Here is a 57671-nt window from a genome sequence, read left to right on the forward strand (position 1 = left end):
TGTATATAGTTAGGGTTCCTGTAGCCATTGTCTTTTATCAAAATTGTACATATTAAAACAGTCAAAAGTGTACATATCATCGTTGACATTTATACCTACTGAATGTTAGTTGAACCGATCGGGCATTTAGGTGCCGTTTTCTCACACTTAGACCTTTTGTGTCAACTCAGGTCTTGAAGTAGGAGTCTTACGGCACCTTACATGCTGGGAAATTGTCCCAGTGTATCATACGCAAGCTTTTAGCGTAGTCAAAATAAGGAGACTCCTGCGGGAATAGCTCGAGCTGAAGATCCCGCAGGAAAGCGACCTTTGTTTTCCGAGGAAGCTGAAGAGACCTGCGGAAAGCGAAATAGGTTGACGTAGCAATAATAGGGATTTTTTTAACACATTTAAGGCCGGGACAAAACCCTGTAAAAATGAAATAAATTGCATGAATCAAGTTTAAAAACCTTGATTTCACGCGGCTTTATATTCAAGATTTTACGAACCTTGTATCCCGGCCCCTTTGCTATTTCGTATTTGGTTTTGTCCTAGACTCCTCCTTATTTGAACAGATCAATCCAAATTGATCCAAACGCTTTTGACCTCTGTGTAATTTTGTAACGCATAGGAGCCCATTTCCCGTCCAAATCCGGATTCTTTATACCCGCCAAATGGCGAGGCGGGATCCGTTACATTGTAACAATTAACCCATACGGACCCTGCTTTTAGCCGATTGGCAACATAATGCGCATTCTTTAGGTTTTCCGTCCATAACCCCGCGGCCAAACCGAAATTGGAATTGTTGGCACGTTCAATGATTTCATCTAGACTTTCATACGGCATTGCAACGACCACCGGTCCAAAAATCTCTTCTCTCGCAATGGACATTTCTTCATCAACATTCGTGAAAATAGTGGGCTCTACAAAATACCCCTTTTCAGTATGCCCGCCGCCGCAAAGCATTTTTGCTCCTTCTTCATTGCCTTTATTGATATAATCAACAACACGGTTTTGCTGCTTTTTCGAAACGAGCGGCCCCATATCAGTATCGGTCGATAATCCACTGCCTTGTTTCACGTTTTCAGCATAATTGATTAAATCGGATAATACATGATCATACACTTTCTTCTGAATATAAACCCTAGACCCGGCACTACACACTTCACCTTGGTTCGCCATGATACCCGAGAAAACGCCGGGAGCCGCTTTTGACAAATCGGCATCTGGCAAAATAATATTGGGAGACTTTCCACCGAGTTCAAGTGTTACCCGCTTCATTGTATTTGCCGCTTCTCTCATGATGGCCTTTCCGACGCTGGTGGAGCCTGTAAAGGCAATTTTGTCTACATCAGGATGTTTGACCAATGCATCTCCCGCTACCTCACCGAAACCAGGAACCATATTGATGACCCCTTCCGGAAAACCGGCTTCAGCGGCCAATTGGGCTAGATAAAGAGCGGAAAGTGGCGTTTGTTCGGCTGGCTTTAAAACAACCGTACAACCCGTAGCCAATGCCGGGGCTATTTTCCAAGCAGCCATCATGAGCGGGAAATTCCATGGGATAATCTGACCGACGACACCAACAGGTTCATGTCGGGTGTAGTTGAAATAATTTCCAGAAACCGGAATTGTTTGTCCGACTATTTTTGTCGCCCATCCAGCAAAATATTGAAATTGGCCAACTGCATTGGGAATATCATTGCCTAATACTTCATTGATGGGCTTTCCGTTATCGAGCGTATCGATTTCCGCTAATTCTTGTTTATTTTTTTCTATTAATTCAGCAAGTTTATACATGAGCCTGCCACGATCCGCTGCGCTCATTCTGGACCAAGGCCCTTCTTCAAACGCTCTTTTAGCGGCAGTGACTGCTTTATCGACATCTTCAGCTTGTGCTTCACTGACATATGCCAGGACTTCGCCATTTGCCGGATTATACGTTTCAAAAGTTTTACCGGAGCTTGATTCTACAAACTCCCCATTTATAAACAATTTTTTCGTGCCCTTTAAAAACGCCGCCACTTTATTTGAAATTTGTATTGTTTGTGTCACTTTAAAACCTCCTTTTTTAGATAAGAATTAAATTGCCGATTCTAAAATGTTATATATATCCTGACGAGTCGCTTTGCGTGGATTAGGTATCATATAAAGCTCATCTTTACAGGCAATATCCGTTAACACATCTATATTCTGTTTATCTACCCCAATTGCGCTTAACTTGTCAGGAATCCCCACTTCCCGTGTCAATTCTTTTACCTTTTCCACAGCTGCTTTCGCGGCATCTTCAACCGTCATTCCCCATGTATTAACACGTAAAGCCTCACCAATTTGCGCAAATTTATAAGGATCGGCAATCCAGTTAAACTCTAAAACATATGGAAGAAGAATGGCATTTACAATTCCATGTGGAGCGTCATACTGCGCACCAATGGCATGTGAGATCCCATGAACCAAACCGAGACCGCCATTTGCCATGCCTATTCCTGTTGAACAACTAGCTTGAACCATTTTATTCATTGCCTCTACATTTTCCGTATTGCCAACCGCTTCGAGAATGGACGCTCCAATCACCCGTACCGCATGAAGATTAAGCGCATCTGTAATGACTGATCCATTTCTTGACACATAACCTTCTATTGCGTGTGTTAAAGCATCCATCCCTGTTGATGCCACAAGTGAACCAGGCATACCTTGTAATAGCTCGCCATCTAAAAACGCCACCTTGGGAAACAACGTTTCCCCAAAAACAAGCTTTTTTGTTTTTAGCTCTACATGATCTTCCGTTATAACGGCTGCATGCCCCCCTTCACTTCCAGTCCCTACTGTAGTGGGAATAGCAAATAGAGGGATGGGGTCATTGCCATATATATCAAAGCCAAAATAATCGGCAATGGAACCGCCATTTGCAAATAATACGGCAAGCGCCTTTGCGCTATCTATCACACTTCCGCCGCCCACAGCTAAAATACTTTTAATCCCTTTATCTTTAAATAATATATATGCCTCATTAGTAGCTGTTACTGTGGGGTTTGGTTTAACCTCATCATAGATCAGCGTTTCTATAGAGGTAGATTGTAATATAGTTTCAATTTTTTCAAGAATTCCAGAGTTTCTTATTCCTTTGTCGGTGACAATTAACATCGTATTGTATTCTCTGTTGTTCACTTCATCTTTGAGTTGTTTTACACAACCCGAGCCAGTTATCAATTTTGTTTTAGCCATGAACTCTGTCAATTTGTTGGCACTCATGTGAATTCCTCCCTATCATGTGGTGGTCTTGTTAAAAGAGATTGCGTAATTGTATGTAAAATGGATGATCGAACGGTCTCAGTAACCACCTCCTTTCATTTAAAACCTTTTAGCTATTTCCGCATAGTATTGGATAGCCCTTATATATTTTTTTACCTCGACATATTCATCAGATTGATGTGCCAGCTTCTCATCACCCGGTCCATAGATAATCGTCGGGATTTTTAAAGCGGGAAAAAAGACTGATGCATCCGTATAATAATTTGCGCCTTTTTCTTCTGCTTCTATTTTGTTCAATTCTTTATTAAGTTCCAAAGCTAATGAAACAAAATCGCTATCCCTTTCGTTTTCCAGCGCCGGCAAATCATTTATGATCTTTAACTCAGCTTTGAAGTGGGCAATTTTCATTTCAAGATCTTTCAGGATTTCCTTGATGTCTTTTATGATGTTGCCATGCTTTATTTCAGGGATTGTTCGTATATCAATCGTCACTTTACATTGATCTGGCACTAAGTTTGTCTTTATTCCCCCATTGACAGTACTGATAGTGAGTGTCGGCTTTCCTAATAACTTATGTTCTTTTTCGTATGAAAAAGAAAAATGTTTCAGTCTTTCTATCAGTTCACTCATATGAACAATAGCATTTATACCTTCATGGGGCATGGAACCGTGGGCTGTTTTACCAAATAATTTAATTTCAATCCATAAAGCCCCTTTATGAGCCGTGAAAACCTTTCCATTACTAGGCTCTGCTATAACCATGGCCCCAGCATTTTTAAGTGCTTCATCATTAACCATCATTGAAGCACCTATACAATCGACCTCCTCACCCGCAGTCCCGACAAAAACCACATCATGATCCAGACTTGTCCTTGTTTCCTTCAAAGTAATCATTGCTTCTATTAACGCGGCAACACCACTTTTCATATCACAAGAGCCTCGCCCAAAGATTTTTCCATTTATGAGACTGCCGGAAAACGGTGAATGCTTCCATTCAGTTTCTCCTACAGGCACAGTGTCAAGATGTCCACTAAATAGTAAAGAACGATGTTTTGAACCATTCCCCTTTAAACGAACAATCACATTTGCCCGACTTGAAGAAAGCGCTTTAATTTCAGTTTGCAAATCTGCTTTTGCGGCATGCTCAACGATTGCCTTGGCAACCCCAAGCTCGTTTCCAGGAGGGTTGACACTTTTTATTTTGATTAGCTTTTGCAAAAATTTGATAGCCCTTTCTTGATTTACCATCAGATCAACCGCCTATCATTATTTTGTGAAATACATCTCCTGTATTTAAAAAACTTTTTCATTTTAAACGTTTCTATTGTTTCTAACTGTTATACAATATTAGCATAGTAACATTTGGAAATAAGCACAAAGAATAGTGAACTACTTTGTATATACGAACAAATAAAGGGAATTGAGTCAAAGGCCTATTCTAAATATTTCAAAATTAACCCGATATTAGTAATCTATAAAACTAAGGCCGAAATGGTATTTGAATTTGACATATTCGGAGAGGAGTGGTGAGTGATGAATATTAATGATGTTAACCAATTAGATGTACTAAAAGATTCAGAAATTCTTGCCGGAAAAAAGGGGTTAAACAATAGAGTACTTCATGCTACCATCATTGATGCACCCGATGGTTATAAGTGGTGTTCGAAAGGGGATTTCATCATCACAACAGGATATCCTTTTACAAGTAATATGCATTGGGAAGCGGGAATCATGAAGTTACTACATGCGCTTATTGAGAAAGAATGCTCGGGTTTAGGAATAAAGCTGGGGCGTTACATCCCGTCCTTTCCAAAAGAGGCCCTTTCTTATTCCAACGACAATAACTTTCCGGTTATTTCTTTACCGCATAATGTCTCTTGGTCAGAGATTATTATGCCCATTGTTACCCAAATCAATAAACAACATCAAAATGAATTAGAAATGAATCACACTGTTTACGAGATGTTCCATCACCATCTAAAGATGCAAGGTGACTTACAGGATCTTGCCCAATTACTCAATAAGATTTTAAACAAACCGGTTACCATCTACGTTAGAAACGCTCATCAAAAAATTGACGTACATCACAGCTTTTTTTCGGCGGATGAAATTGAAAGTATGATATCGGCGTTGTCTTGTGTACAGGAGCGGCCAATCCAGAGATTGAATTGGCAAGGAAACAAATTTACTGTCAGGTGGGTATACAATTCAGATCAATTAGAAGGGGGCGTATTCCTATGGGGAGTACATACTCATCTTCACACATGGCAAAAAGCAGCTCTAGAGCAAACCGCTGTTATATTAGCATTAGAAATAGAACGCATGAGAAGCGTATCTTTAGTTTTTCAACGTTTTAGAAATGATTTTTTAAACATGTTGTTATCTGAAGGATTTGAATCACACGAAGTATTATCCAGACGGGCAGAAGAGGTCAAATGGAATCTCGAAAGTCACTATCATGTAGTATTGTTGGATTTTGATGTGAAAGAAAAATATGTATCCAACAAGTCTAAAAACCTGGCCACATGGCAAAAGAAAGAAACTATTCTAGAAATGATCGACTATGAGTTAAAATGGTTATCGCCAGGATCACTTATAGGCTTTGATAAACATAATTTTTTTACATTACTCATTCCAAAGAAATATCAACAAGATCTTATTCATCATTTAAACAAATTAGTCAAAAAAATAAATTCAACCTCTTTTTATGGTGGAATTGGAAGATTACATCCTATTGAAAATTTAGCAGCGAGTTATAATGAAGCCTTGTTGGCTTTAAAAGTAGCCTATGCCAACATACCTGAAGATTTTAATCAAAAGAAAGTGAATCAGCTGTATGTCCGTACCTTTTCCGAATTAAATGTTGAGCGGTTCCTTTTTTCCCATAATCCGAGTGATGAAGCAAAAAAACTCGTTGAAGATTGTTTGGTAAACATAATCAAATATGATAAAGAAAAAAACAGTGATCTATTAGAAACTTTAAAAACATTTTTAGCTCACAACGCGAATTTTGATAGTACCGCGGATGCATTATACATCCATAAGAATACTGTCAGGTATCGTTTAAAAATGATTCAGGAATTAACTCAACTAGATCCTAAAAATATAAAAGACCAACTCCTTTTCCAAATGTCATTGGCGGCACTAGATGTAATGAAACAACATTTATAGGCAGCCCATCAATATTTCTGCTTCCCCCGGTAGATTTTTCATTGCCGCATCTAGCGGCCCAAAATCTCCACGGGAACCCTTCTTATACAGAAGACTTATGGTTTTAAGGCTTCCGCCCCATAAGATAATAAGTTCAGTAGCGTTACCATCTTCATTTTAATAGATAAATAGCACGAATATTTATCTTATATCTAACATCCAGATGGTGATGATGTCCATAGACTTAACAAGATGTAACCCGAAAAAAAGCGCAAAGAAAACTCGTTCTCTGCGCGTTCATTGCCCAAATCCAAGATATTTTCCGCATCCCTGCATCTTGAGTTATGATGCTAATGGATTGATCATCGAGGCGCTTGTCAATCAAACAGAACGTTGTTGTGTAAAAATGATAGACATATGTAGTTTCTTTCAGCGTATAATATTATATTCGATAATGAGCGCTTGCTTGTTATGAGGAGACTGTTTCTTCGTATAACTATAGTCTGTTCACAAAATGTTAAACCCGTTTTAAGCAAAATCGGAATACCGGGGAACAAACCGGAAATGGCTCAAAAATTCGAGAAAAACGAAATCCGCTGACAACCAGCACGACCATATTAAGCGCCAAAGGATATATTCTGTAAGCTTCAAGAAAATGAAAAATTGCCTGTTACATATTTGATGATCAGATCAAGTTCATGACACCTAATAGGATGAGTGTTTTGTTTTCGTCAACTGTATGACCCATTTTCATTTCAATATTGACCCTCATACAGCTATGCATATTCCAAAAAATGGTAGCCCTAGAATGATTTTCATGCAAGACGTATGATCATATTGTCTACATCCCCACTATTCTAATTTAGGGACGTTAAACTTCACTTCTGTTCCATGATTCACCGAGCTGGTAATCTCTAATCCGTGTCCGTATATTCGTTTTAGTCGTCTGTTTGTGTTGATCAACCCAATGCCGCTTCCAATCTTGGTTTTCTCATTCAGTATTCGGCTCATTAATTCTTTGCTGATGCCCACACCATCATCCGCAACGGCAATTGTTGTAAATGTAGGATGATTTTCAATTCGTATCTCAACGGTTCCTCCGCGTATTCTTTTCATAACGCCATGACGGACAGCATTCTCCACAAGCGGTTGAATCGAAAGGGGTGGAACTTCGAAAACCTCGTTTTCATCCACTTCCCATTTTATTTGCAAGCGATCTCCAAATCTCTCCTTTTGGATATACAGATAAGAACGAACCAGTTCAAGTTCATGATTCAAAGGAACGAGCCGCTTCAAATTTTCCGCATTAAAGCTTCCGCGCAAGTATTCTCCAAATGTATTAAGTAGGTTAATCATTCTTTCTGAATCAATTTCACTTAGCGATGCGATTGTATTTAAAGTGTTAAAGAGAAAATGAGGTTGAATTTGAGCCTGCAGCCACGCGGCTTCCATATAAAGACGCTCATTGGCTGAGTCTTTAAAATCAATAAGGGCACGTACGCGAGATTTCAGTTCGAGAGAATGAATGGGCTTTGTCACATAATCATTCGCCCCTAAAGAGAAAGCAGTATACACATCTTCAGGATCATTTCTGGCAGGTAATAAAAGGATCGGGAGTTCCAGTGCGGAATATTTCTCCCGAATCAACCTCGTCAATTCATAGCCGGAAATATGGGGCATGATGGCATCGATAATGATTAAATCCCATTCAACTTTATCTAACATGTCCAGTGCTTCTTTACCGCTTATGACAGTTAAGACATCATATTTGTTAGCCGGGAAAAGATTACTGATGACTTTCAAAGTGACCGGATCATCATCTACCACAAGAATATAATGCTTTTTGCTGTCAGCCATATGATTTTGCCGCTTGCGCATACTACCATCAACCGCAGCCGCCGATTCATTTATATCCATACTCTGTATTGCCATATTCGCGACATTTTCTTTTTTGGCCAGTGGCAATGTAAAGAAGAAATCTGATCCCTTCCTTAATACAGATTCCACTTGTAAAGTGCCCCCATGCAATTCGATTAACTGCTTACAAACATTCAGACCTAGGCCCAACCCAGTATCATATGGTTCTCCTTGTTCATAGGGAGCCAATATTCGCTTCTGTGTTTCCTCATCCATTCCCTGCCCGGAGTCCTGAACATGAATCACCGCCATATTATCACGCACATCGGCATCAATGACTATTTTTCCTGCATGTGTATACTTAATGGCATTATGCAAAAGGTTAAACAATATTTGAATCAGTCTATTTTCGTCAACATATACGTTTGGAAAAGAAGACGGAATCGTTGATATCATTTGAACCTGCTTTCCTTCTGAAATAAACCTTAACATGTCGAACACCCCCGAGACAGATCCATGGATATTCGTACTTTGTGGGTTTATCTGGATTGTCCGCTCCTTGAGCCGTGTATAATCAAGAAGATCGGCGAGCATAAAGGACATGCTTCTTCCCATATTGATCAGGTATTTAAGATCATCCTTGTCTTGTTTTGCAAATTCGGTCCTTTTCCCATCATATATCGTTTGTGCCATAATGATCATTTCATTCAAAGGTGTCCGCAACTTTTTAGAACTATTCTTTAAAAATTCATCTTTCAATGTATCCGCCTTTTGTAACTCATGGACAAGTTCTGCCGCTTGCTTGTTTTTCTTATGATATTGTTTAAACCAAAAGATAGCAAATCCGAGAAAGGCGAATATATAATCAAAGGGGTAAAATGGTATTTCCATCTTGGCCAAGACTTTGATCAGTCCCCAAATAATTCCGGAGGTCGTACTCAAAGTAACGAAGGCAAGAAAAAAAGATTCTTTGTGATGATGAAAATATTCTTTCAGAGCCAAAAAAAGAATCGTGATAAATGACAAGAAATAAACGATAAAGAAGAGGGCATTTGCCGGTACTAAATATTCTGTGGGAAGCGCGATAATGGTTAGTGCGCAAAGACCGTATAATATCGTAAACCAACGAAAACATTGGTCATTTCGGTGCTTTTCCAATAACATCCTCATTAATTGCACAAAGAAAAATGAAGAGCCCAAATAAATCAAGTTCCCCAGCTTCATGGACCAATCATAATCAAGGTGAAGCCATGAGAGCATACCTTTATCGTAAATCAAGACCTCATCTATCGCCGGAAAAAGGAAACCGACTGTAAAAAAAAGCAACATTTTATGTCGATAAATAAAAAAATAAATGAGTAGTGAATATATACTATGAAGAATAAGGACAACGACAATCATCGTGATCAAATTTTTTATGAAACTCTCTTCCTTGATAATCGCCTCGGCCATACCGAATGTGATCGTTTTATTGATCGTTGTACTTTCAGGAGTATCGAAGTTAGAAATATGCAAAATAATATCAATCTCTTGTTGATCAGTGCTAAAAAAAACTGTGGACGGTATATCTTCCCCTTTATGTTCGTGAGGATTATCAGCCACTGTTCCAGAGCGTGCTTTTAACCGTCCATTGATAAACAATGCAGAAGCCGTTTTTGCTGATGGTAACCGAATCCCAAATGTACGCACATCTCCCTGATTTCCGTCAAGTAAAATCCGTAACCGATATGTTCCAAATTGATAAGTTACGTTCTTTTCCCCCTCAAATGGTACCGGCAATAAAGTTTTTTCCATATTGCTTACATTGCCGTTTGTCAGGTCGGGAGAAATGAAAGTATTTGGAATAAAAGCCCACTCCCCGTTCAGCGTAATGGTCTGATCATTACTTAAATCATAGTCTTGCAAATCCAAAACACCATCATGCGCCAAAGGTTGCTTTGGAGGATAGTGATACGCCACCCATAAAAGACGAAGAGTTGTCAGAAAGATAAAAATGAACCCTAGGGTTAACAAAGGCTTCAATTTAAAATTACTCAAAACAGACGCCCCACCCTCTCCATGCCATGGTATAGGCATCGCAAAAAGCCTGATGGCAAAATAACCGCACATAAAACAATGCTTATACGTTGAAATCCGTGCGGGAGATTATTATATTGACCCATAAACACCCTATTATTTGCTTGATTAAGATGAAATTTGATTGACCAATCAAATTTAACAATTAAAACAAGACATTGTCATGTAGCAGACTAAAGCAGGGAGTTAACAACCGCGATCTATTTTCACTGAAAGAAAAAGACTCCTCAAAATAGGAATGGTTAATCGAAAAATAAACTTTCAATAAAATATTGTAAAGTGGAAGCCCATATATTTAGATACAGCATTTTATCAAAATAAAGCATGAGACCCAAAATGACAATAACAAAACCGCCAAATTTCATTAAAGCGGAAGAATACTTTAAGATGAACTTAGTCTTACTAATAAAAAGCGCCATCAAAATAAAGGGAATGCAAAAGCCCAATGAATAAGCCGTAATATTGGCAAATGTTTGTCCGGGATTTAAAACGCTTGCATATATAATCGCCCCGAAAATAGGCCCTATGCAAGGTGTCCATCCAGCGGCAAATACGAAACCAACTAAAAAAGAACTGAAATAGCTAGAAGATTTTTTTCGATAATGAAGCCGAACTTCTTTGAACATGAATGCCGGTTTAATAACGCCCATTAAAAACAGGCCCATTGCCACTAAGAAAATGCCGCCAAACATTTTAATATAGCTTTGATAGGCAGAAAAAAACGCTCCGAGCTTGCTAACAGAAAACCCCAGGATATAATAAACAACCGAAAAACCTAAAGAAAAGAACAGCGTATGAAGCAATACTTTTTTGCTGAAGAAAGTTTCTTTTTGTTCTTTTAACTCATTTACAGAGACCCCGGTTATGTATGAAATAAAAGACGGATACAGCGGCAAACAACATGGAGAAATAAACGCTAAAAAACCTGCACTAAATGCAAGTAATACAGTGACATTTTCCAACTTTTTTCACTCCTACAGCCATACTCGCTTACATACCCGAAATATGGGAGCTGTTTGCATCAATCGTATAGCCTATCCCAAAATAAAACAATAGGGTGCTTGAATACACTGTGACGACTTTAAGAACAAACTACCGCTTCTAGAGAAAGTGGATAGTAAGCCCATAAGGACAGAGTAAATGAACAAAGAAGCGAGCAACTCCCCAATGGATTTGCCCGTGATTCAGTTTTCAAGGGTTTCTCAACAACTGGAGGCTGGGACACAAGTTGAAATCTGATGCATATTTGTAAAAATCGTGAGAATAAAACCGCGTGAAATCAAGGTTTTAAACTTGATTTCATGCGGTTTGTTTCATTTTACAGGGTTTGTCCCGCTATTTCGTATTTGCTTATGTCCCCAGCCCCGCTTTATTTTTCAAACTTGTGATCAGTTCGCTTTTTGTTCTGTTTCCTTGAAGTCTGGAAACAAATCAAGAAAGGATACAGACGGCCCATGAATGAGTTGACGTTCCGCTATTTTTTTCCGTTTGACGCCAAGGTTTCGTGTCTCTACTCCATTGTAGGGGAGCCGCCCAAGCGGCTCACTTTTACAAAATGACCGCTCTGGCTCCCTTCTTTTCATGAACTAATCTTTCAATAATGTCCTTGAATACAACAGTCCAACAACCCCAACGATAATAAAGAGGATAGCCCGAATAATGATGGAAATATTGATCAAGTCAATGAAAAACAATTTCAATAAACAAAAGCCAATGAGCAAGCTCCCGATGATTTTTACAGCTTTCCAATTCCATTTCCGTCCCAAACTAATGGAGAGAAACGCGAATAAAAAGAGTAAAAATGTATGAACTAAAAAGACATATTCTCTATCCCAATCGTACACATTTGTAATGGCGAAATACCATTTATTTAAGAAGATAAAACAAGTAACTTGCAGCGCAATAAAATACGCAGAAGCTTTTGCTTTCATTCCTTCCTTATTAGGAAGTTTTCCTTTGAAAATGATCACAAAAAGGCATGTTAACAAAAAGACATATCCGATTTCCACAAATAAATGAAATAAAAACCATTGATTCAGAAAATCATCGGTTAATGGCAGAGAAACAATGACAAGCCCCAACACCAAATATTCGATCACGGCCGCATACGTCACATAAACCCCATGTTTCCATTTATATGCAAAATACATGAAAAGCAAGGCGGCCATAAAGATGAGCGCTTGAATATGGCTTTCTGTTTCATATGGCAGGTAAGTCTGAGCCAGCCAAATTTGGGTTAAGTGAAAAATATAAAGCAGGCTGATGATTTGCCCGATCATCAGACTCATATCAATCTTTTGGACTTGTAAATGAAATTTGTTCGGCCCAAAGCGATAAATAGAATGATAGATCCACCCCATCGTTATTAACAACAGGAGCCAAACGAGATGATCATATGAAACAAACCGCTCCATATATACAGTTAAGATAACCGTCCAGGCTGTAATCCCGTATATGATCGAACTCGTGACAATCGTCCGTTTCGTAGCATAATAGAGGCCGACCCATAATCCGATCGCGCCGTTAATAAGCAATAACATTAATTTCACTTGAATATGTTCAAGTTGAAATGACAAGATAAACACACTCGTTGCAAATACCGCTACGGCTGATAGCACGCCTTGTAACGAACGATCTTTTTCGGAAAACACATATGCTGTTAAAACGATGTATAATAATGCAAACAACCCGTAAACAACCACTTCTTGGGGCTGGATGAGCAATTTAATCCAGCTTATCGCAAATACAAAGTTTGTATAAATTAATACTTCTGTAAATACTTGTCTTGAAATAAGTCCTCTTATATAAAAAGTCAATAAGGATATATGCTGAATGAGGACGGTGGCTACAATAATATATTCACTGCCATACGTTCCTGCAAAGTTGGCATAAATCATTAACGTTACATGGAACAAGACAAAGGTTACATAAAAAGTGATTTTGTGTTTCTCACTTAATGAAACATAAAATAATGATAAGAAAAGCAATAAGATATATAAACAAAATTGAAGAGCTGTTGCTCCTTGACCTTCTAATAAAAATGGCAGTAAAAATCCGGCGATGGCAGAGAAAATGGTAAGCGTTTCGGACTTTGTTTTTTTAGACAAAAATAATCCAAGCGCAATGTAGAAGATCCCAATCATAAACGCCAACATATAATGAAAATAATCGTATAAATAGTGTGCGGCAAATGTCGTTAAAATCCCCAAAGCAATAACTCCGCCCAGCAACGTCACCCCGAACAATTTTTTCTCGCCTTTTACATAGCGCATTCCTAAATAGTAAAGAAGTATGGTGCTTGCATATCCCATAACAATTCTGACTGAATAGGTAATCCAGCCGTTGTCCATGCCGACTTTCAATCCCCATAAAACGCCCAGTAATAGAATGAACATGAAAACGCGCGGCAGCCAAATTCCCAATATTTTTTCAAAGTCTACTTCTTTTTTCGGCTCCTGTTTCATTTGAACAGGTTGAGCTGTTTGCTTGCTTTCCAACTCAGCTGTTGTCTGCGCAACTGTTTGCTTGCTTTCCAACTCGGCTGTTGTCTGCGCAACTATTTGCTTGTCTTCCAACTCGGCCATTGTCTGCGCAGCTGTTTGCTTGCTTTCCGGCTCAGCCGTCATTCGTTCTCCTGTTTGCTCAACCGTTGTTTTTTGTGGTGATTCCTTTACTTCCGCTTTCCTGATGTCGGCAGTTGACAGGGGCTCCATTTTCGCAATTTTTCGCTTTAAAGTACTTACTTCCTCTTCCAAGGTTTCAACTCTTCGGACTAATTTCTTTATATTTTCATCCATTATACTGCTCCTTTTTATGGAAATATGTCCTCCCGCCATTATATCTGGAAGATTCATCATGTACAATGTACGAAAGTCTTATAAAAAAGAATTTACACACAAGTTCCATCACATTACTCCTTGCTGTATATTTATTGCTGTCTTACTAAGATCATAACAAAACAAGGCTATTTTGGGATGCAACTGATTTACTTCCCCTTATTCCTCACATCACACAACTTTCCGCCGTAATCAACCACAGCGTGAAGACGGGTCAGCGAGATAATGAAGTCCAAGGTGATGGCAATCATATACAAAGCCAAAAAAGGTTGTCTCAATGATACGAGACACAACTTGATATGTATGGAAAATCAAATCGGCCATTCTGAAAATAACGTGACGGTGAATGCCATCGGCCATAAAAACGTGACGGTGAATGCCAATAGAAGAAATTCGCAGTAAATGATTTCTTCTGTCATTTTCGCTGTCAATGTCATTTATTCCCAACGGTATTTCTTTATTATAATGGAATACATTTGTCTAGCGTAACGGTAGAATCAACAACTTTATTCCGGGGGCAACTCCTCGTTAACCCACGTCAACAAAATGAAAATAAGAGCTGATGAAACATCATCAACTCTTTACGCCCCCACCTTTAATAAAATTGATTTCTTTCAGCGGCCATCGCATCGGCTTTCGTTTTGTGAACAGTACCGAATGGATGTTGTGGCGGTGCATAAATGGAGTATAATTTCAATGGTATATTTCCAGTGTTGGTTACGTTATGCCATGTACCGGCAGGCACCATAATTGCATAGTCTTCATAAACTCTTTTCCTAAAGTATAAATTTTCTTTCGTATTACCCATTTGAACAATTCCTTGCCCCTGTTCAATTCTTAAGAATTGATCAAGATGTGGATGAATTTCCAAGCCGATATCCTCTCCCGGTTTGATACTCATCAATGTGACCTGTAAATGCTTCCCTGTCCACAAGGCTGTCCGAAACGTGCGATTTTGCTTTACGGCCTTCTCGATATTCACCACAAATGGTTGACTTCCATAGTCCTTTCTTTTCAATCTGTCAGTGGGAATTGATGAGTGCGAGGAATCAAGTTGATTTGAATATGGAGCAGTCCAATATACCGGGTGTCTTGCATAGTCATATGCATAATAAGGGTATGGATACATATAAGAAGTTTGGTACAATTTGCTCATTCCCTTCACAAATATATACATCATCCTATGCAAGATGCTTTGGGAAGGTACATTGACTTTTGACACTATTCCGGGCTCCAACCACTTTTACCGCGAAAAAAAGATTTCCTTTCAACAAATATCCTTCACATCTTTTTTCTATATGTTGTTTTGAATCATTTAGAAGCCGTCTTTACAAAAAGTAATGAAATGTGCCTTGTTTTACCATAATAAAGACGCCTAAGCCTATTAAAACAAAAGGAACGATAAAATGACCGTAGCGTTCGAGTGCCCGGGCAAATAAAGGTTGTTGAACTAATACAAGTCCCAAATAACACCAAATCGCTACTAGGACTAAAAAAATCACTAATATCAACATAATCTTCTCAAGGTTATAAGTTGCAAACAGCGGAATATAGACTCCCATATTATCGGCGCCATTTGCAAAGGTTATGACTGCGGTTTTGAACAGCCACATAACAGGGCGGCTTTTTTTCTTTCGCGACTGATATAAAGACATGAGTGATTTCATTCCGAGATAGATCGGAATGAACCCAAATAAACCTACCCACTCCTCGGAAAGTTGCAAAGTTCCAAAAGCCCCGATAAAACTAATGGATAGAAGGAGAATAAAACCAATGTATTGCCCTGCTACGATATACCATTTTTCTTCTGTTGTTTTTGCTTGTGAAAACCAGGTTATTAAAAACAAGAGGTCATCAAGATTTGTTGCTACAAAGAATAGGATTATTGAAACAAGACTTAACATCTCTTATGAAATCACCTTTTCTTTTGGTTTTCTCTTTCCTAATCCCATTTGTTTTTTCAAAAGAGCATCTCAGTAAGAATCGTTATCATTCCATTATATTGATAAAAGCAATACAAATGCCTAATACGTAAAATCTCATTAACATTTTATTCTTGGAGTTTGCGTGGGCATTATTGAAAAAGTTGATTAAGACCTATTGCCATAAAAATGAGCCCGGCAACAAGGGAAGAGTATTGGCCAAACATTTTTAAGAAAACAGTATTTCCTATCACATTTCCAATCCAAATGCAAATATATCCCCAACAAGTAATACTAATGATCAAAGGCCAAATAAGTAATTCATATGCAACCGCCGCTCCAAATCCGGCAGCAATATTGGTGACCGACAAAGCAAAACCGAGGATAATAGCCTGCCGCAATGTAGGCTGATGAATTTTTACCATCGGTTTATTTTTTCCATAAAGTAAGCCAGAATAACGATTATAAATTGTCAAAAATCCGATAGAAAAAAACACACAAAAAGAAACAAGTCCAGTTGCTGTAGGAGAAATAACCTGCGAAATGATAGATGCTAAAAAAACACCAATCAGTGTGTTAAAGAAACCAATGACATTAATGATGGCATTGAACCAAGAAGGTATTCTAAAATGTTTAAGCCCATATGCAATGCCAACTCCCGTATTATCTAAATTGGCACTTAATCCGATCAGATTGATGATAAAAAAAGAGCTGAGCCATTCCAACGAAAATCCCTCACTTTTTGTTTAATGGCCATTCCAGTAATTTAATCATGAAGCCCTGCAAATTATCATATGTAAGCCGAGTGCCGAGCGTATCCTTAAAACACCTACTTAAAAGCCGCGGTAAATACTCTATTCTTTCCCAATGTCGTCTAAATGCCACTCCCATTTTTCTCCGTATGACCACTGGAGGAACGAGAACGAAAGCCCTCATTTTGGAATGTTTTTGATTACTGTTTGAAATAAAAAATGGCAGGAAAGCCAAAAAAGACCGAATCCAAAAAGGATTCAGCCTGGAATGATATTTTAATTGGGCTAAGGGAGGCTTGAAGGAACAACTAGTTTCTGATTCAACCCACCATCCGATTTCATTCTCAGTAGGAAATGCCCCTTTTTTAGTCATATGAGGTATCCCCTCTTTCAAACATGGTATAACATGACGGGGGAATACGGGGTGTTCTCATCAAGATTTTCATGGAGGAAATTCATATGTTGATAAACTCGCCCAAGCGATTCAGTAAAAGGCATCTCTAATGAATGAAAGTCTCTTGTTTATCTACAACTGCCACATGCCGCTCAAAGCCTACATCAGAAGGTTCATCATAATAAATAGTTGGACGTTCGAACGGAAATTCTTTCATTTTTTCCTCCTTGATTTTTATTGTGGAAAGCTGCTTATATGTTTGGTCTTGCTTTTTTTCCCAAGAATCAGTTCAGCGATTTTTTTAAAACAGATAAAACCTAAAGTACCACCCAATGTATTTAATAGTAAATCATCTACATTAAACGTCCGTCCTGATAAAAAGCCAAAGTATACAAGAACAAGTTGGCAAGTCTCTATCAATAAACTTGTAAAAAACACGATAAGCGTTGCTTTTTTTATACTCTGGATGTTAAAAATGAACGGTAAATACACACCCAATGGGAACAGCATGATAAGATTAAAAAAGGAGAGTTTTACCGCATTCCAAAAGAACCAACTGTTTGGGCCATAACCGCTCAAATCCCAAATAAAATAAAACGGAAAAAGCTGTATATTGACAACTCCCCTTTCAAGAGGAGGGATGTGAATATATCCCGTTGTAACAGTGGCTACTACAATGAAATAGAAAATAAAGCTGAACAGGATCGTTCTCTTTAATAGGTTTTTCAATTTTTTTCTAAAAAGATCATATATAATAAATAACAATAAGCCGATGAATCCGATTACAGTTATGATGTTAATGCTCATATTAAACTTCTCCTTACCTATTACTATTCGGAACATGATGCTTTATTGATTCCGCAGAATGAGGAAAGACAATCTTTCAAAGCTTTATGTAGTAAGCTCGCCACTTTATTTCCCGCATTAAGAACTCGTGACGATGGGAAGGCGGAGCCTATTTTCTTCTTTATGAGTCATTACAGTGCTCTTTTTTTGTTACCTTTTCGAACTAAGCTGCCCTCCCCCTTCTTGACTGGCAACCAACTAAACTACTTCCAATGATCCGGAAATTTGGCGGCAGCCAAAAAGCGGAACCAAGTTATATTGGGAAGCTTCATGGGGTGTCTTCTACCTTCCCCACTTTGAAGATTCTTCGAGGTCTTCCACGTGTACCGGGGACCTCTTCCCCCACAATCTGAGCCAATCCGTGCTTTTCCAAGTCACTTAAAATTCTTCTGGCATTTCGTTGTGTCATTCCTAACCATTTAGCAAGTTCATGGGCGCTTAAGGAACCGTTTCTTAATTTTTCTTGAACCGCTAGTACTTTCGTGTAGGTACTCACATTTACACCTGCAAGCTGTAACTTATCTACGACTTCCGAATCATGAATACGCCGTGTGAATGAAATACTGTTTTTATCGAAAAGTGGCCCGTTCACCACTCCCTTTTCATCTACTAACATGATCGTGTTTTTATCATATTGATTTGCATGGTTCAATGCCAGATAGGCATTTTGCTCCGCATCTACAACGGTAATGCCATAGCCGATCCCCAGATTGGCCGGGAGATTCGTAATGAGCTTTATCTTTTCTAATAAATCAAATATGGATTGATTGGATTGGTCTTCCAGCGTGCCTCTTGTAGAAAAAATAATAAACTTTTCAATCCCTTGTTGGATAAAAGATCCTTGTATTTTTTCGGCAAATTCAATCACGATTTCTTGCAACTTTAAACTTAAACGATGCGCATCAAAGGACACATTGCTTTTACTAATCAAATGGCTCATCTCATGTATTTGCAGGATCAAGATAGAAATTTGGGAACTTTGAAATTGCATAATTTCACTTCGCTGTGTCGCAATCAACATTTTATCCCTAATATCCATTTTAGTCGGAATGAGCCGATAAGAAGGTACGCCCAATTCATTTAACTTCTTATATACAGAGTGAATGCCCGTGATACAACAATCCACTTTATTTTGTTTATAAAGATCGTAGTGATATTGAAATAATTCCTCACTGGGCTTATAACCGCTATAAGGAAAAAGTTCCAACGATTTCGTTTGCAAATGCAGTTCGGAAAAAGTTTCCATTACTTCGCTGGCAGGTATTGTGTCAAAACTCAAACGATCTAAGCTTTTTTGATCACGATAGGATATATCAAGCAACACTTTGGTTAAACTAAACCCCGTTAAAGATGGGTAAAAACCGCTTTTTGATTTGATATATGGCTCCGCTATCGCATAAGGAGCTTGTCCCGAGAAAAACCACACATCAATTTTATCTTTATGATCCAATACAATGTCTTTTGCCTCTTCCGAATGTGTATAAACAAACGGGACTTGCGTGATTCGATCATGAAATTCTTGTGCAACCTCCAATATAAGATCAACGGAATCTTGTGGTCCGACAATTCCTATTCGATTTTTCATTGATGTTCTCCTTCGATAATGGTCGTCCGTTCATTTTTACAGATTACTTTATATACAGATCTCCTACAAACACCGTTATTATACCATAGAAAAAACCCTATCTTTCCTTTCCTCTCCATTTCTATTTAAATTTTTTTACTATTGACAATAAAACATCGTTTATTTATATTAAGGAATATATAAGGAAATATCCTTAATATAAGCAGCGCAAAGAAATAATGAACTACAAGGGCGCCTGCCAGTCGTCGAAAAACTGCATAAGATCAGTATAAGATGGGACATGCTTTGACCAGCCATTGTCATGTATGTGGCTGTTGGGTGATTTTGGCGGGCTTAGAGGTTGCCAAAGTTGTTGAGAGGAAAAAATGCTGTCAGGTTGGGAGTCCCCCCTCTTAGGACAGCAAAGCCTCAAGGAGAATGTCATTCCTTTGTTGAGCTTTATAAGGGTAAACAGTAATCTATCTCGAAATGGATCGCGGCGCGGGACAGTGCTAATATACCAGATTTGAGCAAGCCTTCATCCTCCCCCCAACAGAAATGATTCATCTTATTCTTGGTATAAACATACTCATAAACTATAACGCTGATCCCACGTAAAATGACCATTTACGGAATAGATATGGAAGTATTCCATTATCATGAAAAAGGAAGGTTAACCATGGACATCAATATTCAGACACATATACTACAGGTGGAAAATGACATCATTGAGATCAGAAGGCATCTGCATCAATATCCGGAACTGAGTAATAATGAATGGAACACTTCACAACTAATCATGGAAACGCTGCAAAAATACGATATTCCTTTTGAAAACGGTTTCGCGAAAACAGGAATTTTAGGCATTATTCATGGTCATTACCCAGGAAAAACAGTCGCTTTACGAGCTGATATGGACGCTCTCCCGATTGTGGAGCAAAATAGCTGTTCTTTTGCCTCTAAACATCATGGTATCATGCATGCTTGCGGCCATGATGCGCATACAGCCATGTTACTTGGAGCCGGTTATGTGCTGAATAACTTGAAGGAACATATTCACGGAACGATTTTGCTCGTGTTTCAACCAGCGGAAGAAGATGCGCCGATTGGGGGCGCACAAGCCATGTTGGAGGATGGCGTTTTTGCGACATATACACCTGATGTCATTTACGGACAACATGTCTGGCCCGAACTTCCCGTTGGAAAAGTAGGCATTCGAAATCGGGAAATGATGGGTGCGAGTGATCGTTTTCATATTACGATCCATGGCAACGGGGGACATGCGAGTATGCCTCATGAGACGAGTGACGCCATCGTGACCGCGGCCTATTTAATTACAAACTTGCAATCTATTGTTAGTCGAAATGTTGATCCAATGGAGGCTTCTGTTATTACCATCGCCAAAATAGAAGGTGGCTACGCGCCAAATGTGATCGCGGACAAAGTAATACTTGAAGGATCGATTCGAACGTATAAGCAATCTATTAAAAATCGAATCAAAGAACGCTTTTTTATCATTACCAATCAAGTTGCCGAGATGTATGAAGCAAGGGTAGAAATTGAGTACCAAGATGGATATCCACCTACCGTTAATACGCCCAAATGGGCGAGCTTGGCACGTAAATCGGCACGAAAAATAATGGGACCAGATGCGGCGCCAGAAGTAAAGCCAGCATTAACAGCCGAAGATTTCAGTCGGTTTTTAAACCGATATCCGGGAGCACTTATATGGTTAGGAACTCAACTAGATGATCCAACAGCACAAAAACCGCTGCATGACCCTCTTTTTAAGTTAAATGAACAAGCTTTGCCGCTTGGAAGCGCCTTATTAACCCAAATTGCCATCGACACATTACATGAATTAAAAAAGGATGAAAATAATGATAGCTGCTTTTATTGACGATATATCGCCGCAACTAGTAAAATGGCGGCGCTCATTCCATCGAGAACCTGAGCTTGGATTTATGGAATATATCACAACGTATAAAATTGGAAAAGAATTACAGAGACTTGGATATACAATCTACCTTGGAAAGGATGTAATGCAAGACGAATCACGATTAGGTGTTCCCGAGAACAAGAAGTTAATAGAACAAGAGACGATTGCCCAAGAGTGGGGCGTCGAAGAGTCTTGGTTACATCACATGCGGGGTGGATTTACAGGTGTTATAGCAACGATCGATACAGGTAAAACAGGAAACCATCTTTCCTTTCGATTCGACATCGATGCATTGCCAATTGATGAATGTAAAGAGTCATCTCATTTTCCTTCTCAACACCATTTTGCATCTGCGTTTCAGAATGTCATGCATGCTTGTGGCCATGACGGCCATATGACGATTGGCTTAGGGTTGGCCGCCTTTATTGCTAAATATATAAATGAACTAAAGGGACGCTATACGCTTATTTTCCAGCCTGCCGAAGAAGGTGGGCGCGGTGCGAAAGCAATTGTTGATAAAGGGTGGCTTGATGATGTTGATTATTTTTACGCCGGACATATTGGCATTCAACCTCTGGCAGTGGGAGAAGTGGCCGCAACTACAGAAGGGTTTTTAGCTTCAACCAAATTGAATGTCACGTTCCAAGGAGAATCTTCCCACGCGGGAATGCAACCGGAATTAGGGAAAAACGCTTTATTGGCTGCCGCTACAGCTGTTTCTAATTTATATGCAATCCCTCGTCATAGTGAGGGAATCACACGTATCAATGTCGGAAAATTAATGGCTGGAAATGGGCGAAATATTATTGCCGATAACAGCAAGATGGAAGTCGAAACGAGAGGAATCACACGAAAAGTAAATCAGTATATGTTTGAGGAGGCAAAACGCATCATTGAGAGCGCGGCTTCCATGCACGATGTTCACTCACATATTGAAGAAGTGGGCAGCACCAATGAAATAGTTTGCAGTGAGGAGTTGATCTCTCATATTTCAGCATGTTGCGCAAATGGTGTCTATATTAAAAACATCATTCCGGAAATAACTGTGATGGGTTCAGAAGATGCAAGCTATATGGTGGATCAGGTTCAAAAAAATGGTGGTAAAGCAACTTATATGTTGTTTGGCACTCATTTACACTACCCTCACCATCATCCACGATTTGATTTTCAAGAAGAATTGCTGCCCGTGGCATTGGAAACGTTTATTCGGATTGTGCTTGCGGAAAGAACATCCTCTTAGTAATTGATGGCCTTTCCCAAAGTGAAAAACAATTCATTCACACCGATTATATGTAAGCGCTTTATAAGATAAAAAGTAAAGAGAGGGTAAATGATATGGCTTTAGAAAATAACTCCGTAAAAAGGTCAAAACTGACAGGTTTCTTAAATGGAATTGAACGAGTTGGGAATAAATTGCCCGACCCCTTTATGTTGTTTATGTATCTTGCAATCATCGTGATAATCTTCTCCTGGCTTGTTTCTCTTTTTAACGTTTCATTTATCCAGCCGGGAGAAGAAGAAAAGATTTTCGTCAAAAGCTTAATGTCAACAGAAGGATTGGAATTCATCTTGACCTCGATGCTGGATAACTTTGTCAGCTTTAAACCTTTAGGTCTTGTATTAGCGATGATGCTTGGGATTGGATTAGCCGATAAAGTAGGTTTATTGGAAACCGCGATTAAAAGCACCATTGTAAAAGCGCCAAAATCACTTGTGACATACGCGGTTGTTTTTACCGGAATTATAGGAAATATCGCTTCTGATGCAGCCTTTGTGATTATTCCTCCCCTGGCCGCGATGGTGTTTTATAACATTGGACGACATCCATTGGCGGGATTAGCTGCGGGCTTTGCCGGCGTCGGTTCCGGCTTTACAGCAAACTTTATGATTACGGGAACAGATGGACTCTTATCCGGTATTACTACAGAAGTAATGCAATCCCTCGGGTCAGATATCGTTGTTACACCGGCAGATAACTGGTACTTCATGGTAACTTCTGTTGTCATCTTATCTGTTGTCGGGGCCTTAGTTACAGAAAAAATAGTTGAGCCCCGACTTGGAAAATACGAAGGATCTGTCGGGAAACAATTTGAAAAGGCTACGGCATTAGAAATGAAAGGGTTAAAAAATGCCGCGATTGCGGGGGGAGCCTATATTGCTTTTATAATCATTGTCCTGCTTATTCCTCATTCTCCATTAACAAATGAACGTGGTGGAATTGTCCCTTCATTGTTTTTAGATGGCATTATTCCCCTTATTATCGTTTTTTTTATCATTCTCGGTGTTACGTATGGCCTCACATTGAAAACAATCACATCGACACAAGATATTGGAAAATATATGGGAGATGCCATGAAAGACATGTCCGGCTTTATCGTGCTCATATTTGCAGCTTCCCAGTTTATCGCTTACTTTGATTGGTCTAATGTAGGTTTATGGATTGCGGTAAGCGGAGCAAATTTTTTACAGTCCATCGGTTTAACAGGCATATTGGTCATTATCGGTTTTGTTTTATTAACAGCGATCTTAAACTTGTTTGTCTTTAGCGGCTCTGCGCAATGGGCTTTGGAAGCGCCCATATTTGTTAAAATGTTTTATTTTCTTGATTATCACCCCGCTTTTGTGCAAGCGGCATACCGAATTGCGGATTCGTCGACAAATGTCATTACACCCATGAACCCCTATATGATGATCGTGCTTTCCTTTATGAGAGACTACGATAAGAAAGCCGGAATTGGCACATTGATTTCCCTCATGTTGCCATATAGTCTGTTTTTCTTGGGAACATGGATTCTTTTACTATTGTTATTTGCCTACCTCGGAATTCCGTTTGGGCCGGGAATAACCGTTCATTTATAAGATTGTGATGAAAAATCATTACTAACAAGGCTGAACACGATCATGGATTAACCTAACAACAAAAAACACCTTCGAACAGGTACGCAGAAATAACATACACAATTTCGAAGGTGTTTTTGCATGAAGTCAAAACGAAAAAAGATCGCAAACACTGTTATGAACAATCATCATGCCATCCATTTTGGCGGGTCATCTTTAGACCAGTAAATCTCCCCAATTTCATGATGCTTTTCAAAATGATCTTTACTCAAATGATAATGGAAATTAAACCAGTATCCTTCTAACGGCCTCTTATCACGCCTGACATGAAATCTGGCAATATCCATATCATTTCGCACATCATATACATGAAATATTTTTTCTCCGTATCCATCGGCGGGTTGATCAGTAATCATGAAATAGGGAACTTCTTGCGATCCCGCCTCGACAAGCAGGGTGGTCAAAACTTCTTCCATTGTCGGTAAAATGACCTCCATGAAGTCATCTTCCACCTGCTCCAAAATTCTTGGTCCCAATTTCGCTATCGCTTGTTCTCTTGCCTGTTTGGCCAGTAAAGCCGTTTTGCTTTCCTTTTCTTCGGGATAATGGACACAATCTCCATCTTCAGTTGGAGAGTCGGAGCCTTCATCATTTTCCTCAACGATTTTACTTGAAGAAAGGATATTTTTCTCATCATTTACTTTCGAATCCGGTTGAGCTGACGGGATATACAATCCAAAGGTCATGATGGCTACAAAAAAGACGAACATTCTTCTGAGCCATAGCTTCATTTTTGGGATCTCCTTTCTTCACAACCCTTATATGTAATCGGGAATATAGACGGTCTACATTCAAAATATGAATCTATCGTATCTTTCACCGAAAAATCAAAACGATCTACCAAAAAAGCATGTATGTAAGAACATGATCATTATGTATATGTTAATATATTTTTTCCGTTTTAGCCAACTGATTTTCCTCATTTTAGGGAAATAATATGTGGAAGGAATGGATCATTTTTGTCAGCTGCCCCATCCGCTTATTTGATTTCAAGGGAATTCTTGATCGGTCAACGATCACTTTTCCAACTTTTTGGACTAGTTTTCAATATAGCTTTGGGCAAGTTCCCAAGTCCTTGATGGAACATTGTTTTGAATAAGCATATTTCCTTTTCACTGAATCTCTTTTTCCTACAACAATAAATAGTTTGCATAGGCATTTTCCTCAAAAGGCTGAACTTTTTCCGGATGTAAATAGAGTATAATGGCTGTAGTATAATCTTCTCCATACAATAATGCAGACAAAGAAACCCCCCTTTTTTATTCATTTTCGTCGACAGTAACCACCCTTTTTTAAAATAATCCCCTTCGTATACACCAAGTCCTTTTGCATCCGGCTTTCCCCTTCATGGCATCTGGCAAAGCGGCGTTAAGTACCAGTCTAAAGGGAAGATGGTTTAGCCTCATTTTCGTGAACATACATTGACTTCAGCCCCCTTTCTTTTTATCCTTAAAGAGGACAATTGAGCAAACTTTATGTATGCTGAAGAAAACAAAGGATTAAGACATGGAAGAAAATATTGTTCAAGAAACATGTTCATCGCCAATGAAATTGGCTGCTTTTTTATATAAATGTAGAAAGTATAGAAAAAGGTGAGAATATGAGTGATTTTAAGATTGAGAAACCGACACCGTATTATGAACAGTTTTATCACTCCATAAAGAAAATGATCTTTGAAGGTAAGTTCAAACCGGGAGAACGTATTATCGAGACGCAATTGGCTAAAGAATTTAATGTCAGTAAAAGTCCAGTTCGAGAAGCCATTCGTATTTTAGAAACAGAAGGGCTTGTTACAGTTGACGAAAAGTCCAGAGTAATCGTCTACGAGCCAACCATAAAGGATGTTGAGGAAATATACTTTTGCCGTATGGCGCTCGAGTCCTTCGCGGTCGGGTTAACGACTACCATTTCAACGGATACGGAGTTGGCTGACATTGAGAGTACTCTAAAACAAACGGAGCAGGCAATCCTTCATTCAGAAGAAGCGAATACGATTATTACATTAAATGAACAATTTCACAATTTAATTGTCCAGTATACGAATAACCGCCGATTGCAAAAGCAACTCAATGATTTAAAATCACTTATGTACTTTTTCCGTATCTTAAACTTCCAGGGAGAAGGTCGAGCAGATCAAATCCTGAGCCAACATTGGGACATATTTTCACAAATGAAGAAAAGAAATGCGGAACAAGCTTCCAAAGAAATGGTTGAACATTTGAAATTAGATTTATCCCATTTGATTGGCGTTCTTCATACAACCGAAACAACTGAGCCATGATGAGTAGATCATGGCTTTTTATATACTCCCCATAGAGCGCGACATGCGGCACTTCCCCTTTTGCCGCTCATTGAAAATATTTCAATCCACACACTTACATAGAGTGGTGGCCTCTTTCCATTTTTGTAAAAATACGCGCACTCACACAAGAAGTTTTTTAAAAAAACGAGCTTGCTTTACGTTTTTTCGTCTCGTATAATCAAATTATGATCTGGTCGACCGGATACTGTCGACCTGTTGCACGACAATTATATATGAAAGCGAGGAGATTGAAATTGAAAACGTTAAAAATCGCCGCTATACCAGGAGACGGAATTGGTAAAGAAGTTGTTCCCGCAGCAATCGATGTTTTGAACACGGTATCAGATATTCATGGAGGATTAACATTTGATTTTACCAGCTTTCCTTGGAGCTGTGAGTATTATCTCGAACATAACAAAATGATGCCTGATGATGGCATGGAGAGATTACAAGATTTCGATAGTATATTCTTGGGAGCTGTGGGAGATAGTAATCTTGTTCCCGACCATATTTCTTTATGGGGATTACTCATTAAAATTCGTCGTGAATTTGATCAAGTGATTAATATTCGTCCCGCAAAAGTGATGAGTGGTGTGAGATCCCCGTTTATAAACCCTAAGGATTTTGATATAGTCGTTGTTAGAGAGAATAGTGAAGGAGAATATAGCGCTATTGGGGGAAATATCTACAACGGTGAAGATGAATTGGCCATTCAAAATGCGGTCTTTTCAAGAAAAGGAACGGAAAGAGTCATGCGTTATGCTTTTGAATTAGCGGCTAAACGGAAAAAGCATGTAACAAGCGCGACAAAATCAAATGGCATTACATACTCGATGCCTTTCTGGGACAAAATTTTTAAAGAGATTGCCAAAGAATATCCGGAAATTAGCACTGATTCCCAACATATCGATGCTTTATCGGCGTTCTTTGTCACCCGGCCTGAAAGATTTGATGTCATTGTGGCAAGCAATTTATTCGGAGATATCTTATCAGACTTGGGGGCGGCGATTATGGGCAACATTGGAATTGCCCCATCAGCGAATATTAATGTCAACGGAAAATATCCTTCCATGTTTGAGCCTGTTCACGGATCGGCTCCGGATATTGTCGGAAAAGGGATTGCCAACCCAATTGGCCAAATTTGGACGGCTAAAATGATGTTAGATCATTTTGGAGAAGAAGATTTGGGAAATACATTATTGACTGTTATTGAAAGCGTCACAAACGATGGCATCTTAACGCCAGACCTTGGTGGGAAACATAGCACAAAAGAGGTTACAAATGAAATCATCAAGCGGCTTATTGCTGTCGACAAAAAAGGGGTTCATAGTAAATAATCCATCAATCATTACTACAATGAATTGAATTTCATTGTTTAAAAGCGGCAGCTGGCAAGTCAGCTTCCTTCCTTATTGATTGGCAGCTTTTTCTGGCGATTTTCTATTGTCTTTAAAATAGCGGTTTTTTAAGATTTAATTTGTCATAAACCGAAACGAAACTGTGAAGCGGGAGCGTACACCTCCCACTTACACAGTTTCGTCTGCATTTACGAGTCAATCGAGCCTTTCTGATGGACTTTACTCTTTTTAGAGAGTTTGTATTTAGGACAAAATGAAACGACTTAATCATCATGTGTTAAGCGAAAAATAAGCAGCAAATACTTTTTTGGGGATATCCAGGATCGCATCTTGTTTATCTGTATCCATAAAAGGCAAAGCAACAGCGATCGCAATTTCCGGATTATCCGACGGGGCATAGCCTACGAAAGTCAAATTCCAGACAGCCGTCATATTTGCCGATTGAATGGGCCCACTATAAAAAGCTTGGGCAGTTCCGGTCTTACCAGAGACTTTATATGGCAAATCGGAAAGTTTCTTTCCTGTTCCATATGGATTGCTGCCGTATACAACATGATATAAGCCCGATTGAATCCTATCAATATATTTTTTTTCGATATTTACATGGTTGATGACTTTTGGAGTAAAAGCTTTTTTTAGTTCACCTGGTTCACCTTTCTCATGATTGCCTCTAACTTCCTTTACAATTCTTGGAGCGATCCGGTCTCCCCCGTTCGCAATCGTCGATATATACTGATTTAATTGCAGAGTTGTATACGTATCAAATTGCCCGAAAGAAAGATCAAGAGCGAGACCAGGATTTGTTTCTACTCCTTTTAAACCATGCGTCTCCCCCGGAATATCCAGTCCGGTTGGAACACCGAGGCCAAATTGCGAAAAATAATATCTGAGTTTATGAAAAGCCGCTTTACTATCCATTTTCAAGCTTTCCTCAGGCATGTAGTCATATTTTCCGCCCATCCGCATAGCCAATTGCATCATATAGGAGTTCGAAGATACTTCTAACGCGGTGATGTCATTTAATGGCATACTTCCCCGGCGGTTAAACCAAGAACTTTTTGATTTTGTCTCCGCAAATTTAAGTGGTTTATCAATGAGTGTATTGTCATCCAATGAAATCACTTTATCCATATAACCCGCAAGAACAGTAGCCGCTTTTATGCTGGATCCCATCGTATATTGAGTATTAAAAACACTTAATGTATCATCTTCTATTTTTCCTGTAGCCATGTTAATCCTTTTTCCGGTCATGCCGAGAATTTCCCCATTTTGCGGATTAATGGCACTAATATAAAGCCGATCTGCCAATTTGCCTTTCCGTTGAAGCAACGCGTTGATTGCAATTTCATCCAGTTCTTTTTGAAAGTCAATATCGATCGTTAATACGAGATTATCTCCTTTTTTCCCCTCTGTTTTAAGAACAGATTTTTCCACTTTTCCGTTGTTGATTGTTAATTCATATTGTTCCTTAGTGCCTTTCAGCACATCTTCATATCCTTTTTCCAAGTAGCTTTTGCCAACCCGGTCATTTAAGGCGTAGCCTTTAGCCAGCAGTAATTCTTTTTCATCACTAGGCAAACCTGTTTTCTCGGATGTTACCGAACCGAATACACTTTTTAACACGGTGCCTTCCTGATATTCACGTTCCCAATCCATTGTAACGTCGATGCCCGGTAACTCTTGCATATGTTCGCTTACCTTGGCCGCTTCTTCATCCGTCACATGATTATTTTTAATAGTTACAGTTTCAAATGCGGAAATGCTGTTCATTTTTTTATATATACTGGCAACACTTTTTTCTGTTTCGTTTAAGGAAGCCAGGTCGTCGTCAGTCACTTTTTTTATTTGCGCTTTATATAAATCTCCTGCTTTTAAACGCTGCTCCATTCCAGTAAGCCGATGATTGATTTTATCCGGATATTTGGCGACAAAGTATTCTTGTAAATCATGTTTTTTAAGCCCAGTCGTATCTATGGAAATAAATTTCGTTAGTTCTTCCGCTAATTTTACCATCGCTTTTGGCGTACTATCATTATTTCGAAAATACGTAATGGCTTTCTTCCCCTTATTTCCGACTAATAGACGATGCTTCCGATCATAAATAGATCCCCTTGGCACAGCTTTTTTTACAACGACCAAATGCGATTTATCAGCCTCTTTATAAAATTGTTCACCGTGTACAACTTGAAGGTAACCTAACCGCAAAATAAGAGCAGAAAAAAGCAGGAAAATGATAAAAAGCAGGAAATTGATTCGTAATGTGGTTACATTTCTCTTTTTTTGTTCCATTATAAAAAGCTCCTTTTACAGGAATAAATACTACAATTGTAGTATTAAGTGGAGAAAATGCCCAAAAAGGATGAAGTTATCCTTTTTGGGTTTTTTTATTCGTATATTCGTTTATCACGCAGTATTTGCCGGGCGATATCCGCCGCCTTGCTCCCGTTTGCATGTCCTTTTTTATTTTGGATATTGACAGCAAAATAAAAGCTACGATCATTCTTTTTTACAAAGCCGATAAACCAACCATTGACATTGTTCCCATTGATCGAACCAGTGCCTGTTTTTCCAAATAATTGACGATGTTTTTGCTCATCAATAAGGATTGCGTTTTTTACTGCACGAACGTTTTCCTCTTTAAAGCCAAATGTATTTTCATCTAATCCATATAATATTTGTACTTGTTCAATTGGTGATATTTTTAATGAAGATTCTATCCAGTAACGCTCTAGATTCCCGGACAGGTCTTCGTTCCCGTAGTTTATGTGATGAAAATAAGATTGTAGTTGTTTTTTCCCTGCTTTTTGATCTAAATGTTGAAAATACCAATTGACAGAGCTGCCCAATGCAGTTGATAAGCTTTGATTCGTATTCCATTCTTTATAGGGATAAACTGTTCCATCCCAAAGTTGTTCATTGTGATGAGGGGTTATGACATTTGTTTCCAAAGCAAATAATGCAGAATATATTTTATACGTGCTGTTGGGAGAAACCCTCTGTTCACTCATCTTGCGGTTATAAATTTGATATTGATTTTTAAAGGGATCATATAAAACAAAACTCCCGTTATATCCATGAAAATAAGAACTTAAATCTTCATATATTACATTTTTCTCATTAAATTGATATACGTCGTCTGAACTGGCGATCACCCAGGTGAGCGGTGTCAGACAGAGCATAAAAATCCCGAGAGCCGCACAGATTGCTTTGCTTTTCCATTTCAATAATTGAGAATCCCCAGCGTAATTCGCAATGCTCTTGATTCTTTGTTTGATTTGTGTTTTTGTTCCGCCCATCCCGGAGGCGTACTGTCCAAAGGCGCGGCTTTGTTGTTTGTCTGCAAAATGAATGATCGTCTGTCCATATTCGATATATCCGCTCTCATCCAAGCGATTTAAAACAGCGGCATCACAAGCCAATTCTCGATCCATCCTCATGACTTTTAAGGCATGCCATACGAATGGATTAAACCAGTACATAATGTTTAATAACAACATGACGTAATTAATAAGCACATCTTTATTTTTTTGATGGGTTAATTCGTGTAAAAAAACATATTTTAAATCGTTTAATGAGAATGTTTCCAGTGTCGTCTTTGGTAAAAGAATATAAGGCTGTATCAGTCCAAGCGTGCTAGGAGAGGCAATAAGCGCTGTTTCTTGCAACTTTATTTTTCTTTTCACTCCGACCATCTCTTTGCACACTTCTAACAATTCATTTACTTTTTCATTTTGAATAGGAGCAGCCGACTTTTTTAATTGCCGGATTTGATAGTTTGCGTAAATCGCCATCACAACGAAAATAACCATTCCAGTGATCCAAACAGCCATAAAGGTATGATAGAAGAAATCCGGCGTTGCCTTATTTACAGACACGGAGAAATCATGCAGGACATTTGTGTTGGGTGCTTGTGAAACTTCCACTCCACTTATCTGTTCATGATTCAATGGCGTGTTCCTATTAGTGAACATCAGGCTTTTCATATATTGGGATATTTCATGTAGGCGGAAAAAATCCCAAGGAAAAAAGGAAATAAGAAGGGGAGTAAATAGAAAATACCAAACTTTATAATGTGTTTGTTTGGACATATGTTTGGCGAATATTTTTTTCGTGAAGAGAATTATTAAAATAAGAAGAGATACGAGAATCGTACTTAATAGAAAACGGAGTATAAAAATATCCATCATTTTTCCCCTTCTTTCGTATCCCTCTCAGATAATATTTTCTTCAGGTCCGAAATCTCTTCCTTTGAAAGCTGATCATTTTCAATAAAATTTAAGACCATTGTATTCAACGTACCGCCGAAAAATTGTTTAAGAAATTTTTTACTTTTTTGTTCCACATATTCATGTTCTTCGATTAGAGATGTGTAAACAAATACTCTCCCCTGTTTTTTCGTTTGCAAAGCCTTCTTCTTCACGAGGCGTGAAAGCATAGTTTGAATCGTATTCGGCTTCCAATCAATTTTTTTTGAAACTTTCTCTACTACTTCGGGGGTGGAGATCGGTTCATATTTCCATACTATTTTCATCACTTCAAATTCTGCTTCTGATATTTGCGGAATCTCCTTCATCGCGGCCTCCTGCTTTTACATTTGTAGTATTTATTATAGCAGGCAGTGCTGATTTCTTAAAGAGCTAACGAGTCCTTTACTCGCTATGATGGAGTCCGCATCCCTTCCCGCATTTGAAAATATTTATATAACTCCGCTATAAATGTTTTATTCAACTGGGTTGCGGAACTGCCCGCGGTATAATGTTCTACAAAGGAAAGAAGAAGAAATTGATCATGCCCCGCATCAAAGCCAAGCAAAAAGCTATTTTCATCCCCTTTTTCCCCTTGCTGCATTTTTAATTCCGCTGTACCGGTTTTGGCAGCCTATTGCTGCTGATGGTTGTACAGAAGATGAGCGGTGCCATTTGGATGATTGACTACTTCTTGCAAAAGTTTTTTCATTTCATTGGCTGTTGAAGGAGTAATGGCTGATTTTGACTTTGGCCCGGCTTTATCATTCAATAATGTCGGGTAAACAATTTTTCCTTCGTTTTGAAAAACAGAATACATAGCGGCTTGTTGAATCGGCGAGACCAATAATTCCCCTTGTCCGTATGCCGTATCTGCCAGCAGAATTTCTGAATCAAATGCCGAATGATTGGAAATTTGCGCGGGGTTCATGGCGATCGGCAAATTTAATTCCTCGCCGAAGATAAACTGATCCAACCCATTTCTAAAAGTTTTTTCCCCCATTTCCAAGGCTTCTTGGGCAAAGTAAATATTATCCGAGTAAATGAGCGCTTTTCTCATATCGACATCACGCACATTAGAAACCCGAGTAACCGAATACCCTCCCCACGTTTCATTTTTTTTCCAGCTTAATCCATTTATTTTTCTGAGCTTACTTGGATATGTTATTTTGGCGTCAAGGCCAATACTGGCGGTGATGGTTTTAAAAGTGGAGCCGGGTGCATATCGTTTAGCAAATCTTGAAATAAACGGCTTATCTTCATCATTCGCGTATTGATCATATTCCTCCCGAGTTATTCCTTGAACCATTTTGTTTGGATCAAATGAAGGAGAGCTAACGAGAGCATACAGTTTTCCATCATTCGGGCTCATGACAACGGTAGCACCGGGCTTTCCTTTCAATTGTTTAAATGCCTCCGTTTGAATATACGTATCAATCGTTAGCTGAATATTTTTCCCATCTATTTTTTCCCGCTTTTGAATTTCTTTCTTCCTTTGACCATCTTCATTGACAATAACAATTTCTCCTCCACCTTTGCCGCGCAATTCCCGGTCAAACGCTCTTTCCAATCCCGCTTTGCCAATCATGTCCCCTTCTGCCACATGTGGATTTTCCTCCAAATCTTCCTTTGTTACTTTACCTATATAACCGGTTAAATGGGCCGCGGCTTCCTTTAAAGGATAATATCGCAGTATTATATTTCGATAAGAAATGCCCGGGATATTTTCCGTTTTATTGGATTCTAATACTTTAAGAGGAACAAACAAGTCATCTTTTACCCATTTTTGATGTAGTTTTCGATGTATCTCTTCTATAGGAATATCGAGTTGCCGACTCACATTTTCCAGCCTCTTTATAAGCTTCGTTTACCGCCAATCCGTTTCCTAGATGATCTGTTATTTCTCCGCGTTCTGCTTGCCAATCATGGAACGCCACCTTATCTTTTCCTTCCATTCCCGGAAAAATCAAGGAAGGAGCCCATTTTACCAAATATTGACCATCCGTTTTTATGATTTTTGTTTGGTATTTTACATTTTTCAAAGTACCTAGTGGAGTTGTAAACCTTAATTGATAGGAAAGCTCATGTTCACTATTATTTATTTTTTTAAATGAGATTTTGGATGCTTGTATGTTATGAATATGAATTCCGTTGAAGATGTGGTCATATTTATCTATCACTTCTTGGGAAGTATAGCCTAACGAAGTGTATGATTGTTTTTCAAGCACATCCTCCATTTTTTTATATTCTTTGTTCTCTAAAATCTGAATGAAAGCATCTGCTGCTTCTCGTGCTTGGCTGTTATCATTTTTATGAATGAAGAAGAACAGACCAAAGCCCCCGCCCACCACTAAGAAGATTAATAGTATGATAGAAACAATTTTATTGTTATCTTTTTTTCTTCTGACTCGACTATTCACACGCTCCCCTTCTTCTCCTTAAGCTTAATTACTACAAATGTAGTTTTTATGAATTAACTACACTTGTAGTAATAGGGATCATTATAGCATAAATAAGATGAATAGCAAATATAAAAAATCGTTCAATTGGTTCATCCGTGCCGACGTCAGCTTGTAGCCTACTAGGCAGGTTCAAAAAAACAACAATCCCCAGCAAAATCCGTCTTGCTGCGGATTGTTCGAACGAAATCACCTATTACGAGAATAGGGTTAGTCTTGCCAAAAATTCAGTGTCGGCTTGAATGCTGACTCTAGCTTCAAGCTTTTGCGCGGAATTTATTTGCTTGCAAAAAACGGATAATACCCACATTTTTCTATTTAAAAATACGAATTCCTCCCATCATTTTCTAAAGGCTTGGTGATCATACTCCAGTTGTCCGAGCGCTTCTTTAACACTTCTAACTGTCTTGCTTCAATCTTGTATTCTTCACAATTTCATTTTCATACTCCTGCCATTTCAGCACGGATCACCCTTGATCTGCAACAACAACCTCAGCGTCGTCATCAAAAGGATTCACCACTCGATGCGGCACTTCATCGGGAATAATAAAGGCATCTCCCGCTTCCCGCTCAGTAAGATCTGCGCCCATTTCGATCTTGATAGTGCCACTTACGACATAAAACGCGTGCCCATCATAGCAAACGTGATCGGCTTGATAACCAGATGGGTACTTTACTACCCGCAGACGCTGTTTTTCAGTTTCCAACCATTTGGACAGAGCACCCGTTGACGCTTTGCCAGGCGTGAATCTTTCTTCATTTTTGGCCACTTTAACATTCGATAGATGCGCAGGAGTCATACCTTCCCCACTCCCATTCCTTTTTTATTTGATAGCCGATCGACTGCGATATGCTGTTTCATCATTTAAAAGATATGATAGTTCTACTACTGTAACTAGCGTAAACAGCCTCATCAATAAATAACAGACTTTTCATTTGCGTCAAGGATGGCGTATCATTTTCAAGAGCTAAATCATCCGTTTTAAACTTCCAGGGAGAAATCAAAAGACTCTAGGAATGTCACTCCGTTCTTGATACTTCACTTTTTTATACACAGCCTGTTTCAAGAATGCACTTATTGATACAGTATATATTGTTCCAATTTGATTGCCGTACGCTTCTCCGCTTCTAAAACCGCGAAAATGAATTAAATTACGATTTTACAGGTACGCATATTTCGCAATATGGATTGCTCTTCATATCGCCAGTGTATTTTTCCAAGATAGGTTTATGATCAATTTGATAGCCGGTGCTTTGTAAGGATGAAAAAATATCAGCATATCCTTTTTGAATATCTTCTGCGGTATGTCTCACTTTGTAAATGAGGTATGTTCCCCCAGAGAGTTCACCTTCATAAATGGAACCATCCATTTGATCATCTTTTGAAATCACAATACAAGCATCGAATCTGCAGTTTTCAGGCGGTGTTGTCTCAGGATTATCTCGTGGAATGGCAAATAGGATTGCCGATTCAAGAAGATTTCTCTCCCTGGCCCATTTTTTTAACTTCTCCATGACATCGACATTGGCAGGTCCATATGGACCAACCCTTCGTACATAAGCTAGGCGATAGTTTGGAAGTGTTTCTACTTTATAGTGCATCACTGTTTTCTTCCTTTCTCCTGTATTTGTTTGCCACATTTCGAATGTAACATGCTTTAAAAATATATACAGTATATTTTTAAAAATAAATTGAATTATTTTTATATTTAAACGAATTTTGAATGTAAAATGATTAGGCATGCCAGCATAAGATCCATTCTTTTGGAAATGGGCTCAAGTTTTGATTGACTTATACAGTTAGGTTGTATACAGTTAAACTATATAGTTAAACTGTATATGTTGAAAAATTTGTGGAGCGTGAATGATATGGAGTTACATAAATATTTGCCATTGACTGAAACGACCTATTATATTTTATTATCCTTACTTGAGCCCGCTCATGGTTATATTATGATGCAGAAGGTCGAAGAGCTAAGCAATCAGACTGTAAAGATAGCTGCGGGTACGATGTATGGAGCAATTGAAAACTTGCTAAAACAGCAACTCATTACAGCAGTAAAAAGTACGGATAAACGGCGAAAAACATATGTCATCACCGAGAAGGGCAAAGAAGTATTGCGACTGGATTGTGAACGAATGAAGCATATTGTACAAGTAACTGAAAAATTGCTGCCTACGGCAATGTCAGGTAATGGAGGGACAGAAGATGTATAAACTGAAATTTTTTATCGACTTTGAAAAAGAGGAACAATGGTTAGAGCAGATGGCCAATGAGGGTTATCATTTACAAAATAAGTTCTTCGGATATCACTTTCGAAAGGGAGAGCCTGAAAAAGCAACGATAAAAATTGACTTCAGAATGTTTAAGAAAAAGGAGGATTTCATCGATTATTGTACGATGTTTGAGGACGGTGGCTGGAAACATCTTGCCGGCACGAAAAGCTCAGGGGTTCAATACTTTAAAAAAATGGACGATACTGTTGGAGATGAGATTTTTTTTGATAATCATTCAAAAGCTGCCAGATATAAAAGATTGGCCAATATGTTTTTTGAATTGGCAATCAGCTATTTACCGCTGTTAGTAGTATTTTATTTGATAGATATCATTGATTTCAAGGCGTTAACGAATCCACAAGAGTTCTATTTTACACCTGGTTTATGGGATAAGACCGGGATATCTTTTTGGTCTTCCTTTCTATTTGAAACACCATTTGCGCTAATGCGGGGATATAGTTGGGTATTTTTTCCATTGGCAATCATCCTGTTTTTTTTCTTTGGGTATAGGTCGAATAAACTGTATTTGCAAAATAAAAGTTAGTTATGGAAAAAAGTGTGGAAAATGACTGGCAATGGAATATCACGTTGTCTGTAAAACAGTGACAATCCTCCCCGGCGCCGGATATACAAGTGTCTTTGAAATTACAAACGCTCTTCGGTAGAAAGAAAAAAAGTGCAGTTCCAGAGCCTAACGTTTATCATGCTTTCGGGCGGACTTTTTTTCCAACACACCTTTGCTTAATTCCTTCCAGCTTGGCCACACTTTTTCCCGCCTTTCTTGAACCTAATGCTTTTGAAAAATCATTTATGATACATGTTATAATAGTCATTGAATACACGAAAGTTTGAAAAATGGTTCAATACCGAGTATTTACGATAGACCATATGAGTAAACAGCAACGGACCTTTATTTTCATGTACTTAAAATAAAGGAGATTACTTCCAGTGTACAAAAAAGATTACGCTATTTTAATCATGCTTGATCAAGCAAGAAATATGACAAAGGCTGCTGAAAAGTTGTTTATCTCGCAACCCAATTTAACCTATAGACTTCGACAGATTGAAGAATATTTCAATACAAAGATTTTTATTCGTGATCGGTCTGGTCTTTTCCCTACTCCAGAGGGAGAATTGATTATTGAATTAGCAAAGAAAAACTTAAGAAACATAGAATTGACTCTAGATGAAATACAATTAATGGAACAAAGTGTTCGTGGTACGGTTAAGCTAGGTGTAGCATCAACTTTTGGACAATACATATTGCCTACCATACTAAAAGAATTTCAATCCATTTATCCAGAGGTTAACTTTCATATCATTACAGGATTAAGTTCGAATATATATAAATTGTTTTTATCCGGGGATGTTCATATCGCCATTTTAAGAGGGGAGTATTTTTGGGAGGAGAAACAGCATTTATTAGTTTCAGAGCCAATCAGCATTGTGTCGAAGGCACCTATTGAAATGAATGCTTTACCTACATTACTGAGAATTCAATACGAAATGGACAGCTATTTGAAGGGGATGGTAGATGAATGGTGGAAAGATATTTTTAAAAAACCCAGCATTATTTCTATGAGTGTAGATAGCCTGGAAACAGCAAAGGAAATGGCTCGTGTGGGACTTGGATATACAATATTGCCCGGCATTTGCCTCATGAATGAGCACGAATTATCTATTCAAAATTTATATGGCCATGATAAGCAGTTAGTCAAACGTGATACATGGGCATATTGCAGGCATAAAACATTGAATTTCCCTGCCGTTCAAGAGTTTTTTAAGTTTCTCAAAAACCACTCTTCTTACGCGAAATTACATGATCATAACCATTTATAAAACTAATCATCACAACAAAAGAAATTGATGAAATACACTTGACTAATCGTAAGAAAGAGGCTGGAACATAAGCAAATACGAAATAGCTAAAACCGAACAATTCATTTATAATTGTTCGGTTTATTTGTGTAAAAAAATCCCTATCATCGCTACGTCAAAAAAATTTCGCTTTCCGCAGGTCTCTTCAGCTTCCTCGGAAAGCAAAGGTCGCTTCCCTCGGGATCTTTAGCTCGAGCTATTCCCGCAGGAGTCTACATATGTTGACTACGCTAAATGCTTGCGTATTATAACACTAGGACAATTTATCCCGCATGTAAGGTGCCGTAAATCTTGAGTAAATACAAAATGTCTAAGTGGGAGATAACGGCACCTAAATGCCCGATTGGTTCAACTAACATTCAGTAGAAGCCCTACTGAATGAAGTTTCACTTTATGGTTTAGCTGATTTAGTTGCGTCCCAGCTCTTTCATATCATCCACAACCTCAATATTGATGAAATATTTCTTGAATGGAGTTTCTATCACGATCAAGCAACAGTGCTAATGAAAGTAAAATGCGTGCCTTTTGAGGATTTAAATTATCTCCGCTAATGGCATTGAGCTGGTCATAGGGTTCGATACAAACTACTCGGCCATTCCCAACCCTGCTGCTCCGTACCACATTAATTCCTTTTTCCACAGCATTTAGGAGAGCTTCTTCTTCACTTTTTGAAAATCGCCCCGCGCCTGTACCCGCCATTATGATTCCTTGATAATGTTCACTTTGGACAATATGGTTAATTAAATTTCCAGTAGCGCCAGCATAGGAGTAGACAATCTCAACATTTGGCAGATCGGTTATTTTGATTTGTGAAAACTGGGAATCTATCGTATGTTTCCTAACTGGCTCGCGGTAATAAACAATCTCATGGGCTGCATCGATATACCCTAAACATCCCATCGTCCCCGATTGGAACCCATCCACATCGTATGTATCCACTTTCGTTACTTCCCTCGGGCTATGAATCTTATTATTGAATGCGACTAATACACCTTTCCCGTATGAATCTGGATGGATGGCTACCCTAAAAGCATTCAATAAATTCAATTGGGCATCGGAGCTGATAGCAGTATAAGGACGCTGAGAACCTACCAGTACAATTGGTTTGGAACTATATACAGTTAAATGGAGAAAATAAGCGGTTTCTTCCAATGTATTCGTTCCATGAGAAATGACAGCCCCGTCAAAATCCTTTTCGTTTAAATAATATTCAATATCATATTTTAATTGAATCCAATGCTGGCTGTTAATTTGAGTACTGCTCACATTATCAAAGGGTATTACTTTTATTTTGGCTAATTCTTTCAGTTCAGGAATATTTTCTACAAAAAATGTCCCATCTATTAAACCTGACTTATAATCTTTTAAGTCGAGTCTATTCGTTCCTTTTGCAGAAATCGTACCACCTAACGTAATAAATGCAATTTTTTTCATCATCTTCCTCCAGCAAAACAGACCTGTTTCTGTTTTTAATGACTCTATCCATAGTCTTACATATCCATCGGCTGCTCACTCGTGTTCTTTTTCTTAATATATTTAAATAGCGGCGGAATCATCAAAGACAGGACAGATACGATTAAAAGCGACACGGCAATCGGTTTTTCAATAAAAATGGATAAGCTGCCATTGGAAATCGTTAATGCCTTTCTGAGAGATTGTTCCATCATATCTCCTAAAATAAACGCCAAAATAAATGGTGCTGCCGGAATTCTGACCAATTTGATCAAAAAGCCAATGACGCCAAAGAATAAGAGCAAGTATAAATCAAATACGTTAAAGCTTAATGTGTAAATGCCAATGACACAGAAAAAAATAACGAGTGAAATTAACATTGGGCGTGGTATCATCAATATCTTTGATATATATGGAATTAATGGTAAATTTAAGATTAATAAAAATATATTACCTATATACATACTAATAATAATGGCCCAAAATAATGTAGGATGATCCGTCATTAATAAGGGACCAGGCTGAATTCCCATGACAAGGAATGCCCCTAACATGACAGCCGTAGTACCAGAACCTGGAATCCCAAGACTTAAAAGAGGTACAAAAGCGCCGCTAGTCGCAGCATTATTGGCAGTTTCGGGTCCGGCTAATCCGGCTACAGCCCCCTTTCCAAATTCCTCCGGCTTTTTGGAAAGCTTTTTCTCGGATGTATATCCAATAAATGATGCAATTGTGGCACCAGCACCCGGTAATACGCCAATCAGAAAACCGATTAACGATTGTCTGGCCATAGGTCCTCTCATTTCTTTAAAATCTTCTTTCGTTAATCGTAAGGACCCTATTTTATGCATTTTTGCTTGGGCTTTATGACGGTTAATGATCAAAACCGCAACTTCTGCAATGGCAAATAAACCGAGACCAATAACCAAAAATTCAATTCCATTTAATAAATTGATATTGCCGAAAGTAAACCTTGGTGTACCAGTTTGTCCATCAATCCCCACTGTTGCAACCATAAACCCTAATACTCCGGAAATCAAAGCCTTTGACATAGATCCATCTGATAAACTTGTGATAGCCGTCAGCGCTAAAAGCATCAACGCAAAGTATTCAGCCGGCCCAAAGGCAACAGCAACAGAAGCCAATGCCGGTGCAAATGTCATTAATAAAACAACTCCTACGGTACCGCCGACAAAAGAACAGATGGCGGCAATTGCCAATGCTTTTCCTGCATGCCCCTTTTGCGCCATAGGATACCCATCAAAGGCAGTCGAAATGGTTCCCTCTACACCAGGCGCATTTAACAATATTGATGAAGTGGAACCGCCAAAAATAGCTCCATAGTAAACCCCCGCCATCATAATGAGCGCTAAATTTATATCCATTCCATATGATATAGGAATCATAACGCCTATTGCTGTAATCGGTCCAAGTCCAGGAATCATCCCGATTAGGGTACCTATTAGGACACCTATAAAAACAAGCAAGATTCCTTCAACACTAAATGCCACTTGAAGCCCTTGCATTACACCATTTAAAATGTCCATTCTCTTCCTCCTTATGGTAGACTAAAGCGGTAAAATTCCCTTTGGCAGTGAGATTTGTAGTAATTCAAAAATATAGTAAAATACTACAGGCGTCATAATTGAAACGATCATATTCACAATATGCCTTTTGTATCCCAAAACAAAAGTCGAAATGAAGATGAAAAGCATGGATGAAATCATAAACCCAAGTACTTCAAATAGGATGGCATAAAGAATGAAAAATAAAGAAATGACACCCAGCATTTTCAAAGCATTTTTGTCTAACTTAATGGCGCTTTCTTGATCTTCGTTCCCCTGATCCTTTTCAAAAAATAAAACAATAGACAAAATCAATAATAAAACACCCAGTACATAGGGAACAGCATCTGAATCAACAGGGACTAAGTCATACGCTGGCAAGCGAAAAGCAAAAAATAGATAAAAAACAGATATTAAAAATAAAACACTTGCTGCCAGCTTATTTTTTGATCGTAGCAATTGACCTTTCTCCTTTCATTCAAATAAGAGGAATGTATTACCCATCCCTCTTATTTGATAGAATATGGCTGTTTCTATTTTGTGAGTCCCAGTTCGTCTAAAAGCTCTTTTACCTCTTCTCTTTGCTCCTCTAAGAATTTCTCGAACTCCTCACTGCCCATGAACATTTCGTTCCAACCGAACTGGGCACGAATATCATTCCAAGCTTCACTTTCATGTAACTGTTTGAAGGCATTTTCGTAAAATTTCTTGGCATTCTCATCCATTTTAGGCGGTCCAAAAAATCCTCTCCAATTAACAAAAGTTTCATCAATTCCTTGTTCCTTGGCTGTTGGGAAATCAGAGAAAATTTCCCCTTCGAGTCTCTCTTCAGCAGTAATGGCAAGCACTTTCACATTACCTGCACGAACTTGTTCAACTGTTTCAGCCACTCCGGTTGAGAACACATCGACACTTCCGTTTAGCAAAGCAGCTAATTCACCGCCATCTTGTTCAGATACGTATTTGATTTTTGTAATATCCACACCATAAGCTTTAGCAAAACGGATAAACTGTAAATGATCCATACTTCCTGGTGAAGAAGAACCGTTGACCGTAATGCTGGAAGGGTCCTTCTTCATATCTTCAAATAATTCAGGTAATGTATTCCACTTTGCGTCAGCTTTAACTACAAATGCACCATAGTCTGCAATGATATTCGCAATTGGTGTAAAGTCGGTATGATCATATTCAGACTGTCCATTTAAAGGCACATCGATAATAGGTGGAGAAGCGACGAACAGATGATAGGGGTCACCTTTGAAGTTGGCCACATATGCCCAGCCTACTGCTCCGCCTCCACCGGTTTTATTCACAACACCAATATCTTGATCAATAATTCCCTCTTCATCTAAGACTTTTGCGGCCATTCGGGCAGTTGTATCCCACCCCCCGCCTGCTCCAGATGGTGCTACAATTTCTATTGACTTTTCTGGTTTCCAATCTCCATTTGTGGTTCCTTGACTGCTTTCACTACAGGCAGCAAGAATAAATGAAAGTGCAATGAATATCCCTAAAAATGAGAACTTTTTCCTCAAAATCCTTCCCCCTTTAACTTTGGTAACGATTTCATTCTGATTATAGTGAAATAAAACAAACACGTAAAATAGAAATTTTCAATGCTGATCTATTCACTTTTTTTATGAAACAGAGGAGCTTCCATAAAAAACGCCCTACAAAAAAATAGCCCCACGCAAAAAAATGTTGCATGGGACATTGTATTAGCTTTCAAATTCTGAATGCTTATTTTTCTTATTTACTTTTGAAGGCGCAAAAGATTTAATTCGTTTTTGTTCTTTTTTTATTTTTTCTTCCGCAAAATCAGAAAAGCTTTTACCATCTTGGTTTGCTATAAAATAGATATACCTTTCCTTATCCTTCTTTTCAATAATGAGGGGAGCAATATCCTTTTTCAGTAAGAGGTAATTCATAATCAATCGCCCTGTCCGTCCATTTCCATCAGCAAATGGATGTATCCGTTCAAACTCAATATGACTTTCACACACTAAATCGATTACGTCTTTATCTGAATGAGAGGTGTTCAGTCGAAAGTTTACATTATCAATCCATTGCTTCATTAACATAGGAGTCTCTTTGGGGTGTGCGGCATCAAAATCCGCACCTTTCATAAAGTTTTCCTCTGTTTTAAACTTACCTCTTTCATGATGCAGCCGATCCATTAGTATTGCATGTGTCTCAAACAAGATGTCGAAAGTAAAATCTTTTTTTAGAGTTTCCGGTGAAAGCAAATACTCCATCGCGTGACGATGATTATCAATTTCGTACAACTCTCTAAGAGAAACTTTATTGGGCACGGTATTATGCAATATGATTGATACGGTTTCTGGCAAGCTAATTGTATTGTTTTCAATTGCGCTTGAGTGATGCGACATTCTCACCAACAAATCCTCAACATATTCTTTGGATAAATCCAAAACAATCCCTCCCGAACAGATTTTATAAATTATATTATACAAGACTAACGGTCATATCCATCAAGCATCCGATCGAATTCTCCAATATTTCTTTCCTTTTGATATTCATGATAAGACTTCCTCATGGCAAAGGATAGCCGGGAAATAGCATGGTTTTTTTATTGAAATAGCCTTAAAATTTTTTTGTTTACTATTGGTAGAAAAATCAATACCCTTCCTTTTTTATGTTGAACCGCCCCGTGAATGAGCCCATCCACTTTTTCTTAATCGTGACCGATCTTATAGCAGTTTTGCAACCATGGACTTCATCTTATCAAAACAATAAATGTCAACAAAAACATATACATAGGAGGCTTGTCCTTTAAAAAAAAGAAAAAGTCTTAACATTATGAGCTTGTTTTTTCTTTAGCTTCTGTTGAGTTATCGAGGTTAAAACACGGTGCTAACGCTGTATTAAAAGCTTCCTCAATTGGAATATCACCATAATACTCTTTACCAATATACAAAGGAGATTTTCTCTTTTTCTTGCTCACCGTAAAATCACCTCATGAAACCCTATGCAGGTGGGACACGTGGACGGCCCTACATACAATCAACTTCTTTTTTGCCAGTTTGGCAAATAGATTTTTAACAAAGTTCATTCATTTTTCAAGAGGTTCAGCAGGAAGTACACTCTGGCCAACCTTCGCAGCTCCTATCCCAGAACGCCAGCCATCGCATGTCGCTATGTAATGATTTCACTCACTTTTTGCCACTTCATTTTAAAAAACGGGGGTAATATTAAAGGGGATTTTTGAAGGCAAAATGGATGCTCCGACCGATTATTTTGTTGTTACGGAAGACTTGTACATAACCGAATGACATTCGTGTTTCAGAATTAAATTGTACACTTTTTAAATAGGGTTGATTATGTAAAAAGCGTAATTTCCCTATCACAATAAAGAAATTACGCTCATTTCAATATCCCTTTATCTCGTTGAAAAAAGTCTCGTCCAACTCGGTAAGGAATACCTTCTGATTTCAGAAGTGGTTTTTAAAAGTTATTTGAGTAAAAAAGGCACATTATTTCACTCTTCAAAAGGATCTATTATCATTTTTAGCTACATTTTCTGTTGGGTCAAAGCGAACTTGCTCCCACGTTTCATTTCCTGTTTTACAAAATAGAAGGAACACAATACCCAGCCCGATTAGGAAATGGTCATTTTTCACCGATTTTGGCAACCTGTTATAAGGACACTACTATTACTTTAGGACACGTCTACATTTGTTATTTTGTTAAATGTACATCTTTTAAAGCTGCCCAAAACGCAACACCGACTGCTGCAGCCAAGGTAAGAAAAGGTGCGTAGAAGATAAAGAAATTCTGCATCAGGAATATCTCCTTTTGTTTGTATGAATGTGTTGTCCGGTGACGTAATCTTTGTTGAAAAGAAATAATCTCAACAGTAAATAAAGAGAGGGGATCAATAATCCCAGTCCGGCAATAAAGGCGACAACCAGCGATATTGCCATCGTTTTATTTGTAAAGCCATCATAGATCGTTAAATGCGGGTAAAGCAAGTAAGGGTAATGTGAAAAGCCATATGCAAAAAAAGCAAGGGCAAATTGACCCGCCAATAAGCCGAAAGCTCTTCCGTAATGCTTCCTTTTCCAGATGAGCCAAACCGTCCCCAAGAATAAAAGGAATGATAAAGCGAACATCCACCAGAGATTGAGCAAGTTCCCAAAGTGTTCCGGATTATGGGCCCGGATTTCGACAATGATCCCGGAAGCGGTGATAATCAATGGCATTGACCAGATGAGCGCATAGTTGCGCATCAACTCCGTTGCATCTTGATCATGCGCTTTATGGGCATACCAAGTCAGAAAAACGGCGGAAATATAAAGTACGGCCACAATGCTCAATACCACAATGCTCCATGTAAGGGGACTGGTAAACAACTCCCAGTAGTCCAGCACGGGCTTTCCATCCACGATCGAAACAAATCCGCCTTCTGAAATGGTCAGCACAATCGACAAAGAGGCAGGAAGGAACAGTCCTGACAATCCGTACATGAACGAATATCCTTTATGCCCTCTCGCTCCATACGTTTCAAAAGCATAGTATGACCCTCTGATTGCCAATAATAAAATGGCGATACTGACAGGGACAAGTAGTATGGTTCCGTAGTAAAAAGCCGTTTTGGGGAAGAAACCGACGATGCCGACAAAAAAGAATACGAGGAACACGTTCGTCACTTCCCAGACAGGCGAGAGATAGCGCTGAATAATATTCGTCAATATATGCTGCTTGCCGTTAAATAAGCTATATGCGTTAAAGAAACCTGCCCCAAAATCAATCGAAGCCACAATGACGTAGCCGAATAAAAAAGTCCATAACACCATAATGCCTAAGATTTCCAGATTCATTGAACTGCACCGCCTTTTTCCGCTCTCCGTTCTTCAAGCTCACGTTCTACGGGGTTTCTTCGGAACATTCTGCTTAAAACGATGGCACTGCCTATGGCAAGAATGAGATATAACCCAGCAAAAAGGATGAGCATCATGTCAACGTGACCGCTTGTTGTTGCAGCATCGGAAGTTTTCATAAGGCCGTAGAGAATCCAAGGCTGTCTTCCTACTTCAGCCAGCCACCAGCCCGTCTCGATAGCCACGATTGATAAGGGACCGCCGAGAACGATAAGCCAGTGGTACCACTTGCTGTTTATAAAGGACCAGCTTCTTTTCATTCCCAACCAGTAGACAAAGGATAACAGCGTCATCCATACACCGATGGAAACCATGATATCGAATAAGTAGTGGATATAAAGAGGCGGAATTTCTTCCTCTTTGATTTGATCCAATCCGATAACTTCAGCCGAAGGATCGGTGTATGCTAAAATACTTAACGCTTTGGGAATTTCAATGGCATATTTAACTTCTCCATTTTCCAATTTCCCGAACAAAATTAATGGTGCGTCTTTAGATGTTTCAAAGTGCCACTCGGCAGCCGCCAGTTTTTCTGGCTGATAATCAGCCAGGTATTTTCCTGAAAAGTCACCGATGATTGCCGTTGCGATAGAGAAAATCAATCCTAACTTCATTGTCAAATAAAGAGCTTTTTTGTGATAAATATGGTCTGAACCTTTTAACAATCTGAAACCGGCGATGGCTGCCAAAATAAAAGCGGATGTCATAAACGCGCTTGACACAACGTGTGCCACTTTTGTAGGCATGGCCGGATTAAACATGGCTAAGATCGGGTTGATATTCACAAGCTCACCATTGACAACATCGAAACCTTGCGGGGCATTCATAAATGCGTTCACAATTGTGATAAAAACGGCGGAAAAAGCCGCCCCCGCCGCCACTGGGATCAGGAGCAAGAGATGCTTGCGCTGGTCTTCGAACCGATCCCATGTGTACAAATAAATTCCCAGGAAAATGGCTTCGAAAAAGAAAGCAAAAGTTTCCATGAACAGCGGCAGAGCGATGACATTCCCCGCCAATTCCATAAAGTTGGGCCACAAAAGGGAGAGCTGTAAGCCGATTGCTGTTCCGGTCACAACTCCGACGGCAACGGTTATCACAAAACCGCGAGCCCACCTTCTTGCAAGTAAAATATAATGCTCATCGTTTTTCTTGATGCCGACCCACTGTGCAATCATGATCATCAGCGGGACACCGACTCCAATTGTGGCGTAAATAATATGGAAGGAGAGGGTAAGTTCGGTTAATAATCTGCTGTAAAATAAAGAATCTCCATTAAACATGAAACATTCACCCTTTCATCAACTTCCGAGAATTCGTCCAAGCATGGATAGAAGCATAATGGCTGCTACGCCAAATACAAGTCCCATCAATACCTTTTCATGTTTTTTGTAAAGCATTGCGTCACCCCTGTCTTGATTTGCTGATTAAATCGTAATCAAAAAAATCTATAAAATATCAGTCCAAGTCTTGATAGCTGTCGCCAAAATCAAAACAGCCAAAATGAGTTGCAATACCTTTGTGTTCAATTTGCCGCTTACTTTTGCGCCAAGCGGAGCCGCTATGATACTTGCGATGATCATGATGGCCGCCGATTTATATTCAATTTGGCCCGTGGCTATTTTTCCTACCGTTCCGCCGATGGAAGAAATGAATGTGACGGCCAAGCTTGAAGCTATCGTCATACGTGTAGGAATATGAAGAACGGTCAACATAATCGGCACCAATAGGAAACCTCCGGCAGCACCAACAATTCCTGAACCAATACCGACAATCAACGCCAACCCCATTGCTAATGGTTTGTTAAAAGTCACCTCATGCATCGGCTTATCATCCACTTTTTTCTTGGGAATAAACATCATGACCGCCGCAATGACGGCAAGTGTACCATATACAATATTTACAGTATTCTCTGACAAGGCACCTGAGCCCAAGCTGCCGATCAGACTCCCGATCAAGATGGCAGACCCCATATAAATAATTAAATCTTTTTTTAAGAAGCCGCCTTTCCTATAGGCCCAAACACCCGCAATAGATGCGAAAAAAACTTGAATCGCGCTGATCCCCGATACTTCATGGGCAGTGAATGTGGCCATTCCGAGAAGGGGCGGGATATAGAGAAGCATCGGATATTTAATGATTGACCCGCCAACCCCGACAAGTCCGGAAACGAACGATCCGACAAAACCGATGAGAAATATGATGATAAAAAATGTCCAATCTATTTTTAACACCTTCTTTCTTTATTCACTTATCTTTAAACTCAGTATAAAAAAAGAGAAAAGAAAAAAGTATAGGGGGATTCCACCATAAGTAAAATCAGTTTGACAAGGTTGTGACAGAAATTCCATTGAAGGAAGATCAACTAGCAAAAACGAAAAAACCCAAATGCATGCCGGCATTCGGGATCTTCCTTGAAGCGTGATCATCTTTTACAGGTACAAGCCAATCACTACTTGATGTAGTCATTGGCAATTCCGTACTGAATCAATTCAGCCTTTGTTTTGACATTAAGCTTTTGCATTATATTGGACTTATGATTTTCTACTGTTTTTGTACTGATGAACAGTTGATCGGCAATTTGAATGTTGGAATAACCAAGAACGGTCAAGCGTAAAATTTCTTGTTCCCGAGTCGAAAGGATATCCGCTTTCTTCTTCCCCTTTTGTTTATACAGCTTTTCAATCTGTTCTTCAGGTAAGCCTACTTCATAAAAATTCCTGCCCGTATAGACAGCTTGAATCGCCTGATACATTTCGCCCCCCTGGCTGTTTTTTAAAATATATCCGTCCGCTCCCACTTCAATGGCCTGGCGGATGTAGGCGAGCTCGTTATGCATCGTTAACATGATGACTTTGATATCCGGCTGGTGTTTTTTAATTTCGATGGTGGAAGTAAAACCGTCAATGCCTTTGGGAATCGAAATATCCATTAAAATAACATTCGGCCGCAATTGTTCCGCGAGTTGAATCGCCTCGGCACCATCAGAGGCTTCTCCTACCACTTCGATATCTTGATACTTTGTTAATAACAGTCCAATACCTTTTCGAATTAACACATGGTCATCCACCAGTAACACTTTAATCATATTTCAGGCCTCCATCTTGGAATAACAATATCAATGGACGTTCCCCGCCCGATTTCCGACAGGATTTTGCACGTGCCTCCCAGCTGATCAACCCGTTCTTCCATATGCTTTAAGCCGAGTCCTTCATTTTGGATTTTATCACGAGCAAAGCCGATGCCATTATCTTTGATGGTTAAATATATATGGGTTTTATCACGCAAAAGATTAATATCTACTTTCGTTGCTTTCGCATATTTGATCACATTATGCAAAGCTTCCTGTGTAATACGATACAGGTTGATTTCTACGGCTGGGTCGCTACGATCAATCCCTTCCGTGGTTAGTTCAATATCAATCCCCGGGACCTGTTTATGGATCAATTCGATCAAATGGCGGATCGTTGGCTCTAAGCCAAGTTGATCAAGGCTATGGGGACGCAGGCGATGCGAGTATGAATTAATGTCGTCCATCACTTTCTGTAACTCTTTTCGCACTTCGACAATATATTCATTCAGTTGTTTGTTATCATGCACAAATGATTCAATGGCTTGTAAGGCGACAGACACGGAAAACAACGATTGGCCAACACCGTCATGCAGTTCGTGGGCCAGCCTTTTATGCTCTTCTTCCTTTGCTTCGATTAGTGCGCGGATCATTTTTTTATTGATGGCCGCTTCCCTTGCCCGTTTATGCAGTTCATGATTCCGTAAAACGAGCAGATATTCAGTCTCTCCGGTATCTTCATTCATATATATAGCAGCGGTACTCATTTCCACATCAATGGTTTTTCCATGATAGGTCGGCATCTCCGATAAGAATGTCGGCACCTCTTTATTTGCTATCAAGTAGCATGTGGGTTCGCCCTCTTTCAATTCGCGGGTTTTGCAATAAGAGCAATAATCGACATACCCGCCGACTTTCCAACCTGTCATTCTTACAGCGGCAGGGTTAATCATGACAATTTCCCTGCTTTCCTTCATGACAATGATGCCTTCCAACATGTGCTCATATATTCTCCGAAGATATTTGTTTTCCATGTCTGGATTCATGATTGGGCCTCCTTTAGCTACAACTCCTTTGTTGTATCTATTTTAATAAAGTTGTTGATTGAAAAGCCATGTTTTTGCAGCCAGCGGATGAAGCAGTTACTTTCAAGTTGTTATTGTACGGCTGTTTTTTTCAGTGGGGCTAATAGCTGTAAGAATAGGAATTCCCTGTTTGAGACAGCAACCGCCTGAATAGCAGTCACACGCATCTAAGATTTGTTCATTTTAAACGTCACCCGTTTTTTCTTCTTTTTGTATAGGTGGCCCAAACCGGGACAAAGAAAATAAGAAACGAAATGACACGCAATCATCCCCAAAAAGAGTGCCCTTATGAACAAGAGCACTCTTGAGTAAAATGGATTAATTTTTTACATCTTTGGTCCATTGGCCATAACCGCCAGCCATATTGACAAGGTTATGATAGCCATTCGCTTTTAAAATACTGGCGGCAATGGCGGAGCGGCCTCCAGATTGGCACTGGACAATCAATTTTTTATCCGCAGGCACTTCGTCCAAGCGATTTTTCAGTGTTCCGACCATGATATGCTGAGCTCCTTCGATATGGCCTTCTTGATATTCTGTTAAATTACGCACATCAAGCACTGCCACATCCTCTTGCTCCATGAGCTCTTTTGCTTTTAAAGGAGTTACGTTTTCATAAGAATCTAGCTCTTGAGCTTGCTGTATCATATCTGTTGCATCCGCATATGCTGCCACTTTGTCGATGCCGATGGAACGGAGGGCAATCAACATTTCATCAAGTTGAGCTGGGTCTGCGAGCAGGTATAATGGTTTTTCATAGTCGACAATCCACCCCATCCAATTGGTGAATGAGTTATTGAAGGGAATATTCATAGTCCCTTTTATATGTCCCCTTGCAAAGCTTGCTGCATCCCGTGTATCAATTACTTGGCTTCCTTTTGCGACCAGGCGCTCTACCTCATCAATGGATGTGATCGTTTGGACTGGTGGCAAATCTTTGATCAGACCGATTCCTACTTTATTGACATGTTTCATCACAGCAAAATAATAGGGGGGCTCAGGTTGACCTTCCAGCAATGCTTTGACGAATTCATCTTCGTTGTCATATTTCATGGCCCAGTTGAATTGTTTTTCATACCCGACAGTAGAGGATGGAATGGCTCCCAATGCTTTACCGCATGCGCTGCCCGCCCCATGTGCTGGCCACACTTGCAGGTAATCGGGTAACTTTTTGAAGCGCTCGACGGATTTGAACATTGCTTTCGCTCCAGCATCTGCCGTTCCTTGAATACCTGCCGCTTTTTCCAGTAAATCGGGGCGGCCGATATCGCCCGCGAATACGAAATCGCCGGTGAAAATACCGATTGGTTTATCCGCGGCTGCTACGTCAGTCAACAGGAATGAAATGGATTCCGGTGTATGGCCGGGTGTGTGCATCACTTCAAATGTTAAACGTCCCAATTCGAATTTGTCGCCGTCTTTGAGCAATTGATGCGATATTCCGTCAAGGTTTTGATATTTCCAGTTTTCATCCCCTTCGTCGGATAGATATAGTTTTGCACCGAATCTATCGGCCAATTCGCGTGATCCTGCTACAAAGTCAGCATGAATATGTGTTTCAAGCGCGCCAACAATTGTCATGTTTTCTTTTTCAGCGACCTGGATGTAAGGTTCGATATTTCGCATAGGGTCAATAATGACTGCTTCCCCTTTTTGCTGACATCCGACCATATAAGATGCGTGTGCCAGTTTTTCATCATAAAAATACCGTAATAACATTCTGAATCTCCCCTTTTATATTGTTTTATTCAAAGTGGTCAGCGTAGCTTGTACATATTTCAGTCCTTGTTGTACTGACGGCTCTTTTAACCATTTCAGGATAGTGATTAGTTTGATAGGTTCAGAGTCGGCTTGCGCCTTCTGCTGAATATCCTTCACAATGCGCAGCCCCTGTCTGCCTTTTTCAACAACGGGATCAGCATATGATTTCAAGCTGGCTGCCGCATATTCCAAAGAGGCTTCGTCATGTAAAATGGCTTCGCCAAATTCCAGGAAGTTATCGAGTTTTTCAATGAGTTCATTTAAACGCGGCAATTTCTCAAGAAGACTGATGAGTGCTTCTACTGTTTCCAAATCAAGATTGTAGCTGCGGATCAGCTCGTCATATTGATTGAGTGATTGTTTATCTTGTAAAACGGCTTTTCCAAAGTCGATCCATTCTCCCAAAGTTTCCATGTTCTTTTGATATGTTGGTAAATTGACGAGTAAGTTGACAATGGCTTTCTGTGTTTCTGGCTGCTGTAGTTGCTGTTGTATCGGATTCATTTCCATCATATCCGCGCTCCTCTACATTGTTCCTTTTAGCATGCCGTTCCAGTACATGATTGGAAGTAAGTCTTTCTTCATCATATACATGCTGGCCCGTTCAACGCCTTGGTTAAACGGCATAGATTCCGCTGGTTCCTTTGTATAGTCAAACTCCGCCAAGATCAATTTGTTGTAGCCAGTGACGATCGGGCAGGAAGAGTATCCGTCGTAATGGTGGTTCATTTGCTGGTTACGCATGCTCGCAACAATATTTTCGGCAACGACTGGTGCCTGTTTTCGGATGGCGGCGCCTGTTTTTGATGTTGGCAAGTTGGCGTTATCACCCAAGCCGAATACATTGTCATATTTTTTATGCTGTAACGTATACATATCCACATCCACCCAGCCGTTTTCATCTGCCAAGGGACTGTTGGCAATAAATGTTGGAGCTTTCATATGGGGGACGGCATGTATCATGTCATACCGAACTTCTTCGATGCTTCCCGTTTCAAGATTCTCAAATATTGCCACTTTCTCTTCCGCTTTGATCTCCTTGAGGTCGCGGCGGAACCGCGCATTGATCTCTTTACGTTCCACTACTTTTTTAAGGGCATTGCGATATTTTACCACATCAAAAATTGCCGGGTTTGCTGAACCGAATACAATGTTCACATTTTGCCGTATCCCTTTTTTTCGGAAAAAATCTTCAGCCAGGTACATGATTTTTTGTGGAGCACCTCCGCATTTCACTGGGGAATTTGGATGTGTGAATAAAGCTGTTCCTGATGTGAAATGACGAATTGTTTCCCACGTATACTGCACATGTTCAAATGAATAGTTACTGCAGACGTTTTTTGTACCGAGTGACTCTTTTAACCCTTTAATGGAACCCCAGTCGATTTCGATTCCTGCTGCGACTACTAAAAAGTCATAGGTAACTGCTGTTTGATCTTTTAAAATAACCTTGTTATGATCCGGATCAAAAGTGTCGACAGTTTGTTGAATCCAAAAAGCTCCTTCTGGTATAAGGCTTTCCATATCACGTTCTGAATCTTCTTTTTTCGCCGCTCCACCTCCAACAAGGGTCCATAGTGGTTGATAATAATGTTTTTGTGCGGGATCTATAATAGCTACTTCATTAGCTAAATGATGTGACTTGCGAAGTAAACGCGCTGCGACAGATATTCCAGCTGTGCCGGCTCCGACAATAACAACTTTAAAAGAGTTTCTCATGCGTTAGCCTTCTTTCTTATATTCTATGAACTTTCTACTCTAACCTTAATCAAAGATGGGAGAGAATCCTATAGGGGAAATCCCCTAATTCATTCGTGCGAAAAAAGGGGTTGTCAATATAGCTGAGGTTGTTTCCACTCATTTTGCAGCAATATTTCTATCGTTCTTATCAATGCCCTGCCATCAACGCAAATACTTTGGTTAAAGTCAATAAAGTATTGATCAATCGTGGAACAGCAACGGACCACTCAAAAAGAAAACGGGAAAAGAAATGGCCAAGTCAGGCTGCTGAAGATGAAAAGAAGATGCTGATCTTCCCAAAGAACGATCTGTGTGGAGGCAGACGTTTTTATCCGGAGAACAGTTGGAAAGCCAATCATGCCATTATGTATGAGAGATGGGAAAAGAGCTATAGGGTATTAAGAATAACCCTTGACAATGATGGTTTTGATGATGGATTTTCTCAGAAATGGATTCTTGCCGGGAATGTTACAGAAACACAAGCCCACTATGGGCTCGAAAACAATATCAAAAGATGCTTCATCAGACCTTTACCTTAACCGTCAACCTAACGAACAGAAATTGGAACGAATCATCACCGCATAACAAATCTCCTTTAATGAAAAACAAGTGGTCAAGAATCGGCGCGCCTTGCTGGCCGCAAAAACAAAACCGGTTCCCTTACGGAAACCGGTTTTGCTTATTATAGCTTTAGTTCCCCCATGCGCAAAAGTTCAACGACAGCTTGAGAACGCCCCTTGACTCCGAGCTTTTGCATGGCATTGGATATATGATTCCGAACCGTTTTTTCACTAATAAACAGTTCGCTTGCGATTTCCTTTGTGGTCTTATCCTGAACTAACAGCTCAAAAACTTCTTTTTCTCTTTTCGTGAGCAGCGGTTTATGAGTGAAATCGTTCTCCTTCAACTATTGTAACCCTCCTTGCCTTCGCCAGCTTAAACCGTGGGGATGGGTATTTTAATTGTCACCACATCATATGTGAATTAAATATCGTGAGTGACATGTTGAAGGCAAGAAAAGGATAAATAGGCTTACGATTACTTTTTTTTACGTTGATTTCCGGGATGGATGTCCCCTGCATCTCCTTTAAATAAGAAAAAGGAGATAATTGCGGATAAGAGGGCTGCTCCAATAGCAAGATATACGCGGATATTCGGTTCGATGTCTGTGTAATGCTTATTGAGCCACCACATTGACAGAAAATAAACAATAATCCCGATCGGGAGCGCATACAAGGCGATTCTCTTCATTGTCAACTTCCTTTATTAAAAAGTATGTATCCGAGGTCCTATTCGTGACATGCAACCATTTTCGCCTTTCAGGAGCTTAACAACTTATTCTTCATCTCATCTGTCCATGGAACGCTTTTTCCTGTCTTTTTGGATACTTGCACCATGGCGCCTCTCCCCGTAAAGCATGGTGAGCCATCTTCACGTGTCGCAAGGTAATGAAGATCTACAGAGGATTTTCCCACCTCACCTACTTTCACATATACTTTTAACAATTCGTCGAAATACACCTGGGCCATGAAATCACATTGCAGATCGGCGACTACCGGCATCGTTTCGTGTTGTTGTTTTACCCAGTTCTGCATAAATCCTTTTTCTTTGAAAAAAGCAATCCGCGCCTGCTCAAAATAAACAAATGGAACTGTGTTGTTCAAATGGCCGAACATATCTGTTTCCGAAAAACGGACCTTCACTTCCTGGTAAAATGAAAATTCTTTTTTCCATTCGTTAAAGTCATGAATATAACTGATTCGGGACATCATGATCCTCCTTTTAAAAAAACAGCAGCTCCACATGGGAAAACTGCTGTTTTTGAAAATGATCTTCTTCCTTAATCCACCATATGGTCGCTTCCGAAGAAGTTTTTAAACATTTGAATGTTCGTTGCACGGTTCATTGCGGCAATCGAAGTCGTCAAAGGAATGCCTTTAGGGCAAACTTGCACACAGTTTTGCGAGTTTCCGCAACCGCTGATTCCACCGTCTTCCATCAGTGCTTCCAAACGTTCATCTTTATTCATTGCTCCGGTTGGATGGGCATTGTATAGGCGCGGGAGCGAAAGCAGAGCAGGACCAATAAAATTGGACTTGCTGTTTACGTTCGGGCATGCTTCTAGACAAACGCCGCAAGTCATGCATTTGGAAAGTTCATATGCCCATTGACGTGTTCTTTCCGGCATCCGCGGTCCCGGTCCAAGATCATATGTGCCATCAATAGGAATCCATGCTTTGATTCGTTTCAACGCATCAAACATTCGGCTGCGGTCAATGACCAGGTCGCGTACTACCGGGAACGTATCCATCGGTTCCAAACGGATGGGTTGTTCCAGTTGGTCAACGAGTGCCGTACACGATTGACGCGGCTTTCCGTTGATTCTCATGGAGCATGCTCCGCAAACTTCTTCAAGGCAGTTCATGTCCCAGGCAACAGGTGTTGTTTTTTCCCCTTTTGCGTTAACCGGATTTCGGCGAATTTCCATCAAAGCGGAGATAACATTCATATTCGGCCTGTATGGCAGTTTAAACTCTTCTGTATATGGCGGTGAGTCAGGATGATCTTGACGAGTTATGATAAAGGTAACTGTTTTGTTTTCACTCATCCCTTGTTCTCCTCTTTCTTTTTGGTATAGTCGCGTTTCCGAGGTTTAATTAACGATACGTCTACTTCCTCGTAACTGAATTCAGGCCCGTTTTTGCCCGGATTATACATCGCCATTGTTGTTTTTAACCATTCTTCATCGTTACGGTCCGGGAAGTCTGGCTTGTAGTGCGCTCCACGGCTTTCGTTTCGGTTTAAAGCTCCGATTGTAATTACGCGGGCAAGCTGCATCATGTTCCATAGCTGTCTTGTAAAGACCGCCCCCTGGTTGCTCCAGCTCGTTGTATCGTTAATGTTGATATTTTTCCAGCGTTCCATTAATTCAAGAATTTTATCATCTGTTTCTTGTAGTTTTTTATTATAACGAACAACTGTTACGTTGTCTGTCATCCACTCGCCGAGTTCTTTATGAAGGACATAGGCGTTTTCCGTACCGTCAAGCGACATAATTTCAGACCATTTTTCTTCTTCCTTTTTAACGGCTGAATCAAATAGTGTAGAAGATAG

51 protein-coding genes (1 of these 51 running past the window's edge) are annotated in these 57671 nt (G+C 39.4%); 11 read left to right on the plus strand and 40 right to left on the minus strand.

The features are described from left to right. Window positions 1–555 precede the first annotated feature (555 nt). The 3 genes from JOC94_RS07895 to JOC94_RS07905 all read right to left on the minus strand — a co-directional run bounded on the left by JOC94_RS07895 (window position 556) and on the right by JOC94_RS07905 (window position 4479). Complete coding sequence (locus JOC94_RS07895) at window positions 556–2034, minus strand: aldehyde dehydrogenase family protein (RefSeq protein WP_205179011.1); 1479 nt, start codon at window positions 2032–2034, stop codon at window positions 556–558. Between the two features lie 27 nt (window positions 2035–2061). Further along, entirely contained in the window at window positions 2062–3231 is a 1170-nt protein-coding gene (locus tag JOC94_RS07900) for an iron-containing alcohol dehydrogenase (RefSeq protein ID WP_077110193.1), read from the minus strand. A gap of 99 nt (window positions 3232–3330) precedes the next feature. After that, the gene (locus JOC94_RS07905; RefSeq protein WP_077110192.1) at window positions 3331–4479 is read right to left on the minus strand and encodes a M20 family metallopeptidase; all 1149 of its coding nucleotides are present in this window, start codon (window positions 4477–4479) and stop codon (window positions 3331–3333) included. Between the two features lie 285 nt (window positions 4480–4764). Between JOC94_RS07905 and JOC94_RS07910 the strand changes: the two genes are divergently transcribed. After that, window positions 4765–6402 carry a PucR family transcriptional regulator gene (locus JOC94_RS07910; protein WP_205179013.1) on the plus strand — a complete coding sequence of 546 codons (1638 nt, stop codon included), beginning with the start codon at window positions 4765–4767 and terminating at the stop codon, window positions 6400–6402. Between the two features lie 831 nt (window positions 6403–7233). On the opposite strand, the gene JOC94_RS07915 is transcribed toward JOC94_RS07910, so the two are convergent. From JOC94_RS07915 to JOC94_RS07925, 3 genes are all read right to left on the minus strand, one after another. Further along, window positions 7234–10275 carry an ATP-binding protein gene (locus JOC94_RS07915; RefSeq protein ID WP_077110190.1) on the minus strand — a complete coding sequence of 1014 codons (3042 nt, stop codon included), beginning with the start codon at window positions 10273–10275 and terminating at the stop codon, window positions 7234–7236. Window positions 10276–10556: 281 nt separating this feature from the next. After that, window positions 10557–11276 carry a cytochrome c biogenesis CcdA family protein gene (locus JOC94_RS07920; protein ID WP_077110189.1) on the minus strand — a complete coding sequence of 240 codons (720 nt, stop codon included), beginning with the start codon at window positions 11274–11276 and terminating at the stop codon, window positions 10557–10559. A 624-nt stretch (window positions 11277–11900) separates the two neighbouring features. After that, entirely contained in the window at window positions 11901–14111 is a 2211-nt protein-coding gene (locus tag JOC94_RS07925; protein WP_077110187.1) for a DUF2339 domain-containing protein, read from the minus strand. Between the two features lie 279 nt (window positions 14112–14390). Between JOC94_RS07925 and JOC94_RS07930 the strand changes: the two genes are divergently transcribed. Continuing rightward, window positions 14391–14552 carry a hypothetical protein gene (locus JOC94_RS07930; protein ID WP_205179015.1) on the plus strand — a complete coding sequence of 54 codons (162 nt, stop codon included), beginning with the start codon at window positions 14391–14393 and terminating at the stop codon, window positions 14550–14552. Window positions 14553–14745: 193 nt separating this feature from the next. Here JOC94_RS07930 and JOC94_RS07935 read toward each other — a convergent pair whose 3' ends face one another. The 5 genes from JOC94_RS07935 to JOC94_RS07955 form a co-directional block, all read right to left on the minus strand. Then, window positions 14746–15297: a cupin domain-containing protein gene (locus JOC94_RS07935; protein ID WP_077110236.1), complete on the minus strand. Its 552-nt coding sequence runs from the start codon at window positions 15295–15297 to the stop codon at window positions 14746–14748. 181 nt (window positions 15298–15478) lie between these two features. Next, window positions 15479–16054 carry a cadmium resistance transporter gene (locus JOC94_RS07940; RefSeq protein ID WP_077110186.1) on the minus strand — a complete coding sequence of 192 codons (576 nt, stop codon included), beginning with the start codon at window positions 16052–16054 and terminating at the stop codon, window positions 15479–15481. A gap of 170 nt (window positions 16055–16224) precedes the next feature. Continuing rightward, entirely contained in the window at window positions 16225–16797 is a 573-nt protein-coding gene (locus JOC94_RS07945; protein ID WP_077110185.1) for a manganese efflux pump MntP, read from the minus strand. Between the two features lie 655 nt (window positions 16798–17452). Then, a complete protein-coding gene (locus JOC94_RS07950) occupies window positions 17453–18025 on the minus strand; it encodes a VanZ family protein (protein ID WP_077110183.1) in 573 nt (190 codons plus the stop codon). Window positions 18026–18332: 307 nt separating this feature from the next. Beyond that, window positions 18333–19649: a helix-turn-helix domain-containing protein gene (locus tag JOC94_RS07955; protein WP_205179017.1), complete on the minus strand. Its 1317-nt coding sequence runs from the start codon at window positions 19647–19649 to the stop codon at window positions 18333–18335. 658 nt (window positions 19650–20307) lie between these two features. Between JOC94_RS07955 and JOC94_RS07960 the strand changes: the two genes are divergently transcribed. The 3 genes from JOC94_RS07960 to JOC94_RS07970 all read left to right on the plus strand — a co-directional run bounded on the left by JOC94_RS07960 (window position 20308) and on the right by JOC94_RS07970 (window position 24426). After that, window positions 20308–21528 (plus strand): M20 metallopeptidase family protein, encoded by a 1221-nt coding sequence (locus JOC94_RS07960; protein ID WP_077110181.1) that lies wholly within the window; start codon window positions 20308–20310, stop codon window positions 21526–21528. Then, a complete protein-coding gene (locus tag JOC94_RS07965; protein WP_077110180.1) occupies window positions 21509–22807 on the plus strand; it encodes an amidohydrolase in 1299 nt (432 codons plus the stop codon). The genes JOC94_RS07960 and JOC94_RS07965 overlap by 20 nt, the downstream gene beginning before the upstream one ends. 95 nt (window positions 22808–22902) lie before the next feature. After that, on the plus strand, window positions 22903–24426 hold the full coding sequence (locus JOC94_RS07970) for an AbgT family transporter (RefSeq protein WP_077110179.1): 1524 nt from the start codon (window positions 22903–22905) through the stop codon (window positions 24424–24426). Window positions 24427–24593: 167 nt separating this feature from the next. Here the strand turns inward: JOC94_RS07970 and JOC94_RS07975 are convergent, their stop codons facing one another. Beyond that, window positions 24594–25196 carry a YpjP family protein gene (locus JOC94_RS07975; protein WP_077110178.1) on the minus strand — a complete coding sequence of 201 codons (603 nt, stop codon included), beginning with the start codon at window positions 25194–25196 and terminating at the stop codon, window positions 24594–24596. 869 nt (window positions 25197–26065) lie between these two features. Between JOC94_RS07975 and JOC94_RS07980 the strand changes: the two genes are divergently transcribed. Beyond that, complete coding sequence (locus JOC94_RS07980; protein WP_077110177.1) at window positions 26066–26746, plus strand: GntR family transcriptional regulator; 681 nt, start codon at window positions 26066–26068, stop codon at window positions 26744–26746. A gap of 275 nt (window positions 26747–27021) precedes the next feature. Next, window positions 27022–28104 carry a tartrate dehydrogenase gene (locus JOC94_RS07985; RefSeq protein ID WP_077110176.1) on the plus strand — a complete coding sequence of 361 codons (1083 nt, stop codon included), beginning with the start codon at window positions 27022–27024 and terminating at the stop codon, window positions 28102–28104. A gap of 291 nt (window positions 28105–28395) precedes the next feature. Here the strand turns inward: JOC94_RS07985 and JOC94_RS07990 are convergent, their stop codons facing one another. The 8 genes from JOC94_RS07990 to JOC94_RS08025 all read right to left on the minus strand — a co-directional run bounded on the left by JOC94_RS07990 (window position 28396) and on the right by JOC94_RS08025 (window position 36430). Then, complete coding sequence (locus JOC94_RS07990; protein ID WP_077110175.1) at window positions 28396–30414, minus strand: peptidoglycan D,D-transpeptidase FtsI family protein; 2019 nt, start codon at window positions 30412–30414, stop codon at window positions 28396–28398. A gap of 95 nt (window positions 30415–30509) precedes the next feature. Beyond that, entirely contained in the window at window positions 30510–32312 is a 1803-nt protein-coding gene (locus tag JOC94_RS07995) for a BlaR1 family beta-lactam sensor/signal transducer (protein ID WP_077110174.1), read from the minus strand. Further along, window positions 32309–32698, minus strand: a complete 390-nt coding sequence (locus tag JOC94_RS08000) for a BlaI/MecI/CopY family transcriptional regulator (RefSeq protein WP_077110173.1) — start codon at window positions 32696–32698, stop codon at window positions 32309–32311. The genes JOC94_RS07995 and JOC94_RS08000 overlap by 4 nt, the downstream gene beginning before the upstream one ends. Before the next feature lie 83 nt (window positions 32699–32781). Next, the gene (locus JOC94_RS08005; RefSeq protein WP_083717329.1) at window positions 32782–32973 is read right to left on the minus strand and encodes a hypothetical protein; all 192 of its coding nucleotides are present in this window, start codon (window positions 32971–32973) and stop codon (window positions 32782–32784) included. A 30-nt stretch (window positions 32974–33003) separates the two neighbouring features. After that, window positions 33004–34209 carry a penicillin-binding transpeptidase domain-containing protein gene (locus JOC94_RS08010; protein ID WP_171973823.1) on the minus strand — a complete coding sequence of 402 codons (1206 nt, stop codon included), beginning with the start codon at window positions 34207–34209 and terminating at the stop codon, window positions 33004–33006. Beyond that, window positions 34139–34789 (minus strand): NTF2-like N-terminal transpeptidase domain-containing protein, encoded by a 651-nt coding sequence (locus JOC94_RS08015; RefSeq protein WP_083717325.1) that lies wholly within the window; start codon window positions 34787–34789, stop codon window positions 34139–34141. The genes JOC94_RS08010 and JOC94_RS08015 overlap by 71 nt, the downstream gene beginning before the upstream one ends. Before the next feature lie 506 nt (window positions 34790–35295). Continuing rightward, a complete protein-coding gene (locus JOC94_RS08020) occupies window positions 35296–35628 on the minus strand; it encodes a cupin domain-containing protein (RefSeq protein ID WP_077110172.1) in 333 nt (110 codons plus the stop codon). Between the two features lie 352 nt (window positions 35629–35980). Next, on the minus strand, window positions 35981–36430 hold the full coding sequence (locus tag JOC94_RS08025) for an AraC family transcriptional regulator (protein WP_077110235.1): 450 nt from the start codon (window positions 36428–36430) through the stop codon (window positions 35981–35983). A gap of 267 nt (window positions 36431–36697) precedes the next feature. Between JOC94_RS08025 and JOC94_RS08030 the strand changes: the two genes are divergently transcribed. The 3 genes from JOC94_RS08030 to JOC94_RS08040 all read left to right on the plus strand — a co-directional run bounded on the left by JOC94_RS08030 (window position 36698) and on the right by JOC94_RS08040 (window position 38944). Next, on the plus strand, window positions 36698–37045 hold the full coding sequence (locus tag JOC94_RS08030) for a PadR family transcriptional regulator (protein ID WP_077110171.1): 348 nt from the start codon (window positions 36698–36700) through the stop codon (window positions 37043–37045). After that, complete coding sequence (locus tag JOC94_RS08035; protein ID WP_077110170.1) at window positions 37038–37649, plus strand: DUF2812 domain-containing protein; 612 nt, start codon at window positions 37038–37040, stop codon at window positions 37647–37649. Before JOC94_RS08030 ends, JOC94_RS08035 begins: the two co-directional genes overlap by 8 nt. Before the next feature lie 404 nt (window positions 37650–38053). Continuing rightward, complete coding sequence (locus JOC94_RS08040; RefSeq protein ID WP_077110169.1) at window positions 38054–38944, plus strand: LysR family transcriptional regulator; 891 nt, start codon at window positions 38054–38056, stop codon at window positions 38942–38944. Window positions 38945–39427: 483 nt separating this feature from the next. On the opposite strand, the gene JOC94_RS08045 is transcribed toward JOC94_RS08040, so the two are convergent. The 15 genes from JOC94_RS08045 to JOC94_RS08110 form a co-directional block, all read right to left on the minus strand. Then, complete coding sequence (locus JOC94_RS08045) at window positions 39428–40420, minus strand: asparaginase (protein ID WP_083717323.1); 993 nt, start codon at window positions 40418–40420, stop codon at window positions 39428–39430. A gap of 53 nt (window positions 40421–40473) precedes the next feature. Continuing rightward, window positions 40474–41982: a tripartite tricarboxylate transporter permease gene (locus JOC94_RS08050; RefSeq protein ID WP_077110167.1), complete on the minus strand. Its 1509-nt coding sequence runs from the start codon at window positions 41980–41982 to the stop codon at window positions 40474–40476. Window positions 41983–42003: 21 nt separating this feature from the next. Then, a complete protein-coding gene (locus JOC94_RS08055) occupies window positions 42004–42459 on the minus strand; it encodes a tripartite tricarboxylate transporter TctB family protein (RefSeq protein ID WP_077110166.1) in 456 nt (151 codons plus the stop codon). Window positions 42460–42533: 74 nt separating this feature from the next. Then, window positions 42534–43535 carry a Bug family tripartite tricarboxylate transporter substrate binding protein gene (locus JOC94_RS08060; protein WP_083717321.1) on the minus strand — a complete coding sequence of 334 codons (1002 nt, stop codon included), beginning with the start codon at window positions 43533–43535 and terminating at the stop codon, window positions 42534–42536. Between the two features lie 183 nt (window positions 43536–43718). Next, window positions 43719–44432, minus strand: a complete 714-nt coding sequence (locus tag JOC94_RS08065) for a Fic family protein (protein ID WP_236017026.1) — start codon at window positions 44430–44432, stop codon at window positions 43719–43721. A gap of 386 nt (window positions 44433–44818) precedes the next feature. Continuing rightward, window positions 44819–44965: a hypothetical protein gene (locus JOC94_RS08070; protein WP_171973822.1), complete on the minus strand. Its 147-nt coding sequence runs from the start codon at window positions 44963–44965 to the stop codon at window positions 44819–44821. A gap of 734 nt (window positions 44966–45699) precedes the next feature. Further along, a complete protein-coding gene (cydS, locus tag JOC94_RS23505) occupies window positions 45700–45801 on the minus strand; it encodes a cytochrome bd oxidase small subunit CydS (RefSeq protein ID WP_408021909.1) in 102 nt (33 codons plus the stop codon). Then, window positions 45801–46841, minus strand: coding sequence for a cytochrome d ubiquinol oxidase subunit II (locus JOC94_RS08075; protein ID WP_077110165.1), 1041 nt, complete (start codon window positions 46839–46841; stop codon window positions 45801–45803). The genes cydS and JOC94_RS08075 overlap by 1 nt, the downstream gene beginning before the upstream one ends. Further along, complete coding sequence (locus tag JOC94_RS08080; protein WP_077110164.1) at window positions 46838–48184, minus strand: cytochrome ubiquinol oxidase subunit I; 1347 nt, start codon at window positions 48182–48184, stop codon at window positions 46838–46840. Before JOC94_RS08080 ends, JOC94_RS08075 begins: the two co-directional genes overlap by 4 nt. Window positions 48185–48349: 165 nt before the next feature. After that, window positions 48350–49126, minus strand: a complete 777-nt coding sequence (locus JOC94_RS08085) for a sulfite exporter TauE/SafE family protein (protein WP_077110232.1) — start codon at window positions 49124–49126, stop codon at window positions 48350–48352. 227 nt (window positions 49127–49353) lie between these two features. Continuing rightward, on the minus strand, window positions 49354–49989 hold the full coding sequence (locus JOC94_RS08090) for a response regulator (RefSeq protein WP_077110163.1): 636 nt from the start codon (window positions 49987–49989) through the stop codon (window positions 49354–49356). After that, on the minus strand, window positions 49986–51017 hold the full coding sequence (locus JOC94_RS08095) for an ATP-binding protein (protein ID WP_077110162.1): 1032 nt from the start codon (window positions 51015–51017) through the stop codon (window positions 49986–49988). The genes JOC94_RS08090 and JOC94_RS08095 overlap by 4 nt, the downstream gene beginning before the upstream one ends. Before the next feature lie 357 nt (window positions 51018–51374). Further along, a complete protein-coding gene (locus JOC94_RS08100) occupies window positions 51375–52775 on the minus strand; it encodes an MBL fold metallo-hydrolase (RefSeq protein WP_077110161.1) in 1401 nt (466 codons plus the stop codon). A 15-nt stretch (window positions 52776–52790) separates the two neighbouring features. Next, on the minus strand, window positions 52791–53330 hold the full coding sequence (locus JOC94_RS08105; protein ID WP_077110160.1) for a hypothetical protein: 540 nt from the start codon (window positions 53328–53330) through the stop codon (window positions 52791–52793). A 12-nt stretch (window positions 53331–53342) separates the two neighbouring features. Next, window positions 53343–54536, minus strand: a complete 1194-nt coding sequence (locus JOC94_RS08110) for an FAD/NAD(P)-binding oxidoreductase (protein WP_077110159.1) — start codon at window positions 54534–54536, stop codon at window positions 53343–53345. Window positions 54537–54679: 143 nt separating this feature from the next. Between JOC94_RS08110 and JOC94_RS08115 the strand changes: the two genes are divergently transcribed. Beyond that, entirely contained in the window at window positions 54680–55096 is a 417-nt protein-coding gene (locus JOC94_RS08115; RefSeq protein WP_139345568.1) for a hypothetical protein, read from the plus strand. Between the two features lie 143 nt (window positions 55097–55239). Here JOC94_RS08115 and JOC94_RS08120 read toward each other — a convergent pair whose 3' ends face one another. The 5 genes from JOC94_RS08120 to sdhA all read right to left on the minus strand — a co-directional run. After that, a complete protein-coding gene (locus tag JOC94_RS08120; RefSeq protein WP_077110157.1) occupies window positions 55240–55464 on the minus strand; it encodes a helix-turn-helix domain-containing protein in 225 nt (74 codons plus the stop codon). A 131-nt stretch (window positions 55465–55595) separates the two neighbouring features. After that, entirely contained in the window at window positions 55596–55808 is a 213-nt protein-coding gene (locus JOC94_RS08125) for a hypothetical protein (protein ID WP_077110156.1), read from the minus strand. Between the two features lie 68 nt (window positions 55809–55876). Continuing rightward, entirely contained in the window at window positions 55877–56326 is a 450-nt protein-coding gene (locus JOC94_RS08130; RefSeq protein ID WP_077110155.1) for an acyl-CoA thioesterase, read from the minus strand. A 71-nt stretch (window positions 56327–56397) separates the two neighbouring features. Beyond that, on the minus strand, window positions 56398–57165 hold the full coding sequence (gene sdhB, locus JOC94_RS08135; protein WP_077110154.1) for a succinate dehydrogenase iron-sulfur subunit: 768 nt from the start codon (window positions 57163–57165) through the stop codon (window positions 56398–56400). Further along, window positions 57162–57671, minus strand: partial view of a succinate dehydrogenase flavoprotein subunit gene (sdhA, locus tag JOC94_RS08140; RefSeq protein WP_077110153.1) — the 3' portion only. Its footprint extends 1257 nt past the window's final position; 510 of the gene's 1767 nt are visible here — the last part of the coding sequence; the start codon falls outside the window, past its right edge — the gene reads right to left on this strand; it ends in the stop codon at window positions 57162–57164. The genes sdhB and sdhA overlap by 4 nt, the downstream gene beginning before the upstream one ends.

It is taken from the genome of Siminovitchia thermophila (assembly GCF_016909185.1).
Classification (GTDB): domain Bacteria; phylum Bacillota; class Bacilli; order Bacillales; family Bacillaceae_C; genus Siminovitchia; species Siminovitchia thermophila.

What these genes read in the sequence shown, in the direction of transcription:
- JOC94_RS07900 (WP_077110193.1), bottom strand. Translation starts at nt 3,231, where the DNA reads ATGAGTGCCAACAAATTGACAGAGTTCATGGCTAAAACAAAATTGATA.
- JOC94_RS07905 (WP_077110192.1), bottom strand. Translation starts at nt 4,479, where the DNA reads ATGGTAAATCAAGAAAGGGCTATCAAATTTTTGCAAAAGCTAATCAAA.
- JOC94_RS07910 (WP_205179013.1), top strand. Translation starts at nt 4,765, where the DNA reads ATGAATATTAATGATGTTAACCAATTAGATGTACTAAAAGATTCAGAA.
- JOC94_RS07925 (WP_077110187.1), bottom strand. Translation starts at nt 14,111, where the DNA reads ATGGATGAAAATATAAAGAAATTAGTCCGAAGAGTTGAAACCTTGGAA.
- JOC94_RS07930 (WP_205179015.1), top strand. Translation starts at nt 14,391, where the DNA reads ATGGCAATCATATACAAAGCCAAAAAAGGTTGTCTCAATGATACGAGA.
- JOC94_RS07940 (WP_077110186.1), bottom strand. Translation starts at nt 16,054, where the DNA reads ATGTTAAGTCTTGTTTCAATAATCCTATTCTTTGTAGCAACAAATCTT.
- JOC94_RS07950 (WP_077110183.1), bottom strand. Translation starts at nt 18,025, where the DNA reads ATGAGCATTAACATCATAACTGTAATCGGATTCATCGGCTTATTGTTA.
- JOC94_RS07955 (WP_205179017.1), bottom strand. Translation starts at nt 19,649, where the DNA reads ATGAAAAATCGAATAGGAATTGTCGGACCACAAGATTCCGTTGATCTT.
- JOC94_RS07960 (WP_077110181.1), top strand. Translation starts at nt 20,308, where the DNA reads ATGGACATCAATATTCAGACACATATACTACAGGTGGAAAATGACATC.
- JOC94_RS07965 (WP_077110180.1), top strand. Translation starts at nt 21,509, where the DNA reads ATGATAGCTGCTTTTATTGACGATATATCGCCGCAACTAGTAAAATGG.
- JOC94_RS07970 (WP_077110179.1), top strand. Translation starts at nt 22,903, where the DNA reads ATGGCTTTAGAAAATAACTCCGTAAAAAGGTCAAAACTGACAGGTTTC.
- JOC94_RS07975 (WP_077110178.1), bottom strand. Translation starts at nt 25,196, where the DNA reads ATGAAGCTATGGCTCAGAAGAATGTTCGTCTTTTTTGTAGCCATCATG.
- JOC94_RS07980 (WP_077110177.1), top strand. Translation starts at nt 26,066, where the DNA reads ATGAGTGATTTTAAGATTGAGAAACCGACACCGTATTATGAACAGTTT.
- JOC94_RS07990 (WP_077110175.1), bottom strand. Translation starts at nt 30,414, where the DNA reads ATGGAACAAAAAAAGAGAAATGTAACCACATTACGAATCAATTTCCTG.
- JOC94_RS07995 (WP_077110174.1), bottom strand. Translation starts at nt 32,312, where the DNA reads ATGATGGATATTTTTATACTCCGTTTTCTATTAAGTACGATTCTCGTA.
- JOC94_RS08000 (WP_077110173.1), bottom strand. Translation starts at nt 32,698, where the DNA reads ATGAAGGAGATTCCGCAAATATCAGAAGCAGAATTTGAAGTGATGAAA.
- JOC94_RS08005 (WP_083717329.1), bottom strand. Translation starts at nt 32,973, where the DNA reads ATGCAGCAAGGGGAAAAAGGGGATGAAAATAGCTTTTTGCTTGGCTTT.
- JOC94_RS08020 (WP_077110172.1), bottom strand. Translation starts at nt 35,628, where the DNA reads ATGACTCCTGCGCATCTATCGAATGTTAAAGTGGCCAAAAATGAAGAA.
- JOC94_RS08025 (WP_077110235.1), bottom strand. Translation starts at nt 36,430, where the DNA reads ATGCACTATAAAGTAGAAACACTTCCAAACTATCGCCTAGCTTATGTA.
- JOC94_RS08030 (WP_077110171.1), top strand. Translation starts at nt 36,698, where the DNA reads ATGGAGTTACATAAATATTTGCCATTGACTGAAACGACCTATTATATT.
- JOC94_RS08035 (WP_077110170.1), top strand. Translation starts at nt 37,038, where the DNA reads ATGTATAAACTGAAATTTTTTATCGACTTTGAAAAAGAGGAACAATGG.
- JOC94_RS08045 (WP_083717323.1), bottom strand. Translation starts at nt 40,420, where the DNA reads ATGATGAAAAAAATTGCATTTATTACGTTAGGTGGTACGATTTCTGCA.
- JOC94_RS08050 (WP_077110167.1), bottom strand. Translation starts at nt 41,982, where the DNA reads ATGGACATTTTAAATGGTGTAATGCAAGGGCTTCAAGTGGCATTTAGT.
- cydS (WP_408021909.1), bottom strand. Translation starts at nt 45,801, where the DNA reads ATGCAGAATTTCTTTATCTTCTACGCACCTTTTCTTACCTTGGCTGCA.
- JOC94_RS08075 (WP_077110165.1), bottom strand. Translation starts at nt 46,841, where the DNA reads ATGAATCTGGAAATCTTAGGCATTATGGTGTTATGGACTTTTTTATTC.
- JOC94_RS08080 (WP_077110164.1), bottom strand. Translation starts at nt 48,184, where the DNA reads ATGTTTAATGGAGATTCTTTATTTTACAGCAGATTATTAACCGAACTT.
- JOC94_RS08090 (WP_077110163.1), bottom strand. Translation starts at nt 49,989, where the DNA reads ATGATTAAAGTGTTACTGGTGGATGACCATGTGTTAATTCGAAAAGGT.
- JOC94_RS08095 (WP_077110162.1), bottom strand. Translation starts at nt 51,017, where the DNA reads ATGAATCCAGACATGGAAAACAAATATCTTCGGAGAATATATGAGCAC.
- JOC94_RS08100 (WP_077110161.1), bottom strand. Translation starts at nt 52,775, where the DNA reads ATGTTATTACGGTATTTTTATGATGAAAAACTGGCACACGCATCTTAT.
- JOC94_RS08105 (WP_077110160.1), bottom strand. Translation starts at nt 53,330, where the DNA reads ATGATGGAAATGAATCCGATACAACAGCAACTACAGCAGCCAGAAACA.
- JOC94_RS08110 (WP_077110159.1), bottom strand. Translation starts at nt 54,536, where the DNA reads ATGAGAAACTCTTTTAAAGTTGTTATTGTCGGAGCCGGCACAGCTGGA.
- JOC94_RS08125 (WP_077110156.1), bottom strand. Translation starts at nt 55,808, where the DNA reads ATGAAGAGAATCGCCTTGTATGCGCTCCCGATCGGGATTATTGTTTAT.
- JOC94_RS08130 (WP_077110155.1), bottom strand. Translation starts at nt 56,326, where the DNA reads ATGTCCCGAATCAGTTATATTCATGACTTTAACGAATGGAAAAAAGAA.
- sdhB (WP_077110154.1), bottom strand. Translation starts at nt 57,165, where the DNA reads ATGAGTGAAAACAAAACAGTTACCTTTATCATAACTCGTCAAGATCAT.